The organism is Candidatus Culexmicrobium sp. (assembly GCF_058356305.1).
On record NZ_JBTVBB010000031.1, the window covers coordinates 1 to 57285 of the forward strand.

The window sequence follows — 57285 nt, forward strand, 5'->3', positions numbered from 1 at the left end:
TTCGCCGCCCGAGAACACAACAATATGCAAAACTAACAATTATCTCATAATCCAATTCATTTTATGATTCCTTTTTGCGTCATATTTAGTATCCTTTTTCAATCTAATATGCTCTAAGATTATATTCCAAATGATAGCATAAGTGTTTTATCTAATATAAAAAATTTCAATATCTACCATTAATTTTTTAAATTAGTTTTTACTAACTTTATTTTGAATGTTATGTCTGAAGTAGTTAAAAGACCTTTAGGTGTAACTGTTCTTCTTATTGTTTGCTTATTTAATCTTGGTTTTTCAATTATTTTTTCTCTATATAATCTACTTCTAGTACCCATAGTTATTTTGAATATTCTTTGGGTTTTGGGTTTATATGGGGGTTATAAGTTTATTTGGATGGCTTCTCTTGTTCAGTTACCCTTCTCTTTTATTGTTTTAGCTTTATTTTTTTCACCATTTTTATTTTGGCTTGTTAAAGGTATTCCCTTCCTAGAATACAATATTTCTATGATTTGTTATATGCTGTTAATTATTGGAATAATGCCTGCAGGTGTAGGTTTTGCCCTCTTTTTATTAATTAACAGTATTTCTCCACTAATCTACAATATACTCGTCAATATAGAGCCATTACTTCGATACTCAGCCATAATACTAACCTTCATATATACAGTAACCGCTATAAGATATCTACGAAAAGAAAAAGTTAAATTTTTTTTTCTTAAAATAAATTATATGAGGGATTTTTATGAAAAAATATTTAAACATAGGTATGTTGGTAATATTATACATTACTTTTTTAGGGTTCCCACTAGTTTATGCAGAGATTTATGATTGGACTAAAAACCCGGAATTTGACAATGGTGATTATTGGGTTGGCAGAGTTTGGTGGTGGAATTTTTTCACAGGTGGTCATGGAACTCTTGAACCAAATAGTGATTACGCAATACTAGTAAATGTTGGTGGAGATTGGAGATTTTTATTAAGGGCGGACACTGATAAGGGTACAGATACAGTTTGTGCTGGAGTTACACAAGGATGGGTTTGGGATGACCCTGAACCTCCAGGAATACATAAACCCCCATTATTACAAATAACATCATCCATTAAGCAATTATGGCTTGAAACTACGCTAACATATTATACGTCTTATCCATAATTCTTTGGAGTGGGGCGTGTTAACAAATGTTTGGTTTAAAGTTTACAATGTAGTTGAATACGATCCTAATACTGGCGAGTCAACATATTATCCTAAAACAGTGCTTGGTATAGATTTCTATTATGCACTCGGTGGTATTCTTAAGCCTTTTGATGGTCAATTCACAAAGCACTTGCCAAGTAGTATGGTTTATACAAGGTATTATACTCAAGGTGTAGGTTCATATACTATCAATCTATTGAATGAATTAATTAATGCTCGCAACGCTGCAAATAATGCAAATGTATATTTCGCTATTGCCGATTGTTGGCTTGCACAAGTTGAAGATGTAGCTGAAGAGTGTAGCGGTTATTGTGAAGCTGAGTTTAGTAGTCTCAGGGTGTGGTATGAGAATGATGATAGTGGTATGGATCATGAAAGCCTTATGCTTCTAATTTGGAATGGCAAAGATTGGAAATTTGAAGGGTCTTTGGAAATTATTGGCGGGAGAAATTCAACAGATGTACATGTAATTAGTTCCATTTTAGCCGTAAATAAAGGAGTCTATAAATTGAATTTTAAACAATTAAATAATCAGACCTCACTTGTTGACAGAATAATATTAATAGCAATAAACAAAGACACTAACAAGGGCTTCGCACTTCCACTAACACGCGCATATCATACAACAAAGGGGATTATAACTAAAAAATTAAGATCCAGCGATGATATAGGTGTAAACTTAAAACCAGGAGAAACAATAGAACTATGGTTTAAACCCAAAAACACAACCAAAGGAGAATGGAAATTCATAGTCATAATGGAAGTAGACAAATAAACCACTCTTTTTTATTTTTAAACGAAGAAAATTCAAAAATCCAATTAATTTTTAATCACAACTTTAATACCTTAGTAGTACCTATTTTACTTTATTATTCTCAATACTTTAAAAGTCATTATCTTTCATTAGGCTTTTCAATGTTAGAACTTAGTTCTAATCAAGGCTTCATAGACTTACTGATATGCAAAATTGAATTCAACAATAAAATTATATCCAGATGGCACCTTAAATATCATGGATTTTTATCTTCAAAATGAAGATAAAAGTGGGGCCGGTGGGATTTGAACCCACGACCTTCGCCGCCCGAGGGCGACGTCCTAAACCTAGCTAGACTACGGCCCCCTAACTAATATTATCCCTTCTTCTTAATACTCAAGAAACTAAGCTATGGTATAACTTTAAAGAGAAATATATAAAATTGAAGGAAATCTAGGAAATTCTAGAGTATGTGGGGCAATATTGCTTTATAATGTCGGGATCTAATCTCTTCCACTCTGATTCAGGAATGTATTCACATAAAAGATCCCATCCTATTCGTAGAGTTGTTTCTAAACTTCTGTTTTCATAAACTCCTTGGGCGATGAACTTTCTTTCAAATGCATCTGCAAACTCTAAATATTTTCTATCTCTATCTGTTAATGCTTCTTCACCAACAACTGCTACTAACCCTCTAAGTTCTACTCCTTCAGCATAGCAGTAATATAATTGATCGCTCAGTGGGTGATGATCCTTTCTCGTATATCTGGTAGCTTCTTTCATTAATCGAGACAGTGAAGGTAATACGTTTATTGGTGGATAAATTCCTTTTCTATAAAGCGCACGATCAAGATAGATCTGCCCTTCAGTAATATACCCTGTAAGATCCACAACTGGATGTGTTACATCTCCTCCTGGCATTGTAACTATTGGTATCAACGTTATACTCCCTTTTTTACCAATTATTCTTCCACATCTTTCATAATTCGTTGCTAGATCTGTATACAGATATCCTGGAAATCCTCTACGTCCAGGTACTTCCTCACGTGCTGCACTTATTTCTCTTAATGCTTCACCATAGTTTAGCATATCAGTTAATATGACAAGTATGTGCATATCTTTCTCAAATGCTAAATATTCTGCAGTAGTTAGAGCCAGTCGTGGTGTTATCACCCTCTCTATGGCTGGGTCTTCTGCTAAATTGATAAACATCACTACTCTCTCAAGTGCACCAGTTCTCTCAAATTCTTGTCTAAAATATATTGCCTCTTCGGTGGTTATTCCCATCGTAGCGAATACTATTGCGAATTCTTCTTCTTTTCCGGGAATGGTGGCTTGTCTGACAATCTGTGCAGCTAGTATATTGTGTGGTAGTCCTGACTCAGTAAATAATGGCAATTTCTGTCCTCGACTTAAAGTGTTCATCCCATCGATAGCTGAAATTCCTGTTTGGATAAATTCTTTTGGATATTCTCGTGCAGCAGGATTTATTGGAGCACCATGTATGTCTAATTCATCTTCTGGAATTATTGGTGGTCCACCATCTATTGGTTCTCCTCTTCCATTGAATATTCTTCCAAGCATGTCTTCCGAGACTGGTAATTTCATTGTTTCTCCAGTAAACCTAACAGTAGTTTTGCTTGTATCTAAATCTCTTGTGCCCTCAAATACTTGAATTATTGCATATCCTAATCCAGTTTCTAATACTGTTCCTGTTCTAATTTCACCACTTGGTGTCTCTATTTTCACAAGTTCTCCATAAGCTACTCCCTTCACATCTTGAACTATTAGTAGTGGTCCCGTAACTTCTGTTACAGTTTTGTATTTTAAAGCTTTAAGAGATGGAGACGACATGTTATTACCCTCTAACTTCCTCCAATTCTTCAATTAATTGAGTAATCTGCTTATTGGTTTCTGTAACAATATATTCATATGCTTCCTTAAATTTATCTGGTGGTACGATTTTTAATCTAGCTATCTCATCTTTTATTGGTAGTGCTAGTATCTTTGATAAAGGTATTCCCTTTTCTAATGCTTGCCTAGCTTGATTATGGAAATGTAATATTGCTTTTAATAACAAGTAAGTTTTTTCTATCGGACAATATGAGTCTATTGGGTGATATGCATGTTGCATCAAAAAGTCTTCTCTAATCATTCTAGCTGCTTCTAAAATTTCCCTATCTGATTCAGGTAATGCATCAGGTCCAACTAATCTAACTATTTCCTTCAATTCATCTTCTTTTTGTAAAATTGCCATAGCCTCTGTACGAATTTTAGGCCAGTCTGGTGCAAGTTGTTTAGCATACCAGTTCTGAAGTATATCATTGTACAGTGAATAGCTTATTAACCAATTTATAGCTGGAAAATGTCTTCGCTCAGCTAGAGCTTTATCAAGAGCCCAAAAGACCTTAACTACCCTCAATGTACACTGAACAACTGGCTCCGAGAAATCACCACCAGGAGGTGAAACTGCTCCAATTACACTTACTGATCCATATCTTTCTTTACTTCCAAGTGTTATTACTTTTCCTGCTCTTTCATAAAACTCAGATAGTCTTGCACCTAAATAGGGTGGGAAACCTTCTTCTCCCGGCATTTCTTCTAATCTACCGCTTATTTCTCTTAGAGCTTCAGCCCATCTTGATGTTGAGTCAGCCATTAGTGCTACATCGTATCCCATATCTCTGAAGTATTCAGCTATTGTGATTCCTGTATATATGCTTGCTTCTCTGGCTGCTACTGGCATATTACTTACATTGGCGATTAATATTGTCCTTTCCATTAATGGTCTTCCTGTTTTTGGATCTTTTAGCTCTGGAAATCTTTCGAGAACTTCGGTCATTTCATTTCCTCTCTCACCACAGCCCACATAGACTATGACATCTGCATGGCTCCATTTAGCGAGTTGATGTTGTGTGACAGTTTTTCCAGTTCCAAATCCTCCAGGAATAGCTGCTGTTCCTCCCTTTGCTATTGGGAATAATGCATCTATTATTCTCTGTCCAGTTATTAATGGCTCATCAGGAGGAAGTTTTTCCTTAAATGGTCTCGGTTTTCTTACAGGCCAAATTTGCATCATTTTTATTGGAACTGTACCTGATGAAGTTTGTATTTTTGCTATGACATCATCTACTACATATCTTCCTTCGTCAACAATTTCAGTTATTTTACCTGAAATTCCTGGCGGCACTAAAACTCTATGTTGCACTAATGGTGTTTCTGGTATGACTCCTAGTACATCTCCTTCTTGAACTTTTTCTCCAACTTTAACTTCGGGTGTGAAATGCCATTTCTTTTTTCTTGGAAGTGCAGGTGCAGTAACACCTCTCCTAACAAAGTCTCCAATAATTTTACGTATTTCTGGTAACGGTCTCTGGATTCCATCATAAATTTGACCTATAATTCCGGGACCAAGTTCTACGGATAATGGCCTTCCAGTAGCATATACAGGATCGCCTGGTTTTAATCCTGAAGTTTCCTCATAAACTTGTATGACTCCAACATCCTCTTGTAATCTGATTATTTCTCCTATTAGTCCTTCCTCTCCTACTCTGGCAACTTCATACATTCTAGCTCCCCTAAGTCCCTTAGCTGCCACAACAGGACCTGCAACTTTAATGATTTCACCAACTCTTTCCATACTTCTCACCTAACCTAAGATAATCTCAACTCCAACAGTTCTTCTAACTAGGTCTTTCACAAATTCAAGTGTGGGGATAGGGCCTCTTCTATCTGGAATTTCCACAATAATTGGTCTGGTTTTTCCATAAAATTCCCTTAAAACTCCTCTAATTTTACTCGCGATAGCTTCAGTTATAATTATAATAGCTATTTCAGGATTTCTTGAAAGTTTACGTATTACTTTTTCAGCTTCAACTTCATTTTCTACAGTATACGCTCTACTTAATCCTGCAAGTTTGAACCCGATAACTGTTTCATAATCTCCGACAAGTGCAACTTTCATACTTTCACCCAAAAAGTTTTTTGGCGATTATTACTCTTAGTCTTCTCTCTAAACGATTTATTCTTTCTTCAAATGTATTGTCAAAAGTAAATTTACTATCAGCACTCTTAACAATAACCCCGCCAATACAGTTTAATTTTGCATTGACCTCCTTTATTATAGTTTTGACCCCGGTGTCTTCTTCGATTTTTTTAGCTATTTTTTCCCAGTTTAATTTTAATTTTCCATCTTTTTCACTTAACTCAACTATTAATTCTCCTCCACCCAGCGTCTTCCCTGCTTCATAAATTAATTTTTCAAGAATTCTCGGATACTCCTCACTTTCAGTAATTTTCTTTAGCCTTTCAATTACAGCATTGAAAACCATCTTTATAGCTTCTTCTTTTGCATTTAAAATCATTTTCCTAGCTTCTAGTTTTGCTTCTGCAATTTTCCTTCGAATTTCTTCTCCACTAATGGTTTTAAAAGTCTTTTTAACTTTTTCTTCTACATTACGTTTTAATTGCTCCTCAACTTTCCTAACTATTTTCTCCGCTTCTATTTTAGCTTCAGAAATGATTCTACTTGCTTCATTTTCGGCTTCTTTCATAATAATCTCTATTATGCGTTTTACTTCCTCATTTTTCACTTTTTTCTCCCTCCAAGATCTCTCTTACAATTTCTGTTACAAGAGTTTCTATCACTTCTTCAGTCCTCCTCTTAATTTCATTAACTTTCTTTTTTGCATCATTAGTTATATTCTCTATTTGTTGTTGCATTTCTCTAAATTTTTGACTTTTTAACTTTTCAATTTCTTTTTCTACTAATATGTCCAGTTTTTCAAGCATGCTTTTTGCTTTTCTTTCTGCCTCTTTAACTATCTTGTCTGCTTCCTTTTTTGCTGTCATGATAATGTCTTCTGCCTCTTTTTCTGCCAATAATATTTCCTTCAACTTCTCTGCTATCTCCCCCATTATTGCCACTCCTCTAATCTAACGAGATTTAGATTTAGAACTTTAAATACTTTTCAATGATCTAGAACTGTTGTATGATATCTTCAAGTTCAAGTATGATGCCGCAATATTTACATTTAAGTTTAACTGGCTTCTTGCTTATGACTAGAAATTTTGTCATAACTTTCTCTCTTGGACTATTAGTAATGCATCTTGGATTGATACATCTCAGAATATTCTCTATAGTATCTGGTAAAGTTATCCTTTTTTTCCTAATCACCTTAAAGTCCTTTATTATGTTTATAGTTGCAGTTGGCGCTATAAGTGCTATCTTATTTAATTCTTCCTCTTTTAACTCTCTTTTTTCAATTTTTACAATGTCTTTTTTCTTCAATTTCCTACTTGGAACATTCATAGCGATACTAACGATGAAACCTTCTTTTCCACTTATATTTAAGATTCTTAAGACGCTGAATGCATATCCTGCAGGAATGTGATCAATAACTGTACCTTCTTCTATCTTTTTTATCCTTAACTCTTCAACTCTAATGTTTTCGCCCACCATTTTGTTTCTCACTATTTACGTAATATACTTTGAGGAGTATATTTTAGTTGTTTTTGAACTAAGAGAAAACATTTAATTATTTAAGGATTAAACTCATATAGGGCGGTGTTGAATTTTAAGGGTAGGGATTTTATCAGCATAAAGGATTATACACGTGATGAAATAGAGTATATTTTTAAGGTAGCTATGCAGTTAGAGTCTATGCTAGATAAACGTTTAGATTTGCTAAGGGGGAAAATTCTTGCATCACTCTTTTTCGAGCCAAGTACCAGAACTAGACTAAGCTTTGAGGCTGCAATGTTAAGGCTAGGTGGGGGTGTTATAGGTTTCTCAGAACCAGGAGCTGCATCTATTGCTAAAGGTGAAACTTTATCTGACACTATAAGAGTGGTCGAAAATTATGCTGATATCATAGTTTTACGACATCCTCTAGAAGGTGCCGCTAGATTAGCTGCAGAAATTGCAAAAGTTCCAATAATAAATGCTGGTTCGGGTGCATTATCACATCCTACCCAAGCACTTCTAGATCTTTATACGATTAAACGTGAAAAAGGAAAAATCGATGGATTAACAATAGCCTTAGTTGGCGACCTAAAATATGGAAGAACTGTACACTCATTAGCATATGCTCTCTCCTATTACGATATAAATCTACTATTAGTGGCCCCACCCTTATTAAGAATGAGAAAAGAGATAATAGATGATTTAAGAGAGCTCGGTGTGAAAGTTAAAGAGTATGATACTCTCGATAAAGTAGTTAAAGTTACCGATGTAATATATGTAACCAGAATACAAAAAGAACGTTTTCCAGACATTTCTGAGTATGAGAAGGTCAAAGGTTCATATAAACTTACACTTGAGCTTCTTGATGGTTGTAAGCCTGATCTAATAATATTACATCCATTACCCAGAGTAGATGAACTAGATACACGTATAGATGAGACTCCCTATGCAAAATATTTTAAACAAACTCGGTATGGTCTAGTGGTTAGAATGGCTCTTCTAGCGTTACTTTTAGGGGCACTTAAGTAACCTAGATTACAAAGTATATCTCGTCCTCTTAAAGTATCTTTCTTCTTCCTTAGTCAAAGCTGCATACACGTTAACCTTCTTAGCGAGATATACAATGTTTCCAAATGATCTTCTGCAGTAAGGGCATCTACTATGATATCCTGCATAAATTTTTTCGCATCGCTTACAAAATGTGATGTCTTTGGTAAATGTAAAGGCTCCTAACTTCGTATTATTGATAAACCAGCGTATAACTTTCGCAAAATATTCTCTACTTGGCGTAGGTTCCTTTAAGTGAATGTTTAATCCATGACCATTCATTACTATTTCATGAAATTGCTCTTCTATTTTAACTCTCCTTTTAAGTGAAATAGACATGCGAAACGGAATATGCGCATTAGCAGTATACATCAATTCATTTCCAAGTTTCTCCTTTATTGTAGTATACCCGAAACTAGCAATATCATTTCTTTCAAATCTGCTTTCTACGTCTTCTTCCAAAGAAATATGAGTTAAACCTAATGTTTTCTTCTCTATGCTAATTTTCTTCCTAATAACTTCAATTATTTTCTTTGCAAATCTTAATGCTGTGTTGTTTTCACGAATCCAATAGCCTGTATGTATTTTTACAGCTTCAGGTAAACCTACATATCCTATATTTCCAATAGCATCTTCAATTTTATAGTAATACGTTCCATTAACAGTACTTCCTAGTAATGGTAAATGTCCACTTTCAAGCCTCTTCTTTATGCTTTCTCTTTTTACATCAAATGCTTTAATACACAGATCTATGTTTTTTTCAAGATTCGAGAAAAACTTATCATCATTTCCTTTTGATTCCAATGCTATTCTCGGTAAGTTTATTATTATTGTGTCAAGACATCCACTTCGTATTCCTCCAGTCTTCCTTGTTGATGGAATTCTGGACAAATCCCATCCATAAGTTATGTTTTCATTTTGCCAATCTGCATCTAGATTAATGAAATATGGCAAAGTCCATTTTGATGTAAGTTTACACAGATCCATGTATAATTCGTTAAAGTCATCATCTCCCACAATTTGCTTGTCTAATTTAACAATTAGTAACGGTGTTAAGAATGGTTTCCCTAAATCATCTCCTTCACTCATAGTTTGAATAATTGATTGGAATAGTTTTAATGCTTCTTCGTAATACTGTTGACTATTTTTAGATGGATTTTTTATGCTAATGCTAATGGCTAATGGAATAACATCTCCTCTTGATGTTGACATTTGATTTAACTGTATGAACATTTCCCTTAGTGCATTTTTTATTTCGTCCTTTTTTAGTCCCTTAGCATAAGGTGCAAGAACGTAATTGAAGTTATCTATTAATTGTCCTACAGCTAAATTGCTTTGCATTAATTGTACAATTCTAACTATAAAGTTTAAAGCAGCTCTAAATGATTTAGGTGGCTTACTGTAAGAAAATATGGGGCTTATTCCTGCAGGTGGGAAACCGCTTCTTAGGAAGAATGAAATATCATGATGAACTGTTGCAGGACGAAGTGACCAATAATTTGCATTACATATGTGAATTTTACCTGCTAAATGAGCATCAGAGACTTCTCTTGGTAAATGTTTGATTAATGTATATTCTTCCATAACTGAATCACCAGCCATAGCATGTATTTTGTCAGGCAATGCTTCACCCCCATAAATTGCTTCTTTAACTAACTTTTCTACATCATATACAGGTAATCCCAATCTAGTTAGTGCATGGCGATAATCTTCTAACCCTTGTTCTAAAAGTATAGCGTTAACAAATTCACGTATTAATGGTGCAGTTAGATAATCTATCTCTAGCCTAATTAATCTCTCTTCAGCTTCTCTTGCTATATCTTCAGCTAATTTTCTAGGCACCTTTGCTTCCCTCATTAACGCTTCTACAATTTTCTTACGCTCGAAGGGTTCAATAGTTAACCTTGAAGTTCTAACCATAATTTCCCTTGATCTTCTTCTACTGATATCCTCAAGTTCCCATAGTATTTCAGTCATTATTTTGCCTATATCTGTAAGGATATATTTTCCAGTCCGAGGATTTGTACGTATCAATTGATTTTCAACAAGCATTCTTATATGATATCCAAATTTTCCTGCATCAGTCCTTGGAGATAGATTTAATTCCTGCATTAATTCTGTGAAACTTAATTCCCCCTCTCTACTTAATTTTTTCATAATTTCAATTCTTAGTGAATTAGATAATGCATTAAGAATCTTCTCAATAGATAATATACGTTTTTTCGTAAACTTTCCCCTATAAGAATTATCTCTCTTTTCATTTTTCTATTTTTATGTTTCATTTTTCAAGATTCAAACCAAAATTCTTCAATATATATAATAGTTTTTCAACATTATTCACATGAGATACTGCTAATGGAATTTGCTCTATCCTAGCAAGCTTAATAGCCAATGAATCAATTTTTTCAGTTCCATGAATAATAACTGCTGCTGGTTTTATTGGATGTACTCTAATCGCTACCATTGGTGATCGTCCACGACTAACTTTTGTAAATATTAGGGCTCTCATAGATGTTGTACCCATGAGTCTGAGAAAGTCTATACCGGAAAGTGTTTCTATACATTTAATACTATCAACAACAGTATACCCAAAGATTCTTCTGCTACTCAAGTGTTTACAAGCTATTATCTCAGCATTAATTATGTCACAAAAATTTTTAATTGATACTGGCTCTGAAAATTCTTTTATGTCAAGTATAGCGTCAGTTGATATCGTCATTATTTTTTCAAATTCCTTAAGAATAGGGTTTCCTCTTTCATTATCTATTTTCAATAAAGTTTCTACATATCTTTTTATAAATCTTGAGCCAGGAGATTTTCTTCTTCCTCCTTCATAATCACTAATGACTGAAGGGGAAACATCCATATTTAACGCCATTTCAATCTGCGTTATATTGAAAAGCTCTCTCCATTTTTTCATGACAATCCACGGCTTATCTGAAAGTACTATTTCTCCTGCTATCTTTTTTGCAATTTCTTCTCTAGTCACTACTAGCCCCATAAATAGTATCTCATAATACATGATAAAAATATTAAGCTGTAATCTTTAGCAAGATTTAAATTGATAATTTATATTGCATTTAAATGATAGAGGGGCCGTAGGCTAGCTTGGAAGGCTGCGGGGTTAGAGTACTCTCCCCCAATGGGTCCCCGTGACCGGAGTTCAAATCTCCGCGGCCCCACCATGTACCTTTATAGTATATTCAAATAGTCTCTGAAGATTTAATTCAAAAGCAGCTACAGGATTTAGAATTTTAAATTTCATTAACATTCTAGGGTGAATTTCACCAATAATTCCAATTTCCTTTTTATCTTGTCCTTTCCCAATAATTATACGGGCAGTTCTTCCTAAAATGAATGCGTTATGAGATGTTTCCTCAAATTTAAATGGTACTCTAATTTTCTTCAGCATCAAGTATACAGGAGTGGCTATTTTTTCATAACTTATTTTAAAGTCTGATATTGCTGCACCAATCCTCAAAATACTTCTACTTTTGTTATCACTTTCTTCTGAAGGCTTAGTAACATAGCCTATTTCAAATATTTTTTGAGGATAATCTCTTTCTCTATTGTTGCTTAAGAATTCAAGTATCCCTGGAAGTAACCAGCTTCTTAAAGTATCACGTCCAGGTTGAACTACATTTAATACCTTTATCATATGCTTTTCATCAATACCAAAAAATTCATTTAGTATATTTCCATCAATCAAAGTTTGACTTATTATTTCTTGAAATCCGAATCCAATCATATACTCTTTCACTCTATCTATGAACCATGACAATTTATCCCTTATTGCTATTCTACTACCTTTTAAATTGTTACTCTTAATTTTTTCAATCCCATATAATAATAGAAGATCTTCAAGTATATCATTCATACATTTGACATCAAACCGATAAAAGGGAACCAAAATCTTTATTTTATCTTTACTTTTATTTTGCAATTTATATCCTGCTTTTAATAATAATTCCTTTACAGTTTTCATGGTCAGATTTATGTTAAGTATTTTCCTAGCTTTATTTAGATTTATCTCTATTGTTCTGCTTCTAAGTATTGGGGTAATGTTTTCAACATGTGGATACTTAATCAATACTGATCTTATTTTTCCTTCTCTTTCCAGCATGTTAGCTACCATCACATTAGTAATATTATCTACAAGCCCTCTTTCAATACCAGTTGATATGATTAGTAATCGACTTGTTTCTTCATTAATTTTTGTTTCTTCACTACACACGGCCATCGGCATTGACAGAACTTTTCCTTTTGAATCAATAATGACAGGGTATCTCTCTAATGCAAAGAAGAGATGAGCATGAGACTTACCGATGGAAGTTTGGGTTAATATTTCTTTAGCTTTCATGGCTTTTTTTCCTCCTATTGGTTTGAATATAATCTCTTCGGGCTTTTTACATGTAAATGTTATTGGTAAAGATAGCTTGTCGAGATCATGTACAGATATAGATGCTTTTCTTTTCTTTCGACAATATGTTTTATGTATTTTTTCTTGAAATTGTCGAATTTGATTTATTGCTTCTATGCCTAGTGAAACTTCTTCTATAACTGCACATGAAATATATGGTCTTACTTTTATTGCTTCAAGAGTAACATAAATTGTCACATTGATTCCTTTTTGTTCAATTCTATCAATTGTTTCTTTTTTTAAATAATTTCGTAAAATTCTTGAAATTCCTTCAACGGAAAAAAGATCAATTCTATCTATCGGGACTAATATATCTGCCTCTTTTACGTCATATTTATCTACTTCACATTTAAATAACGGTAATATTTGTGAAATTTCATTTATACTTAGTCTCTTTCCAATTAAAGTAAATAAGTCCTCCCATTTTATCCGTATTTTCACAATATCTACACCTCGAAGGATCTTTTTTGAAGTTCATCCAGATCCCTTGAAAATATATCTTTGACATTCTTTAGATTAAAATATGCGATAGCAAGCTTGCCTACATCTATATTCCAAACCAATGTAGTACTGTTAATTTCCAGAATATTCCTAGAAATTTCTTCTCTCATAACACCCATCTTTATACATTCAATCCAATCAGTTTCATTATGATACACTAGGACTTTTAAGGTTGGTTCAGTATATGGCTGGAATGATGGTTTAATTAGATATCTTCTTACTCCTAAATCTTTAAATAAAATTTCCACTAATTTTGTTAAATTGCCTATATTTGCATCATTATGACTATAAATTATACTAATATCGACTGTTTCCATGTATCCTACAGTCTTCTCTATGTTCGCTTTGAATGATCTACCTACACAGAAGATTTTCATGTTATCATTTGCAAGTTTTTCATGTACAATATATCTAAGTAACACGGGCATTGTTGATGTTCTCAATATTAGTCTTCTTGCATATTCTACACTCCATAAGTGTTCAGTGAAATTTTCATATTTTCCTTTTTCTTCATATAATCTTCTTACAAGATCTTTTTTTCCCTTGGGTATGATATCTCCCACACTTGGTTGCTTTAATATCAATGGTTTTTCAAAATCTCTAATTGGATTATCTTGAGGATAGTAAAGCATATCGAAGTTCCAAAATTCTAATTCAACAAATGGTCCATGTATTTCCTTAAATCCTAACTGAACTAATACTTCTTTTATTCTATCAACAAATTTAGAGAGAAAATGCCTGTTTCCATGGTAAACTTTTACAGGTATAAGAGTTACATCATATTTTTTTATGTGTTTTTTCTCCCAGCTTCTATTGATGATATGTTCTCTAGTTAATACTGTAATTTCCTCTTCAACTTTACTTTTTAATAATTTTTCACCTTCCTCTGTTAAAAATATCATAATTTGAGGTTCATTCTTTATTTTGACCAGCTTTCTTTTTTTGAGGATTTCAAGTATGTCTAACAATTCTTTAGTTATGTTGTCAATATTCTTACCCTTCTCATCTATGGCTATTTCCTCCAATAACTTTTCGTCTATTCCTTTGGGAGGCTCAGTTTTGGAAGTAAGTAATATTTCTCCCTTTTTTATCTTTATCCATCCCTTTTTTCTTGCCCATCCGATTGCACCTTGAATATTTTCTTCTTTAATATTTCTGATTAATTCTTCCACTTTTGGTCTTCTATTTTGTTTAGCAATTATTCTGATAATTCTTCTTTCAGGAAGTCCTTTGGCTACAGCTTCCATCCCTTTAATAGTTAATTCTACTTTCCTTCTAGTTAGAATTCTCAATTTAACGGCTTTCTTTCTAGACAGTCTATTTAAAATGGAAAAAACCGTGTTTTTATCCATTTTACATTCCTTTATAAGCCGATCTATGTTGACTTTTCTTCCAAGTGAATAAATTTTTTTGAGGATTTTCTTCTCAGTACTACTTATTATGTTATTCATTTTCATCATCATGTGATTGTTAGTTTATATTATGATCCACTCTCCAATGCTTGGTATAATTACATTTGTTCCTGGTATGTTTTCCTCAACCATTTTCTTAAAAATACTTGGATCTTGTTTAATGACTGGAAATGTGTTATAATGCATTGGAATTACTATTTCTGGTTTAATCATTTTTACTGCCTCTAAAGCTTCACGTGGACCCATAGTGTAATAGCCTCCGATAGGAAGCAATGCAATCTTAGGCTTATACAGTTCTCCTATAATTCTCATATCTCCAAAGAGCCCTGTATCTCCAGCATGATAGAAGCTTTCATCTTTACACCTTACAATAAATCCTACTGGAGCTCCTCTACTACAAGAATGAAAAGCTTGTACTAGTGTAATCTCCAAACCGTCCAATAAGATTGTCCCTCCAATATTCATTCCCAAGACGTTATTAATGCCCTGGCTCGAAACATATTGTATTAATTCGTATATTCCAATTACCTTGGCATTAGTTCTTTTTGCTATTGTAATGGCGTCTCCTAAATGATCACCATGATCATGTGTTATAAGAATTAGTTCAATTTCTCCTAGATTTTCGATTTTTTCTTTAGCCAAGGGATTTCCAGAAAGCCATGGATCTATCAGTATATTTTTGCCACATATTTCAATTTGGAAGCCTGCATGACTAAGCCACTTTAACTTCATCTCATCCCTCCTCACAAATCTAAATAAAAATAATAAAATAAATCTTAATATACTTCTCACTTAATGATTATATGCTGATTTTAAATGAATAAAAATCTAGAAAATATAGTCATACGGAAGATAAAGAACGAAGACGACGTCCGGGCTGTTTATCTCATTGAGCAAATTTCATTCAGCAATCCTTATTCCTATAAATTACTGCATTTTTTATCATCTTTACATGGAGAGTCCTTTTTTGTAGCCGAAATTAACAGTAGGATTGTCGGTTATGTTATTTCAGTTACAAGAAGAGGTTACGTGGGTCATATACTATCAATTGCTGTTGACCCTTTACATAGAAAACTTGGAATAGCTTCAAAATTAATTAAAGAAATTGAAAATCACTTGAAAAGAAAAAATGTTATTGTTTTAAGATTGGAAGTTAGAATAGATAATTTTATAGCCAGAAAATTTTACTTGAAATTAGGATTTAAAGATGGATACATTATTCCCAACTATTATGGTAATGGTAAATCAGCCATAGTAATGTTCAAAATATTGAGACAAGAAAAATAAGTCTGACTATCCTCAAGAATTAATTGGGGGAAGAAAAATACTATGGAATTATTATTCTGGCCCCTAGATATTTCATATGATGTAGATGAAGGGGTCTCCCGAATATTTATTTGGAGCATAACTAAAGACAATCGTCGAGTTCTTTTGGTTGATGAGTCTTTCCGCCCATACTTCTATGTCTTACCGAAAAGTTCAGCTATAGATTTAGTTTTTAAGCAACTTGAATCACTAAAGAAAACTCTTTCTTTTATAATGTCTATTAGAAAAGAGTCAAAGTTTTATTTTGGCAAACCGGTTACAGCGATAAAAGTTACTGTTAAATCTCCTTCTGATATTGGTAAAGTGAAGGATAGAATAAAGCAATTATCTGGTATCTCTGAAATTTTAGAGGCAGATATTAGGTTCTATATGAGATACTTAATAGATAAAAATATCTATCCATGTAGTTGGCATAAAGTATCAGTTACTAAGCTTAATGTAAATAAAGAATTAAAAGTAGATGCAGTATATCAGATTAATGATGACCCTAGATCAATTGAAGATTCATCTATTCCCAGTTTTAGGATGCTATCCTTTGATGTTGAATTCTATAGCCCAAAAGGCACACCTAAACCACACGATAATCCAATTGTAATTATATCAATAATTACAAATTCAGGTGAGCATAAACAATTTACACTAGATGAATACGATGAACGGGAACTATTAACTCTATTTACCAACTATATTCTGAATTATGACCCTGACATTATAGTTGGATATAATTCAAATAAGTTTGTTTGGCCTTATATTCTTTCAAGAGCTAAAAAACTAGGAGTGACAATTTCAATAAGTAGAGAGTTCTCAACACCACAAACTAGCGTTTATGGCCACATCTCTATAGCTGGAAGAGCAAATTTAGACATGCTAGATTATGCTGAAGAACTATATGAAGTGAAAATAAAAACTTTACAAAACGTTGCAGAATATCTAGGAATAAACAGTATAAGAGAACGCTTATTAAAAGCACCTTGGCTTTATCAGTATTGGGGTGATCCTGCAAAGAAGAATGCATTGAAAATACACTCATCTACTTCTGCCAAGATAATACTTGAAATAGCTGAAAAGTCATTACCTTTTGCTATCCAATTATCTAATGTCACTGGTATTCCACTCGATCAAGTTCTTGCAGCTGCAGTAGGTTTCCGTGTTGAATGGTATCTAATGAGACAAGCTTTTCTTGAAAATGAATTGATACCAAATAGGATTGATCGACCCTACACTCCCTACCGTGGTGCACTAGTCCTTAAACCAATAAAAGGCTTACATGAAAATATAGCCGTAATAGATTTCTCTTCAATGTATCCTAGTATTATGATTAAGTATAATATTAGTCCGGATACCTACATAGCCCCTGATGAATTTTTACCTTCTGATGAGTATTATATTGCACCAGAAGTTGGTCATAGATTTAGAAAATCACCTCCAGGCTTCTATAAGCGTGTTCTTGAGAGATTAATAAGTTTAAGAGATAAAGTTCGTTCCCAATTGAAAAACATAGATGAAAAATCTCCTGAATACATACTGCTTAATAATCGTCAGAAAGCTTTGAAAATAATTGCTAACGCATGTTATGGCTATACTGGTTGGTTTGGTGCGAGATGGTATGTAAGGCAATGTGCTGAAGCAACAACTGCCTTTGGTAGAAGAACAATATCTGAAGCAATAAAATTAGCTAGGGACCTTGGATTGCATATAATTTATGGTGATACTGATTCTTTATTTGTAAAGTATGATCCAGATAAAGTCAAAAATTTTCTTTCTAAAATAAAAAGAAATGTAGGGTTAGACATTAAAATTGATAAGATTTATGTGACCTGCTTGTTCACTGAAGCAGCTAAGCGATATGCAGGTCTTCTCCCTGATGGACGCGTTGAAGTGGTTGGATTCGAAGCTGTACGTGGAGACTGGTGCGAATTAGCACAAGAAGTTCAATTTAGAGTTATAGAGTTAGTCTTAAGAGAAAGATCACCACAAGTAGCAATCAATTACTTAAGAGAAATAATTGCTACATTAAAATCACGTAAAATTCCCCTCGAAAAACTTGTTATTTGGAAGACTCTCTCTAAATCAATTGATGAATATGAAGTTGATGCTCCTCATGTGGCTGTTGCCAAAATTCTTCGAGATAAAGGTTTTTCTCTTGAGATTGGAGATAAAGTAGGTTACATAATTACTAAGGGTACCTCTAAACGGCTTGCGGATAGAGCTAAACCATATTTCATGGTCAATTACAGTGACGTCGACATAAATTACTATATTTCAAATCAAATAATACCTTCAGCCCTCAGAGTGCTCTCAGTGTTCAATTATACAGAGAAGTCTATACTAACGAAAATTTCTACAAGGACTTTAGACTTATGGTTTAGAAAATAAGTTATTTGTTAGGACTAAGAGGCTATCTCTTTAAAGTTTAGTATTAATAAGTTGACAGGTCTTTTTGTTATTTTACCTATTCTAGCTCCAATTATTATCTTCACATTTTTTTCACTTGCTATATCAACTATTCTCTGAGTTATAACACCATCAAATACGATTCCATATACTTGACTGTAAGTTATCTTTTTGAGTTCTTCTACTAGTTTTCTAACTGGCATCCTGTTAACTTCTTTCCATTTATCATTATAAAGCACTGCTTCAAGAGTGCCTTTAAGTTCCTTGATTTTTTCAACTACCTCATTAGGAATTGGCGGTGCATATACTACTTTTGTTTTCTGTCTAGTCTTTTCTATTTGACTTAGATAGTCCTCTGCAGGTATGATGTTCGATAGACATTTTGCAAGTTCTTTTGCAGTTAGCTCTTCAACTTCTCTTCCTGGAGGGGCTCGGGCAACATAATCAATTTCAGCTACTTGAAGTAGTTCTTTTAGAATAAGTTCTCCCGCTCTATCTCCATCAACGAATGCAATCGTCTTCTTGGATTTACTTAGTTCTATAATTGTTTTAGGGATTGAGGTTCCTTCAATGGCAATAGCATTTCTATATCCATGCTTCAATAAGTTTAGAACATCAGCTCTTCCTTCGACTATGATTATTGTATCCTCATGATCTATATCTGGTCCTGCGGGTAACTTTTCATCACCATATTTTATTATCTCTGCCGCTCTAATTTCTTTTAATATTTTGTCAATGATTTCTTTTGTTTCTGGAATTTTGTCTCTCTCCCATTTCAGTAGAATTTCCTTAGCTCTTCTTATTACCTTGCGTCTTTTTTCTTCTCTTGCATCTTCAATATCTTCTAATTCAAATCTTGCCGAGCATGGGCCTACTTTATCTATAGTCTCAATAGCAGCTGCTACTAATGCTGTTTCTATCCGACCTAGACTAGATGGTATAGTAACCTTCCCTATAGTTTTTCCTCCTTTGGAGCTTAACTGAACTTGGATTCTCCCAATCCTTCCTGTTTTTTGTAGTTCTCTTAAGTCAAGTTCATCTCCTAATAATCCTTCAGTTTGACCAAAAATTGCACCAATAACATCAGGTTTTTCTACTATTCCATCAACTTCAAATGATACATGAATATTGTATTTTGCAGTTAGAGTTAATCCTCCCATTATCAACTCCTCCGCTTAATTTATTTATTGCCCTTATCTTTATTTTTAATGTTACCTAATAACCTGATTTCTAGCTATTTATTGTTATTTCGCGTAAAATTTTATTGTTGTTTCTTTACCCTATTAATTGAAGCCCCGGTAGCTCAGCGGCAGAGCGGCGGCCTCGTAAGCCGTTGGTCGCGGGTTCAAATCCCGCCCGGGGCTTACTTAACTTAATTTTAACACAGTGTTTTTATATCCAATATATGCCATATCCACTTTCCTAGTAAAAATCCCTACTTCTATTACTCCTGGTATGTTTTTTAATTCGCTTTCAAGTTCTCTTGGCTCTTTTATGGCTTCATTTAAATATAAGTCAACTATGAAGTTGCCATTATCAGTTATAACTGGCCCAACCTTTCCTGCACTGCTGATTCTAATAACTGGCCTACCATACTTCTTAAGGTGTTTTATCGTTATTTTCCATCCAAATTTCAAAACTTCTATTGGAACTGGATGTTTTTCTCCTAATTTATCTACAAGCTTAGTATAGTCTGCAATTATTATATACTTCTTACTTCCATAAGCTATTATTTTTTCACGAGTTAAAGCTCCTCCTCCCCCCTTTACTAGAAACAATTTTTTATCAATTTCGTCAGCACCATCAATAGTGATATCTATGTTTTCAACTTTATCTGGGCATATTACTTGAAAATTATATTTACATGCTAAGAGTAATGCTTGATAAGAAGATGGGACAATCTTCACCTCTATTTTTTCCCTCTTTATTTTTTCTTTTAACTTCTCAGCAAATATTGCTATTGTAGAACCAGAGCCAAGCCCAAGTATCTGGTTGTTTGACACGTTTTCTAGGGCTGCTTCTGCAGCTAATTCTTTAATTTTTATCAATTTATTTTTTGACATGGTTTCTCATTTTTATAACTGTTTCATATTCTGTTAATATTTTTTGTTAGAAGTATGATGGGGCCGGTGGGATTTGAACCCACGACCAACGGGTTTCTCCTATACCGCTCCAGAGCTCAGTCATCCTCACATGAGTCAACTTTCACATATAATGCTCTGGAGCCCGCCGCTCTCCCTTGCTGAGCTACGGCCTACTGCTCTTTCTTAAGAGTCCCAGCCCTAACACCAGCCCCTTTATTTTATTTGCTAGAGGATGTGATAAGTTTTTCTCATGTTTGCCTAGAGTTTTTATCTTTTTCTTTCCTAAATATTATGGGATTTAACATATCAACTAGAAAAGTAATGATTAGCTACCAATTATCTCTCTTGCTGTATATAAAAAGAGAGATTGAAGAAGTGGGACTTTTAAAGAAGGTGAAGGACAATTTTATATGTACTCAGAAAAGATTAGATAACGAATTGAAATGAAAAACCAAAGTTGTTATGTCGCTGTAGGGGGAACATTTGATTCCCTACATGAAGGTCATAAACTTCTCTTGAAAACCTGCTTTAAGGTAGGCAAAAAAGTTCTGATAGGACTCACTAGTGACTCTCTTGCAAAGGATAAATGTCATTATGTCCCTCCTTTTTCTCAGAGAAGAAAAAGTATTGAGTCCTTTCTTAAAAGTTTGGGTGTAATTGATAGGGCTGAGATAATTATGTTAGATGATGCCTATGGACCAACTGTAAGTGATAAGGAGATTTGTACTATTGTTGTAAGTGAAGAAACATTTGTTAGAGCTTTAGAAATAAATCGAATCCGTAGAAGTCGTAGGCTTCCTCCTTTAAAAATAGTAGTTGTTGAATTGGTTAAAGATAACGATTTACGTCCAATTTCATCAGCTAAAATTAGAAGAGGAGAAATTATTTGGAAACCTTTCATTGAAGTCTAGCAACTATATACAGTTTGAAGAGTAGGTGGAGAAGCTGTTCCCCAAACGCGATCACCCATTCTCATCGTGAGGTTCAACCTCTCTCCATGGGCTCTCTCAACGTTGGGGATTTTTACTTCTCCACCTACTCTCTATTCGGGGCTCTGCCTGTACCACGCCTGGGTATTACTGTGGTCATCGACGGATTCTCCTTCTCCCACAGGTCCGTCGAGCGTGGCTTTTATGGCAGAGCCCCTATGCAATAATTCTCTTCCCAAGTAATAAAATATATCCTTAAATTTAAGATGCAACAGTTATATATGATGAAGATGTCTCAAGTGGAAGTAAATAGACAAGTGTACAATATAACAAAAGAGAGTGAAATACCATTAATTGGTTGTATTAGCTTTGGAGTTATTGACAGAGGTACAAATGTATTACAAATCCGTCCTACTTCTATATGCTTCTTATCATGCATATTTTGTTCAACTGATGCTGGTCCATGTTCCAGATGGAGACAAGTTGAATACATAGTCGAATTAGACTATCTCCTATCAACAATAAAAGATGTTTTGAAGATCAAAAGAAGCAATAGAATGGAGGCCCACATAGATACTGTTGGTGATCCTCTAACATATCCATATATTGTAGACCTAGTTCATAAATTATCTGAATTTAATGAATTCAATGTAATTTCTCTGCAGACGCATGGAGTTCTACTAACGCATAAACTTGTAGATGAGCTAGCTGAAGCTGGTTTGTCAAGAATAAATCTTTCAATTGACGCACTAAGCGAGGAGCTTGCTAAAAAACTCTCTGGAACAAATCATTATGACCTTTCCCAAATAATGGAAATTGCAGAGTATATTGTATCATCACCAATTGATCTTCTTATCGCACCAGTCTGGATTCCTGGCTTGAACGATCATGAAATACCCAAAATAATTAATTATGCAAAAATGATTGGTGCAGGAAAACATTGGCCCCCTTTAGGAATCCAAAAATATGAAGCTCATAAATTCGGAAGAAAACCACCTGGAATAAAACCAATTACATGGTACAAATTTTATAACTCATTAAAAGAGCTAGAAAATAAATTCAAAATAAAACTTATTCTAAAACCTAGTGACTTTGGAATATTTAAGTTACCTTCAATACCAATCCCGTTTAAACGATTTGAAAAAGTGAAAATGAAAGTTTTAGGACCGGGTTGGTTAAAAGGTGAAAAATTAGCAGTAGCTAGAAATAGAGCTATATCTATCGTCAATGCGGAGCATATACCTATAGGTGCAACAGTTTATGCACGAATCATAAGGACAAAACATAACATCTTCATTGCAAAGCTAGAGTAGGTGGTCCACTTGACACAACTCCTACTAACTACTTGTCCAGGACTTGAAGATGTAGCTCTCACTGAAATCAATAATCTCCTATCCATAAGAAGTTATAAGTTAAGACCATTGGGTATTCAAGGTCGAATCATTATTGAATGTGATGAAGAGCAAGATAAGGCCGTAGGAATACTAAATTCAAGATCACGTCTTCTACATAGAATCTCTATACTTTTAGCTTCCACTAATATTTCAAGAGACGAGAAAGCTTTCCATCAAATATCTAACTTCATATCTAAATGTAATCTTGAGAATTATTTAACACCTGAAAATACTTTTGCGGTACGTGTTAATAGGATGGGTTTACATAAATATACCTCCATTGATGTCGCCCGTATTGCTGGTGACGCAATTAGAAAATCGATCTTTAATTGTTATGGTAAATACCCAAAGGTTAACCTAGAATATCCGGAAGTAATATTTAGATTAGACATTATAGGTGAGAATTGTTTAATTAGTATATGCACTACTGGCGATGATTCCTTACATAAACATGGATATCGTGTTTATAGTCATCCTGCAGCTTTAAAGCCTACCATCGCGTTTGCAATGTGTATGTTGTCTAAAGTATCTGATGGTATGATAGTTTTAGATCCAATGTGTGGTGGAGGAACAATCCCGATAGAATGTTGTTTTTTAAATGTTGATTGTGAAATTTATGGTATGGACATATCTCCTAAACATATACAAGGCGCAAAGTTAAATGCACTAGCAGCTGGTGTTTCTGATAAAATAAAGTTTACAATAGGTGATGCAATGCAATTAGACAAGATAAATATTGATGTAGATCGCATAATATCTAATCTCCCATATGGAATGAGAGTTGGCAGAAAAACTTTTTTGAAAACATTATACTACAATTTTCTTAAATCTTCAAGAAAAATTTTAAAGACTGATAGTGTAATGACACTTCTAACCGCAGAACCACAATTGTTAAAAAGTCTTGCAGTCTCTTTAGGCTTTAAATTAATAAAAGAAAAAATCGTATGGCATGGCAATTTAAAAACAAATATAATTATCTTTAGACTTCTATAATTTTCAAGTGGGAAATCCTTAAATAATACAGTGATAAACCACTAGGCGAAGGGTGATAAAAATGCCATTAAGACCTGGAAGATGCTATAGACATATAGGTGGTCCACCATATACAAGACGAGAGTATATTGGTGGTGTTCCCCCACCAAAAATAGCCCGTTTTGATATGGGCAATCCACGCGGAGATTTCCCAGTACACATAAAGCTTGTATCGAGAGAAATAGGTCAAATTAGACATAATGCATTAGAAGCTGCACGAGTTTCAGCTAACAAAATTATGGAGGCCATTGGTAGAAGCAACTATCACTTGAAGATTAAAACTTACCCTCATCATGTCCTTAGAGAAAATAAGATGATGGCATTTGCTGGTGCAGATCGTCTACAAGATGGAATGCGACTTGCTTTTGGGAAACCTATTGGAACAGCAGCAAGGGTAACTACCGGTCAGACAATAATTTTAATACGTACAAAACCAGAATATATTGAACGGGCAAAAAGAGCACTAAAAGTTGCTTCCTCCAAAATATCGGTTCCAACAAAAATCATAGTTGAACACATATCTTCCCAATAAACAATAAATGGCCTTAAGAGCCGGGGTAGCCAAGTGGTTAGGCGGCGGACTGCAGATCCGCTTTACAGGGGTTCGAATCCCCTCCCCGGCTCCAATATGGCTTTTGGGGAGGAATATCTTTATAGTATTTAGGCATGATAATAGTGGATATTTTGGATTAGATCTTCAAAAATGTTTTTTCTTCGGATAAATTATTGATGACTTTAATCTTATATATCAAGATAGTGCCGGGGGCGGGATTTGAACCCGCGGAAACCGGAGTTCATCTCTGCCCCTCATCTATGAGAGATTATGAGTCCGGCGCCCTAGGCCAGGCTAGGCGACCCCGGCTTACTCTCTGAAAAAGCCTTATAGCAACTCTTATTAAAATTTATCTTGCTTTTTCCTACTTATGACAAATTTCGAGAGGAGAAAATTTATTTGTCCTTTGTAATTATTTAGTATGAGTACACCGCCGGCCATAGACAGTGGAGATATACCCGGTCTCATTCCGAACCCGGAAGTCAAGTCCACTGTCGCGTACTCGAGTACTGGTGTCCGAGAGGCACCGGGAAAGAGGCGTGCTGGCGGTGTACTCATTTTATTTGATTTTGAACAAAAATTATTTATGTCTTCTATAGTGTTTCTAGTCTAGTGGAGGTTTGAATATAACTTGATGTTTATAGACCTTATATTCTTATTCATTAATGGTAATTTTAGTTTCGATAAATATCTAGTAGACTTATTATTTTTTATTACATTTGCATTTATCATAACATTCTTTAATCAACGCATTCAAGTGTGGATTTGGATTAGAGAAGCTGAAAGCGCTCTAAGGCGTTTAAGTTTCCTTGTAAAAAAGGCTAAGGAAATTACAGTTAATACGGTTAGGGAAGTTGGTAAGCCTAGCTTTGATCCACGTCCTCTTATAGACGATTTCCTCGACTTTTTCTTTATAGAGCCTGTTTCAATTGATCCAAGTGGTGTTCTCCGGAGATTAGAACATATATTAAATGTAAGAGATAAACGAATTGAAAGATTTGTTTCAAAGATTGCACCTAATGCTGATTCTACTTTTCTATCAAATATTGAGGGATTATTAGAGGCAACATTAGTATTAAATTATCTATATAGGGAAACTCGCCACCTACTTCTTTTGGGCAAAAGAACGAAAAGTGTAATTTTCATAATGCAACTTCAAATGTTATTGCCCTTAATCATGCGTTACGCAAATGCTTTCTTTGGTGCTGTTGATGCTTTTTCTCATGGAAAGCCTATAGGTGACGGTGTTGGTGCACTTGTTGCGGCAAAATTAATACATGGTAAGCCATACAGGGAAATTGCAGATAAAATTGTTGTATCAGAGTTCGAATATGAGGGTAGAAATCTGATAGTGATAAAAGCTAAGGGACCAGGAGCGGAAATAGGTAAACCAGGTGAAGCCATTGCAAGTATAGTTGCACAATATGGTGGAGCAATTTCAAGGATAATAATGATTGATGCAGCATCAAAACTTGAAGGTGAAAAAACTGGAAGAATTGCTGAAGGTGTTGGAGCAGCAATAGGTGATCCTGGTCCTGAAAAATTCAAGATCGAGGAGATAGCAGTTAAGTATAATATTCCACTTGATGCAATTGCAATTAAGTTGTCATTGGAAGAGGCAATAACTGTTATGAAAAAAGAACTTATAGAGGCAGCTGAGAAAACAGTTAGCCGCATACTTCAAATAGTCAAAGAGCGGGTAAGTGAAGGTGGCCGTGTCATAATAGCTGGTATTGGTAATACACTTGGAATTGCCCAGTAGGGGGATTACATGTTAAAAGCAAAGCAATCTTTCATCTTTATTTTTCTTTCAATAGTTTTTTCTATATTAGCTATTGCTCTTCTAGGTTTTGGATTGCTAAAATTTCAAGAAAATACTGATACTTATATTCTCTCCGATTTTCTGGTCTCTGGAATTTTATGCTTAGCAGTTTCATTATTCTTCGCATTTCAACATAAGAAAAGAATACAACTTAAACTTTCACCTAGATATCTTAGTGTAACGGTAGTAAAATGCTTAAATTCAAATTGTAATTTTAGAGAAGAGCGGGAATTTAAGCGGGGAGACTATGTTTTCAAGGAGGTCGGTATTTGTCCTAAATGTAACAGCAAATTGTTAATAGAGTCAATATATGCTAGACCAATTAAGAAATAATATGATCAATATGTTCAATTATTTTTTGCGCTTTCTTAACGTAGCTCTCTGCTTCCTCCTCTAATTTTTCATTAATATTTATTATTTTATCCATCACTTTTCCACTAATTTCCTTTATTCCTGTAAGTATTTTTGCGTGTTCTCTTCTACTTAATGTACGCATTATTTTCTCAGTGTAATTTTCTATCGCTCTGCTGGAGGGCTTACTTAGTGCGTTCTCCCATAATGCGTATTTTATCATTAACCTTACAATTTTCCTTATGGTGTTAAAGTCAATTTTATAGATGTTTATGTAAATTTTTGTTCTAACACCCAAGTCTTTCTCTTCTTTCAGATTTACTCCTTGCGGAGTAATGCATCCTCTTACTCCCTCAATATTTACTTTAACTGGTGGATGATAGAATGCATTAATCTCTAAGATTGGTCTTTCTAATCCTAGTGAGCCTATTTCAATGTATATTGGTCTCAGAACGTAATTTATGTCTCCAATGCTTTTACCTATCGTTAAAAAGGCGATCTCAAGATTTCTCTTTCCAAAAGAAATATACTCTGTCTGACTTCCGATTTCAATATTATTTCTTTCTGCAATTTTAACCAACTTTCTATTTATTTGATCTGAGATTACTCCAATTTCAAGGATTTCTCTATATGTTTTTTCATTCACATTCATATCGGGAAATATTAGTCCTAAATTACTCCTATAAAAGTATAATGTACAGGTAAGGTCAATGCCACGCACGGTTCATCCTCCGCCCATTAATTGATTAGCTAAGATTTAACTTTTTCCTCATCATATACGCGTAAAGCTTATCTTTAAATTGACATTATGCTTATTGGGGTCTGTATGGCTAGAAATGTTAAACGTTTATTTTCACAAATATCTCGTGTTTATTTAAGATCTTTTATTTTATATCAACTATTACCTCTAGCCTTAATGTTTAGTTGTGTCGTCTTATTGAGTGGTTTTACTTATGTCGTAGTTGAACCCCCTATATGGTATATTCCAATAGGATCAAGAATAATCTTTATCGCGCCTTATCTAGATTTTCAAACTGTAGTTGAATCAGTGGTTGTATTAATTCTTATTTTAACGAGCATTTTAGGATTACTTTTTATACAGAGGAGTAGTAAAATTCTTTATGATGTCAAATATGCAAATACTCTTATAGCTATAGGTTCAATATTGTTCTTGGTTTCCTTCATAATTTTGCAGTATTTTTTAGCTAAGAAAATTGGTTGGATTTAATTTACTTACCAAGGTACATTTTTAATCTTCAATGAATATGCTATTACATTTGTTATGAAATGTATTGGAATCGTAACCAGTATCAAAATGACTAAGTCTATTGAATCAAAGATTCTAGCAAAAATTAAATTGGTTAACAATACTGCTCCTAAAAGAAACATTATCTGATCGATTATTGGAGCTGGTTTTCCTCTTGAAATATTTAACCTCCTTTTTATGAATGAGCCTGAAAGATCCCCTAGCATTGCGCCTATGGATAAAGTGAACGCCATGTATCCCTGTCCTTGAATTAACCCTATAACCGTTCCAGTAATAATTCCTACAATAAATCCCTCTATAGTCTTACCTTCTCCTAAAATTGGCTTTTTATCAATAAAGTTTTTATTTAAATCGATAGGATGTCCCTTTTTTATGAATACTAGTGGAGATGCATTTGCAACATATGCTGGAAATATTTTCCATAGAAGTTTCAGAATATATTGTAAGTCATTAATATTCATCGACAATTCCTCTTTCCATTATCTTGAAGAATATTTTTCTGCCTATTTCCTCTTTATTTTTACTTTTCTCAATTATTGCTACTCTTCTTTCTCCAATCTTCTCTAACTTAATTATTCGGTCTGGCCAGTATTTCATTACCTTTGTTGCAACAATTTCGTTTTTATCTTCCTCTAGTATACTTTTCATTTGTCCTGTTATTACTATTGTGACATTTCTCTCTCTCGATATGTATAATAATGTCGCTAACTGTCTATTCAACATCATATTTGCTTTTACTGCGTTAATTCCTTCTGCGATAATTTCTCTGTAATTATCTGTTATAGTATCAATCACGATAAGCTTTAGTTTCGGCGATATAAACATCTCTAATTTATCAATTATTTCTGATTGTTGTTTGAAATTATTCAACCTTACTACATATATTCTTTCACCAATATCTCTGATGGCATCACCAACAATGTCTGCTATTCTTTCTGCGGCGAAGGGGTATTCAGTTGTTAAATATAAAATTTTGTAGCCTTCAAGAGCAAAATTGACTGAAAGTTGAATTGCAATAGCAGTTTTCCCTGTTCCTGCTTCTCCATAAACAAGTATAAGTGCTCCTCTCTCAACTTCGCCTCCTAATATGCTACATAGTTTTGAGTATTTTTTGACTTTTGTCATTTCTATTTTCAATTTTAATGTAAAGTATATATAACCCTCAGCTTTTCACTAATTATATTGAGCCTAAAATATGTGGTGGAGTAAATGGCTAAGATAGCAGTAGCAACAATTAATCCAAGACTATATTACAGGATAGTGTGGACACTTAGAAGATTTAACATTCCGTTTGTTAGTATTTTGCCTTATGAAACTTTACCAAAAGAAGTAAAAGTAGTCTTAACCAGCAGCTTCGAATCATCACTTGTTAATCATAACAATAAGATTATTGTTTCAGAGAATAGTATTGATGAAGCAGTATTTAAAGCGATATGTATAGCAAAAAGTAAGGAATGTTTTAATCAATTGATTTTTGGAATTGATCCTGGTGCAACATATGGTCTTGTAGTACTCGCTGATGGAGAACTTATTGCATATAAGCTTTTTAAGGATGTCAAAAATCTTATTTCCTATATGAATCTTTTTTCTTCTTTTCCTAGTAAAATGCTAGTAATTAAGATTGGAACTGGCTCTAAAAAGTATTTAGAGCACTTTCTAATGGCAATTAAGTCAATTAGTCTGCCGAAATTCAAAATAGAATTAGTGGATGAGAAAAGTTCTAGTTCACCTTTCGTAAAAGACTTTAATCTTCAATCAGATATTAAATCAGCATATAGTATCGCGTTGAGTCGGGGGAAAATCCTTAAAGTATATGAGGGGTTTAGAGATGAAGATGTCGCTGTCTAAATCTCAGGTAATAAAAGTGGAAGGCCCAGCTTATATTCAAGTACTTGAAGGTTCTCTTCTTGTATTAGGAAAACGAATGATACCGCGTGAATATACTATTGTGCCAAAGTCAAAGACCATGGTGTTTGAAGCATTAGAAGATTCTCAAATAGAGTTAAGATTAGGTGAAAGTGGAAAAATTGAGAGACTAGAAGATGCGACAATTCCGGTTGAATGGAAAACTGCTGTGGACAAAATTTTAAATATTGAAAAGCCTGTTACGGTAATTGTTCTAGGAAATGTGGATAGTGGAAAAACTACGTTTTGCACTTTCCTCGTTAATCAAGCCTTCTTAAGGGGCTTTAAAACAGCTATTATCGATAATGATTTAGGGCAATCAGATGTTGGTCCACCAACTACTATCGGACTTGGCTTTCTAGAAAAAACTGTTGCATCTCTATCTAAAGTCCCTCTTTTCGACGCCTTCTTTGCAGGTTCTACTTCCCCCAACGGTTTAGTGGAGAGAGTTATTCTTGGCTCTCGTCATCTACTTGACCTGGCTTTAAAGAATAAGGCAGATGTAATAGTGATCAATACTAGTGGATGGGTTTCAGGAAGAGGGGCTCGCACTTTAAAATTATCTTTAATATTACTTTTAAATCCAAAAGTTGTAGTGGCTATACAGCGTAGTGGCGAATTAGAGCATTTATTGAAACCATTTCAAGGATTAAATTCAATAAACATTATTAGAATTCCAATACCCCGAGTATTGAGAGTAAGAGATAGAGAGGAAAGACGCTTCCTTAGAGAAGCTTCATATAGCCGATACTTAGCCAAGTCAAAAATGAGAATTCTGTCTATGGATAAAATTGGAATGCTATTCTCTTTTTTGGGTTCTGGTTTTCCAATTTCACAAAATGAAATTAAACACTATGAATTCTTACTGGGGGTACCTATAGTTTATGGAGAGAGATCTTTCGATTCAATCCTCCTTATTGTTAAAGGTGGAATATCCTCTGAACATAAATTGCAATTAGAGGAAATTATAAAGAAGGAGACTGGAAAAGAAGAAATAAAAATTCTGCCTCAAGGTTTTGAGAGAAATTTGCTTGCTGGATTATTTAGTCCTCAAGGAGTTTTTCTAGGTTTGGGATTAATTAAAGAGATAAACTTTTACAAACGTACAATTGAAATATTAACTCCAGTAGAGGATGATATTGGACTAATAGTCATAGGACACGTAAAAATTAGTGAGGATGGAAAAGAAATTAAAAAACTTGATCCTTGGTCCTTTTAATTCTATTGCCAAATTATATGCTTTGAATTTATCATAAAATATCATTAGTTTAAGAAGAAATGAATATATAGCGCTTTTGAAGTTTTTTGTTGGGGCGATGAGAAATGGTTTCAAGGGAGGCTAAAGTAGCTACCTTAGGTCAAATTGGAGGGGTCCCCGTATTAATCTTAAAGGAGGGTACTAGTAGGACTGTTGGGCGTGAAGCTCAGAGAGTAAACATCATGGCTGCTAGAGCAGTAGCTGAAATAGTGCGTAGTTCTCTAGGTCCTAGAGGAATGGATAAGATGCTAGTAGACAGCTTAGGTGACATTACAATAACTAATGATGGTGCCACTATACTTGAAGAGATGGATGTCCAACATCCAGCTGCAAAAATGATGGTAGAAGTAGCAAAGTCACAGGATAAAGAAGTTGGAGATGGGACAACTTCTGCAGTAATACTAGCAGGAGAATTACTAAAGGAGGCTGAATCACTTCTAGAGAAAAATATTCATCCAACGATAATAATTAATGGTTTCAAAAAGGCAGCTGAAAAGTCAAAAGAAATACTGGAAAATATATCAATTCCAGTTGATTTAGATGATGAAGAAACATTAAAGAAAATTGCAATAACTTCAATGAGTGGAAAAGTGGTTTCAGTAGCTAAAGAGCATTTAGCAGAAATTGCAGTTAAAGCTGTAAAGCAAATTACAGAGGAAAGAGATGGGAAACTTTTTGCGGACGTCGATAGAGTTCAATTAATTAAGAAGAAGGGCGGCGGTTTACTAGATACGAAACTAATTTACGGAATAATAATTGATAAGGAGGTTGTTCATCCAGGGATGCCTAAGCGAGTTGAAAAGGCAAAAATAGCATTACTAAACTGTCCATTAGAGGTCGAAAAGACAGAAATTGACGCAGAAATAAGGATAACTGATCCAGAGCAAATGAGAGCCTTCCTAGAGGAAGAAGAGAGAATTCTAAAATCTATGGTAGGGAAAATTAAGGAGAAGGGCGCCAATGTCGTATTTTGTCAGAAGGGTATTGATGATGTTGCACAGCACTTCCTAGCCAAAAACGGCATACTAGCAGTAAGAAGAGTAAAGAAGTCTGACATGGAGAAGTTGGCTAGGGCTACTGGTGGTAGAATTGTTACTAGTGTTGATGACTTAACTCCAAATGATTTAGGTGAAGCAGAACTAGTAGAAGAAAGAAAAGTTGCAGATGAAAAAATGGTGTTTGTAGAAGGTTGCAAGAATCCAAAGGCAGTCAGCATACTAATTAGGGGCGGACTGGAAAGATTCGTTGATGAAGCAGAGAGAGCTCTTAAAGATGCACTATATGTTGTTGCGGATGTAGTTAGGGAGCCTAAGATTGTTGCTGGTGGAGGAGCTCCTGAACTGGAGGTTTCAAAGCTTCTCAAAGAATATGCGGTAAGTGTTGGTGGACGAGAACAGCTAGCAATAGAAGCATTCGCAAAGGCTATTGAAGTTATTCCAAGGACCTTAGCCGAAAACGCAGGATTGGATCCAATAGACATTCTAACAGAATTAATAGCGGTACATGAAAAACCTGAAGGAAAATGGTATGGAGTAGATGTATTTGGCGGTGAACCAGCAGACATGTTAAAACTTGATGTAGTTGAACCACTTATAGTGAAGCTCAACGCCATCCGATCAGCAGTGGAAGCAGCATCAATGATTCTTAGAATAGATGACATAATTGCAGCTTCAAAGTTTGAAGAAGAAAAAGAAAAAGAAAAGGAGAAAGAAGAAGAGGAAGAAACAGAAACAAAGTTCTAAAAAATAATAACAAAAAATAAGTAAATTATATTATTTTTTGTTTCTTTTTTAATACTCTTCTCCAAATTCTTTACTCTTACCCTCTTTTTCTCTACTTGGTGGTGCTGCTGCAATTATGTCATCTATTCTAAGAATCATTATTGCTGCTTCTGTTCCTGATTTTATAGCCTGTTTTTTCACACATGCTGGTTCTAGTACTCCTTGCTTCCACATATCGTCTACTTTTCCTTCTACAACGTTTATTCCTGCCCATTTTTCGCCTTTTTCATGTCTGGATCGGAGCTCAACCATTATGTCAACTGGATCTAGTCCTGCGTTTTCAGCTAGCGTTAATGGTATCACTTCTATTGCCTCTGCAAATCTAAGTGCTGCCAGCTGTTCTTTACCCTTTAATGTTCTAGCCCATTCTCTGATTCTATGAGCTACTTCTGCTTCAGGAGCTCCTCCACCAGCAACAATCTTAGGCTCCCTAACCAAATTTCTTGTAACACACAATGCATCATGTAGTGAGCGTTCTGCTTCATCAACTAGATGTTTTGTTCCCCCTCTTACCAGTATTGTTACTGCCTTTGGATTCTTGCACCTTTCTATGAATACCATTTTGTCTTCTCCAACTTTTCTTTCTTCTACTAGTTCTGCTTCACCTAAATCATTTGGAGTTAAGTCATCAACACTAGTAACAATTCTACCACCAGTAGCCCTAGCCAACTTTGCCATGTCTGATTCCTTTACTCTTCTGATTGCCATAATTTTCTTTTTGGCTAGGAAGTGCTGTGCAACATCATCAATACCCTTCTGACAGATTAATACGTTTGCTCCAACTTCAGCTAGTTTATCAACCATCTTTTTGAGCATTTCAGTTTCTTGTTCTAGAAATGCTCTCATCTGCTCTGGACTTGTAATGTGTATTTTTGCGCTTATTTCTGTCTTCTCGATTTCTATTGGACAGTTTAGTAATGCTATTTTTGCCTTTTCAACTCGCTTAGGCATCCCTGGATGAACAACCTCCTTATCAAGTACTATTCCATATACTAGTTTTGTATCATTAAGTGATCCCCCTTCTTTCTTTTCAACTTTTACGTTGTCTATGTCAACATACCATTTGTCATCTTTTTTCTCTGCTACTTGTAATATTGCGTCAACTGCCATTTCAGTTAATTTTTCAATGGCTCCAATAATCATTGCTTTGCTTGATAGTGATGTTATACCTGCCTTTAATAGAGTTTCTTTATCTGTTGGGTCTATTGAAACTGCAATTTCGTCTATAATTTCTAGTGCCTTGTCCATTGCCTTCTTATATCCTTCAATTATTATTGTTGGATGCACGTCTTGTAATAGTAAATCTTCAGCTTGCTTCAGTAATTCTCCTGCTAGTATTACAGATGAAGTTGTTCCATCTCCAACTTCATCATCCTGTGCCTTTGCTACTTCTACCATCATTTTTGCAGCTGGATGTTGGACATCCATCTCTTTTAATATTGTGGCACCATCATTAGTTATTACTATATCACCAAAACTGTCTACTAGCATCTTATCCATTCCTCTAGGACCTAGAGAACTACGCACTGTTTCCGCTAGTATTCTAGCTGCTAAAATATTCGATCTTAGAGCTTCACGCCCAACAGTCCTACTAGTACCCTCCTTTAAGAGAATAACGGGTTGACCCGCGGTGGCCGTCATAAGTTAATCACCTCTCTACCGTTACTGCAAATATTTGTCAATTATTTATTTTTTACTTCAATTTTTTATGGTGATTTAAGATAATCTAAATCGTTAAATTTTTTTACTCATATTCTATTGTGGGGGGCAGTATGATTTCGAGTTTAAGAGAGGTCATCGATTTTTATAGGGAGTTAAATAAATTATTAATTATAGATGTTCCTCTTTCTCCAAAATTTGAAATTGCAGCTACATTAAAAGTTTTTGATGGTTCTCCGATTTTATTTGAAAAAGCTATCGGATTTGATGCTAAAGTCGTTGGTGGAATATGCAGTTCTAAGGAATTGGTTAGCAATGTTTTAAATGTCCCTCCTAAAAGGTTACATGAAATGTTGCTCAGCGCCATTAATAACCCATCTCCTCCATCTATAGTTGATGATGCGCCCGTAAAAGAAAGAGTTAAGGAACCAAATCTATACCAATTACCAATATTAACTCACTATGAGCGTGATGCTGGTCCTTACATTACTTGTGGTGTTGTTTTTGCTAAAGATATAGATGGAGCTTTTCAGAATGCTTCTTTCCATAGAATGCTAGTTTTGGATGAAAGAAGATTAGCTATTCGAATTGTTCCCCGTCATTTACATTATTTGTTAAAAAAAGCTGAAAAAGCTGGAAAGCCTCTTCCAATTGCAATTGCAATAGGTTTACATCCCGCTATTTTATTGGCGGCAGCTTCTTCTCCTCCTCTCGGTGTAGATGAGCTTCATGTTGCAAATACTCTAATGAGAAACAATTTAAAAGTAACTTACTGTAATCACTCTGAAATTTTAGTCCCTGCTGAATCAGAAATAGTTTTAGAAGGTTTTATTTATCCAGATAAAATGGCTGATGAAGGCCCCTTTGTAGATATTACTGGAACTTATGATTTTAGACGTAGCCAACCAATAGTGGAGGTTGTTAAAATTATGATGAGAAAAAATCCAATATATCAGGCTCTACTTCCAGCTAGTATCGAACACCGTTTCTTAATGGGCTTTCATAGAGAAGCTTTAATACGAAGGTATGTTAGCCAAGTGGTTCCTAGAGTTAATGATGTAAGGCTATCCTTTGGTGGTTGCGGATGGCTCCATGCAATAATATCTATTGAAAAAACATCTGAGGGAGATGGTAAAAATGCGATACTTGCTGCCTTCGCTGCACATCCAAGCTTAAAACATGTCATTGTTGTCGACTCTGATATTGATATTCATAATTTAGACTCTATTGAATGGGCTATTGCAACTCGCTTCCAAGCACATAGGGATCTCATAGTAATTAAAAATGTTAGAGGGTCAAGTATTGATCCCTCAATTGATGAAAAACGATTACTAACTTCTAAAATGGGAATTGATGCAACAAAACCTTTAGACAAGCCTAGCTCTCTATTTATGAAAGCTTTAATACCTCGCTTATCTGAAGTTAAGAAGAAGTTGGAGGCTTCAAACATTGTTTCTAAACAAAGAGCAAGAACGAATGCTTAAAGGAGATTTTGGCCCAGCAATTCAAAGGGCAATGGAGCTGTTAGTATCTATTGGTGATGCTTTAAATGCAGATAAGCTAATCCCCATATCTAGTGCGCATATATCAGGTGTCAGTTATACTAGTATTGGAGACGCCGGACTAGTTTTTTTAAAAGACTTCTCCCAATTAGGAGCAAAGGTTAAAGTCTTTACTTCCCTAAATCCAGCTGGAATTGATCTAGTTAGATGGCGTTACATGAATGTGAGTCGGGAATTTTATGAGAAGCAAAGACAAATATTAGATACTTTCCGCAAAATGGATGTTGAGTTAACCTGTACGTGTACTCCTTATTTTTCTGGAAATTTGCCTAGAGCCAATAGTGATATTGCTTGGGCTGAATCTTCAGCTGTTGTATATGCAAATTCTGTCTTAGGGGCTAAAACAAATAGAGAGTCAGGTCCTTCTGCACTTGCTTCAGCAATAACAGGATATACTCCTTTTTGTGGATACCACTTAGAAGAGAATAGACAAGGTTCCCATAACGTGATCTTGGAATTTAAACCTAAATCTCTTCTTGATGCAAGTATTATAGGCTTTATTGTTGGTGAGAAGATTGTTACTGGAGTTCCAGTTTTCTCTAAACTTAGCAGTTTTACTACAGATCACTTAAAAGCATTGTCTGCTGGTCTAGCTACTTCAGGGGGAATTTCCATGTTCCGTGTGGAGAGACCATTTGAAAAATCAAATGTTAGAGAAAAAATCTCTATAGAGACGCTGGATGTCAATGATATTTTAGATAAATATTCAACTGCCACCAAAATAGATACAATTTTCTTTGGATGTCCTCATTGTAGTTTAAATGAACTAAGCTATCTAGCCTCACTATTAGAAAAAAGACGTATAGGAAAAGATGTTAGACTGTGGATTTTCACTTCTAGGGCTGTATATAGCCAAGCTAAAAAGAAGGGATTAATCAAGTTAATAGAGCGTGCAGGCGGAAAAGTTTTTTGTGATACATGCCCCATTGTTATGCCCTCAAATTTGTTACATGACTACACTATCGCAACAAATTCGTGTAAAGCAGCATATTACCTAACATCCCTTCATGGAATTGATGTTTCTCTTTTAGATGCATATTCATGTATTAAAATGTACACTGAGGTGATTTAGATTATGTCTAAAATTATTCTTAGAGGAAGAGGTCTGTCTAAATATGTTGCTGAAGGTGAAGCTATAGTTTCAGTGGAGCCTATATCTTTTTTTGGCGGTGTTAATCCTGAAACTGGAATTATAGTAGAAAGGAGTCATCCCTTAGAAGGTGTATCAATTATGGGGAAAGTCCTCATTTTTCCTCATGGGAAAGGAAGTACTGTTGGTGCCTATGTGTTATATCAAATGGTGAAGCTTGGAACTGCTCCTGTAGCTATTGTTAATGTAAAAGCAGATCATGTAACTTTGATTGGCTGTATTATTGCGCAAATTCCCTTGGTTGACAATTTGGATATGAATCCTCTATTAGTAATTAATAGCGGGGATCATGTTTATGTTGATGGAGTTAAAGGTCTAGTTATAGTTTTCTCAGCTTCAGAAAGAAATCCTTGTTGAAGGGGGATGTCCACCCAGAACTTCCATTGCAGCTTTCTCTACACTTTTTCTGTATTTGGGAAATGTATAGGCTCTAATTACGTCAATATATCCCTTTAGGACATTTACAATGTCAGAAATCTCACTTAGTCTATGAGGAATTTTTTCGCCATCCTGGTTTTCAAATACTATTATTTCCATCGGATCTAATTGTCTTGGATTGTAAGGTATTGAAGGTAATGTTGGTACATCTATGAAGACTTCATTTTCATTTATTTTTGCTCTTTTAGCTATTTCTTTTTCAATTTCTCTTCTCAATCTTTCTATAGTTAGTATACTTGCTAAGAATTTATTTTTTGTATGCACAGTTATTTCATAAGCACACTTTAATAACCATCTTCTATTATACATCTCAATTAGTTTGTATGCTTGTTTTAGTTCTTCGTCTTCTGTACCTTCCAGTTCTCTTATTTTTGTTATTATATATCCATCATCAAATAATAAATACTCTTCAGGTGTTTTAAAGTCTATTATTCCAAGATACTCTTTGGCAAGGTTCATTGCTTCTGATAACATAAGATTAGCACTTCTAACACTTCTGTGATAATACACTGCTTTGAACATTTCATATCTAGCAATAAGAAATGATTCGAGTGCATATAGTGCTCCCGGAATTTCAATTGCAAGTTTTCCATTTATAACGTCTAATGAGTGTATGATTCTGAATATATCTACTAGGCCATATTGGACTCCTGTGAAGTGTGAGTCCCTTACTAAGAAGTCCATTTTGTCAACATCATATTGACTTGATATCACTTGATCTAAAATTTTCATTTTTTCGCTACTTCTCTTACTTACTGCTAGACTTGCAACTTCCTTCACATCTAGACCATAGTCGTTTAAAATGTCCTTTACTTCACTTTCTGTTATTAGCCAGTAGGTTAGATCTTCATGATCTTTGCCTAAATACCTTATTGAAATATCTTCATATACATGGGAGAATGGTCCATGTCCTATGTCATGTAATAAGGCAGAAACTCTTAGATATTCTATTTCATCCTTCTTTATCAATTCTAGATTTAATAAATGCTCTCCGACAATTCCTGCTAAATGCATGGCTCCAAGAGAATGACCGAATCTTGTATGTTCTGCTCCAGGATATGTTAAGTATGCTCCTCCCAGTTGCTTTATTCTTCTGAGCCTTTGAAATATATGGGTATCTATTATTGCTTTTTCAAGTTCGCTTATGAAGATGTATCCATGTATCGGGTCCCTAATTTCCAGGTGTTTCTTCCACATTACAATCCTCATTAAATGTTTTCCCTATAGTTAAATATAAATTGTGAGAAGATGATTTAACCGCGTGTGAGAAAATTGCCTGGAAAGTTAATAGCTTTAGAAGGTATAGATAAGTGTGGTAAACATACACAAGCTAATTTAATTAGAGAATGGCTTGAATCTTTGGGTAGAAAGGTTAAGATTATTGCTTTTCCAGACTATGAAACTCCTATTGGTGGTCTAATAAGAGAGTTTTTACAAGGTAAATATTACATTTCACCTGAGGTACGTCAACTACTTTATGTTGCTAATCGATGGGAAAAGAAGACTAGTATTATGAGTTGGCTTTCGAATGGATATATCGTTATTGCAGATAGATATACTCCCTCTGGACTGGCTTATGGTATGGCTAACAACTTATCCCTGGAATGGATGACTTGTTTAGAACGAGGCTTACCTGAAGCTGACATAGTAATAGTTATCGATATTCCAGTGGATATTTCCTTAAGCAGATTGAGAGATAGTGGAGATACCTATGAGAGAAACAGATTTTTCTTAACTCGTGTGCGGAACTGTTATATTAAACTGGCAAGGAAATTTAATTGGGTTATAATTAATGGAAATAGAAGCGTAGTAGAGGTATTTAGAGATATTCAAAAAATTTTAGTTAATAACGTTTTAAGCAACATATAGTTTTAGCTTAGAATCAAGTAAGTTCACGTATTCTCTTTATAATTGGTTTAATACCCTTCCTTCTCAAACTCTTAATCATCTCTAAGTATATTCGTCTCCCCATTTCCTTGGGCGTTATTCTTCTAAGCCCACCAATACTTGAAATATAAACTCTAAATGTTACATTGCCAAGTTGAAAGCTAATTAAATATTTATCAGACCATGCACGACTTTTTCTTCCCATTTCATAATGATATGTGTAGCTTATTGTAACAATAAAATTAATAGAGTCAATTTCCTTTTTCTCAAAATTTCTTTTTATAAGTTCGATAACTCTCTTATTAATTTTCCTAAATCTTCTCCCTCTAATCAACTTTACTTTAAACTTAACTTTACTAATTATCTCTCCTTTTCTTCCTGCAATAGAAATTTTTATTTCTTCTTCTTTGTCGTTGATTGAATTCATAGCCATTAATATGGAATCTAGGATATCACTTTGATTGTGCATAGTAATATAATATGCAGAATAATGGCTATACATTGGATATTCCATGTATTTCTTCAACATATTTTTCACATCAGATTAACCTCACTAGATCTCCTTTAATAATTCATTAATCCTCCTAGCTAACTCTATAAGCTTCATCAGTTTATTCTCATCTTCAACTTCCTCAATCCTATTAGCAATTTCAGCCAACTTTCTAGACAAAACCTCTCTCAACCTAATACTGGCACCTACAATGAACTCACTATTAGCTTCCTCTTTTTTCAAAATAACAGCACGACGTTTACATGAAGGACATATAATCTCACCAGACTTGAGCTTAAATAAAGGAACATTACAACTAGGACAAGATTGAGCGAGCATAGTGGCGCCCTCACGTAATAAATCAGCCATCTCCTTCAAACGCTTCTTATCATCTTCCAAATCAACCACCTCAAGTATAACAAATAATACTTATAAACAAGCAAAATTAAATCTGTCTCGAGGATAAACTATATAAAAGGGGGATAAATCATGACAGAAAATAAAATCCAACAGGCTATAACCTTACTTCAAAGAATAGTAGAAGACACAACAGTACCACGAAACATTAGAAGAGCAGCAAGCGAAGCAATAAAAGCCCTTCAATCAGCCCGATATACTCCAGGGGTAAGAGCATCAAACGCCATAGGAATACTAGAAGAAATATCACAAGACCCAAACATGCCCACACACACTAGAGTCCAACTCTGGAACATAACATCAATACTAGAAACAATAAAAGACTAACACAATTTCTACCCCAAACACCCAATAAACTTAAATTTTCTATCAACAACCAAGATAATAGACGACCGGAAGAGAGCCGGGGTAGCTCAGTTTGGTAGAGCGCCTGGCTGTTAACCAGGTGGTCGCCGGTTCGAGTCCGGCCCCCGGCGTTATAGAAAAATTCTTTTAGTTTTGTTTTCAATATTTTTGTGGTGGGCCCGTAGCTTAGCCTGGTAGAGCACCCGGCTCATAACCGGGGGGTCGTGGGTTCGAATCCCACCGGGCCCACCTTTTATTTAGTTTCTGGTTTATTTCTTTTTTAGCATACAGATTACTTGACTTATTCTCCATTGTTTGTCTCTGCTATTTTGCAGTAAAACTAAGGAGTGATTCGACTTTTATTTTTAGGAGATTTTTATATGTTGTTGGAGGAGGTTTTTCATGGTTAAAATTGGGGATTTTGAATTTAGTTTGAGGGAGTTTGCTGGCTCCCTTGGTGATTTTGGTCCTCTTAATCCTTTTATTTTGGGCTTTATTGTTGTCTTGGGTTTGGATCCCACTGGAATTTTTTTGGCTATGGGTTTAGCAAATATACTTCTTGGTATTATCTATAGATTACCGTTGCCTATTGAGGCTAAAAAGGCTATTGGAACTGCTGCTTTGAATGAGAAGTGGAGTGCCTCACAGGTGTATTTGAGTGGAATATTGACCGGTGTTTTTTGGATTTTTCTTGGTTTTTCGGGACTAGTTAAGCGATTGGTGAAACTGATACCTATTACTGTTATTCGGGGTATCCAATTTGGCTTAATGATAATTCTTCTTAAGGAATCAATACTATTTATTAAACTTAATTTTTATCTAGCTTTTATTTCAATAATTTTAATTATTTTTTTGATGAAGAATAGATTTATTCCATCTGCTGTAGCTGTTTTTAGCTTAGGTTTAGCTCTAGTTTTTATTTCTAACCCTGACATAGACTTGAAAGTTAGTTTCCATTTACCCTCAATTTATATTCCAAGTATTCAAGATCTAAGTTTAAGTTTACTTTCAGTTGTCTTAGCTCAAATAGTATTAACGTTCTCTAATGCCATACTGGCTACTTCTCTGGCGGTCAGTGAGCGTTTTCCCAATAGGAAAATTAGTGAAAAAAATCTTGCAATAAACATGGGTTTCATGAATACGTTTCTTCCATTTATAGGTGGTATTCCAATGTGCCATGGTGCTGGAGGTTTTGCTTCCCAATACTTCTTCGGAGGGCGAACTGGAGGAGCCATGATTATGGAGGGGATACTAGAAATATTATTAGCCCTTTTCCTGGCAGAATCAATAGCAGTAATTTTCAATGCATTTCCATTGCCAATAATAGGTGCAATGCTTCTTTTTGCAAGTTTAGAACTTGGAAGATTTATAGTTAAACTTGGAGGGTTAGACTTAGTTGAAGTGTTAATAATTGGGGTAATTTCATTTCTTACTAACTTAGCAGTAGGTTTCTTCGCAGGTGTAATATTACATTACTTAATAAATAGAGTGACATCTTGTAGAATCTAAGAGACAAGGTTAGGGTTAATGTTCAGATGGAAATATTGTATAGGAGATATCATTAACTAATCCAAAGGAGTGGAGAATAGAAGACTACTTCTAACAAATTGAGGACATAAATGTTTTGTCCGATTATATCTCAAATTTTTATAATTTTAATGCGGGGGGTGGGATTTGAACCCACGAAGGCCTTCGCCACGAGGTTTTTCCGGATTTTCCTCCTGAACCTCGCGCCTTTGACCTGGCTCGGCAACCCCCGCTAATTGTTCTCACTTCCCTATTTGACATAAGTTTTTATTTTTCTTTCTTAATTTATTTTAGTGGTATATAATGGGGTAGTTTGTATTGGAATTTAAGGTTGATACTGCTTTAATTCAATATTTGATATTGAATGAAAATGATAACGATGGCATATTAACTAGACTTTCGAATTTAAATTTTATTGGTGATAAATCCGAGTTTGATGCTTATCTTGAACGAATATTTAAAATTAGGAGGGATGTTTGCTTTAATATTGCTTGTGACCTGTTTCATCAAGGCTTCTCTAGAAATTACATTATAATGGAACTTTCACCCATTTCTAGATTTCTTCCTAAACCGATAATTGACTCAATACTTGATGATGCCCTTAAATTTGCTTCAAGAAAGAAGTTTAGAAGTTCAATTAAAAAGTTGGAGTCAATAGTTAAGTCTCTTTCTAAGAGTGGTTTCTTTATTTTTTTAGACTACTCTAAGTATTTTATTTCAGTTAAGATTTATGGTGATAGAACACTTCCAGCATATTATGATCTAACTATGACGATTGAAAAGCATAATGATAAACAGAGATTTCTAATTATAAGTTTTCTAGAAGGTTTAATTGGAAAATCAGTTAGATTTTTCACTAATGAATTAATTGAAGTTTTGGAGAGATTTGGAGACCTATATGCAAAGCTAGATGTTTTAAGCATTGTGATGAGCTATATAGAGGAAGATGCAATTAAACTTTCAAGTAAAGGACTACCCAAGACTAATATTATTAGCCACTTAAGACATAAATATTCAGATATACTTGACCATATAATCAGAACTCAGTCAACAATATCTCCAATAGACCGAGAATTACAACGTCTATATAATTCCAAGAAATTTTCAGACAGCCTGGTATATGGCAATGTTATTCAAATTTCTAGGAATCGATTTAAAATTGTCACTCCTAAAATCCTTCTACCTAATTTTACTCTTGAGATCACATTAATTTCATGGAGTAAGCGCTCAAGAAATTTAATACTGAAACTTCTCAATGCGATAAATAATAAGGACTTATCTAGCCTACAGTTATTCCTAGAAAAGTGGATTAAGAATAAATGAATTTTCCAAGTAATCGAAATCTATGTATAATACATAGTCATAATAGCTTTACTTAGGTGATATATGTGAGAATGCTAGTTCTTGGAGCAGGTCCTATGGGTTTCGCTATTGTGAAAGATTTAGTTAAAGATAAATATGTAAGTAAAGTGACAGTTATAGACATTAACGTTCAAAGATTAAAAATTTTGGAAGAATCAGTGAAGGATGAAAGGTTATCAACCGTTAAAATGGATGTAATGGATAAAAATTCCCTTCTTAAGATAATGAAAAATCATGAGTGTATTCTAGGTGCATTACCGCATAAATTTGTTGTTCATACAAATAAAACTGCTATTGAAGCTGGCGTAAATCTTGTAGACTTAGCATTTGAAAAAGAACAATTAGATTTGGACGAAGAAGCCAGAAAGGCTGGCGTGACTATAGTTCCAGGTTGTGGTGTAGCTCCAGGCTTAAGTAACATGCTTGTAGCTTATGGTGCAAGTAAAATGGAAAAAGTTAATGAAGCCTACATAAGAGTTGGAGGTATTCCTTTAAATCCAACACCACCCCTAGACTATAAAATAGTTTTTTCTGTTGAAAGTTTAATTGGAGAATATATTAGACCTGCAAGAATAGTTAAAAATGGAGAAATCATTTATGTTCCAGCTCTTTCAGGAATTGAAGTTTTTACAGATCCAGAATTGGGCGAGTTAGAATGCTTCTATACTGATGGATTATCCACATTAATCTACACAATGAAGCATATTTCAAACATGGCTGAGAAAACCATTAGATGGCCAGGACATGCTGAAAAAATCAAGGTTCTGAGAGAACTAGGCTTCTTTGATGTTGACCCCATAAAGATCAATAACGTAATGATATCACCATTCCATTTATCAGCTAAACTATTAAATGAGAAGCTAAAAATGGAGGAGGATGATAAGGACTTAACAATATTAATTGTAGATGTTATTGGATTAAAAGATAACGCTCAGATTCACTGTAATTACAAGATGATTGACTATTATGATCCAGAGGAGAAAATTACTTCTATGGGGAGAACTAGTGGTTTTCCATGCGCCATTATGGCTAGAATGATTGTTAGGGATGAAGTAAAAGGTCCAGGAATAATTCCACCAGAAATAGCTCTAACACCAAGTATGTTTGAAAAATTTGCTAGAGAGCTAGCTAAGAGAAACATCATAATTCATGAAACAATTACAACCTCCAAAAACCTCAACTGACAATGAACGATGTTTACATGAAATTTTAATATTAATAAGAAGTGGAATTATATGGATGAAACTGACCTACCGATATTTATAAGTGAGATTGGAATAGGAATGAGAAGAATATTTCAATATATAAAAGTGAAATCAAATAATACGCTGAACCATTATTAATGCAACTAACTTCAAATTTTTAATCTTGCTTCATTTATGTACATGTGCATACAATACTCTTTTAGTATGCCTAACAGTATGTACTATGTCAAGATGTAACAATAATCGTTTGGAAAATTACATCTAGTATCAGCAAGTAATTATTAAAATTAAGATTCTCATATTGGGACTAAACATGTAATTGCGAAATGGAGAGATAATGTTCAAAGACAGTAAGCTTATATTGAGTAAGCTGGGTAAATTTTAAGGAAAGGATAATTCTGATTTTAGAGTAGAATGACCTAACGCCTCTTTTTCCAGGGTAGACCGCCCATGACTACTCGTCTAAAATAGTTTCTTCTACTTCTCTTTCTTGGAAACGGATTAGTTCTTGGTTTAGGCGGAATTTTAGGTGTAGCTGCTCTTACTTTTCCAGCCTTCGTAAGTGAACCGTGACTTGGCATTTTCTATCACCACATATGTGATGTGAAATGCTATACTTAAACTTTTTTAGATTACCTCCTTTATACCAGATGCATTTCTCCTATACTTTCCTAGTTCGCTTATTTTTCTCAAAACTTCACTGGAGAATACTGGACCGTCCTTACATACTCTTAATCCTAATGGGTCTAGAGTACATGACCCACAGATTCCAATTGCACATTTCATATACCTCTCCAGTGAAGCTTGTAAGTGTACATTTAATTTCCCAGTTATCTCTAATATTTTAACCATCATTTTTTCTGGCCCGCAGACATATACTTCATCGATCCCTTTTTTCTCAATAACTTGTTTAACAACATCTGATGCCATAGCCTTCATCCCAAGGCTACCATCATCAGTTGTTATTATTAAGTCAATCTTTTTTTCTCTATGCCATTTCTGTAACTTTTTAAGGAATAGTAGTTCTTCCCTTGTTTTTGCTCCGTTTATGACTGTTATGTCCATTTCTTTCTCAGTCATTTTTTCTATTAATGGTATTAATGGTGCCATTCCTGTTCCTCCACCAACTACAAGTACTTTTTTCCCAGTTATTTTGAAGCCATTTCCATAGGGTCCCCTTATACCTATTATGTCTCCAACTCTCTTTTCATGTAGAGCTGTAGTTGCATCTCCAACTTTATGGACTGTAAATGATATTTCCTCTTTACCTATATTTGAAATACCCATGGGTATTTCATCAATACCTATTACCCAGACCATTATAAATTGACCAGGCATTGCTTTTTCAGCTATCTCTGGGACTTTAACTGTAATTGTTTTCCTATCTATGGCTTCATTTACAATTTTAGTTATTTTGCATAGTATTGGTCTATGAATCATACTATTCCCCCTCTATGAGCCAATCCAATTATTTCCTTCAAATTGGTGTAACCCTTCCTTACCATGTATTCCTTTAAACTTACTATTATTTCATTGAAGATCTCTAAATCTTTTATAGCGATTGCTGAGCCGATTTGTACTGCTGAAGCACCTGCCATCATAAATTCAATTACGTCTCTATAGTCTAATATGCCACCTACACCTATTATTGGTATATTCAACTCCTTGTATAGCTCATAGACACATCTGATGGCGATTGGTTTTATTGCTCTTCCAGATAAACCTCCAAATAAGTTTGATAGAATTGGTCTTGCAACTTCAATGTCTATAACCATAGCCTTTAAAGTATTTATTGCAGTTATACCATCGGCGCCAGCTTTTTCAGCTGCTTTACCAATTTCAACAATGTTTGCTACTTCTGCTGTTAACTTTGCAAATACTGGGATTTTTACAGTGCTCTTTACTCTTTCTACTACTTCGAATGTTTTTTCAGGATCTTGAGAAAACTGTATTAAACCACTTGCATGTGGGCATGAGAGATTTAATTCTATTGCATCGGCTCCAGTTTCCTCCATTCTATATGCGACTTCAGCATATTCCCTTTCATTTGATCCAAAAACTGATACTATTACTGGAACATTGCCTTTCTTCGCAATTTTTAACTCTTCTACAAATTCTTCTACTCCTGGATTTGGTAATCCCATTGCATTTATGAAACCGCAGTCTACTTCAACTATAGTTGGATTGGAATATCCCTCCTTAGGTTTTAGTCCAATGGACTTGGTAACTACTGCGCCTACACCTAATCTAGCTACCCTTCTGAGTATTGCTCCAGTATTTCCAAGAATTCCTGAAGCTAACATTAATGGATTTTTCATTTTCAGTGAAGATAAGGTAACTGCTAGGTTAATGCCCATTAGACTTAACCCTTATTACATATTATGTAAAAAATTTAAAGGGATTGCGAAAACTTCATTAATAGTGTGGTGATGAATTTGAGTGATAATGGTAGAATATATGTTCTTGACACTATGTTTGCTATCTTTGTCTGTGATAGCAACGGAAATATTTTGTTATTTGAGGAACTCCCTAGAAAGGCTGAAATTGTAGTTGAGAAAATTTTGGCTTTAGAGCATGGTGAAGTAATTGATGAAATTAAAAAATTACATAATCGCTTAACAGGATTTAAAGTTAACACTATAATTGTTGAAGATGAAAAATTAGCTTCGACTATTAGGTCTATTACTGATATTCCTATACGTGTAGAGCCTGGAAATGATGTTGCAAGAAAATTTAGAAGCAATTTAAAGGACATTCTCTTAAAGTTAGGTCTTGCTTCTTCTTATGAACAAATAGATAACTTTATTTTCTCAGTTTCTATGCTTTTGACGAGGAAGAGGTTAAGGGAAGCAGCTGAGAAAAGAGATTTACTGGTTGCACAAGCAATAAATGCAATTGACGACTTAAATAAATCTATAAATCTCCTAGTAACAAGACTCCGAGAATGGTATGGTATACATTTTCCAGAGTTAAATGATCTAATCAGAGATCATCGAGTATTCGTGCGTTTAGTTTCATTGTTGGGATTACGTTCAAAATTTACTAAAGATAATTTAGTAAAATTAGGAATACCTGAAGGACGCGCTAAGAAGATTGAGAAATATTCAAATACTTCTATTGGAGCGGATATCGCAGATTTTGATGTAAAACCTATGATGCAGTTTTCCTCGATCATTAAGGACATGTATTCCATGAGAGAGAGCTTAGAGGAGTATATTAATCAGACAATGGACGAAGTAGCTCCTAATATTAAGGCTCTCATAGGTCCATTAATTGGAGCAAGACTAATATCTCTAGCAGGCGGTCTTGAAGAGTTGGCTAAAATGCCTGCTAGTACAATTCAAGTCTTGGGTGCTGAAAAAGCATTATTTAGGGCGCTTAGAACAGGAGCAAAGCCACCAAAACATGGTGTGATATTTCAGTGTCCAGAAATTCATAGAGCACCAAAATGGCAGAGGGGAAAGATTGCCCGAGCCCTAGCAGGGAAACTAACTATAGCAGCGAGAGTTGATGCATTTACAGGCACATATATTGCAGATGAACTTAAAAGTGACTTGGAAAAAAGGATTGAAGAAATCAAGAAAATATATGCAAAACCACCTAAGAGAATTAGAGTTAAAAGAGAGCGGAAGGAGAAGAAGAGGAAGAGAAGAAAGAGGAGGTGAAATGACTTGGCTACGATTTATCCACATGAAAAATTTGAAGGTATTTTCTGGGCTGAATTTGAAGATGGATCTAAACGGCTGGCAACTATAAATTTCTCTCCAGGATTTAAAGTTTATGGTGAAATGTTAATTGAATATGAGGGTGTTGAATATAGAGTTTGGAATGCCTATAGAAGTAAACTTGCAGCTGCAATATTAAAGGGTGTAGAGTACATTCCAATAAAGCCTGGAGCACGGGTTCTATACTTGGGTGCTGCAACTGGTACCACTGCAAGTCATGTCTCTGATATTGTTGGTCCAGATGGTATAGTTTACTGTGTGGAATTTGCTCCAAGAGTTGTAAGAGAGTTAATAACTGTATGTGAAAAAAGAAAGAATATGATCCCAATATTAGCAGACGCCCGTATTCCTCAAACATATAGAACAATTATACTGGAGGAAGTTGACGCTATTTATTGTGATGTAGCTCAACCTGAACAGGCAAAATTATTGGCTGATAATGCTGACATGTTTTTAAGAGATGAAGGAGACATAATGCTTGCTATTAAGGCTAGAAGTGTTGATGTAACTTTAGAACCCTCAGAAGTCTATAAGCGTGAAATTGCAACTCTTGAAAAACGTGGATTTAATATAGTTAGTACAGTACATTTAGAACCCTTTGATAAAGCTCATGCCATGGTTACTGCACGTTTTTCTAAGAGGTAGAAGTAAAATGTATCATCGTGATATTGAATCTATTTCACGTATACTGAATAGGATTTGGCGTTCAGATGTTGAACGTATAAATGATCATTTGCCCAAGGAATTTAAAACTCTAAGTCAACTTCTCAACTCAATCGAGCCGATGGTAAAGACTCGGGGTGGGGCTTCATTAATTTTCGATAAGGATGAACTACAAAGACTAGCAGAATTACTTCCATCAGAAATACATGATAAAGTTAAGTTACCCTTCATTTTATTGAGAAGACTGGATTTGGGGAGAGGTGTTTTTCAAGTGTTGGGTGGAAGGAATGAGATATACGCTATAGCAAAGATCTTAGGTATTTCAGAGAATAATGCTTCCACTACTCCTACTTATGATGAACCATTTTATTTATACAAGCCTCATGTTTTTAAGTTGAAGCGTCTTTTCAGAACAATTACTGTTGTTGGCTTTGCTTTTTCAGAATCATGAAAAGTTATTTAATTTTTTAGTTGATTTTTCACCTTTAATTTATTAATAGTCTTCCAACTTTTTCTCACGATTCCTGGAAGTTTCTTATGTTTTTTAATCCATTTCTCTAAGAATGATCTTGTTTTGGGATCTGATGGATATCCAGATCCAAAATCACCATATTTTCTTTTTAATTCCTCAATTATTTCATCTCTAATCACTTTGGCTAGTATGGATGCTGCTGAAACTATTAGAAATTTTCTATCAGCTTTATGTTTTGATACTATTGCTATCTTTATTGGAAGATTTTCCTCAATAAATCTGCGGAATCTCTCTTCATTAATATCTGATGCATCTACATAGGCTACATGTGGTTTTAATTCTTGAATAATTTTGGCCATTGCATTTGCTTCAAGTTGATTTAGTAATCCCCTCCCGGTACGCTTCTTATGTTGAACTGCTTCATCTATTTTTAAGGGTGGAATTACTATACATTTCCATTTAATAGCTATTTGCTTTATTTTTTCGGCTAATATCCTCCTTCTCTGAGGAGAGAGTGTCTTTGAATCTCTAACTCCAATTTGGGAGAGTCTATATACATCTTTCTTTCGCATTAATATACCTGCAATTACAAGTGGACCTATAACTGGCCCTCTACCTGCATCATCTAATCCTGCTATTAACTCTTCTTTATTTTCCATTGCAATTAGATGTTAGAACTTTTAAGTTTAATAAGTTAGTGTATTTTGGGTAGAATTATGCTAGTTTTCATAACTGGAAGACCCGGAATTGGTAAGTCAACTGTATGTACCAGGGTTATGGAATTACTTAGACAATCAAACTTTAAAATTGGAGGTATAATTTGCCCTGAGGTTAGGGTTAAGGGTAGGCGAGTGGGATTCAAAATAATTGATCTATTAACTTTAAGGGAGGGATGGCTTGCACATGTAAACTTTAGAACCGGAGTTAGAATTGGGAAGTACCATGTAAATTTAGATGATCTTAATGATGTGGGAGTTAATGCTATATTGAATGCGATTAATGAGGCGGATGTAATTGTAATTGATGAAATAGGTCCAATGGAGTTGAAGAGTTATCAATTTAGGGAGGCGACCTATAAATCCTTTAGGAGTGGAAAGCCAGTAATTGCTGTGCTTCATTGGCGTTTAGGTAAATCTTTCTTAAAAAATCTTAAGGTTTCAAATTATGTGATCTATGAAGTTTCATTTCATAATCGTAATTATCTTCATGAAATAATATTTAGAACCGTTAAGGAATATCTTACTGGTAAATCGCCATGAATTTCCCTAAGAGGTTAATTAGAGAGGGTAAAGTAAAGCTATTAATTCCTGATCCAGATTATTTTAGAGATTCTAGCGGACATTTTGACCCAGCATACTTACCAGTTTTCTATAATAGGAGGATGGCCTTTTGTAGAGATATTAGTGTGTTGGCAATTCAAGCTTATCAGAAGTTAAAAAATCGTAAATTAACTGTCTGTGACCCCTTTACTGCAACTGGGATTAGGGGGTTACGATATGCAGTTGAAATTGATGGTATTGATGAAGTTGTAATTAATGATAAGAATCCGTTGGCTATTCAATTGGCAATTGAAAATTTAAAGATAAATAATCTTCCATCGAAAATACATGTAGAATGTACAGACGCTCGTCTTTTATTTTACCTTTATGCTTTTTCTAAGAAGAGATTTGATGTTATTGACTTAGACCCTTTTGGCTCACCTGCACCTTTTGTTGAAGCCGCCATTTATGGTTTAAAGGATGGTGGAATGCTTTGCTTAACAGCTACTGATATGGCTGTGCTTTGTGGGCTTTATCCCAAAGTATGTTTTAGGAGATATGGTTGTATTCCTCTGAGAGTCGATTTCTGCTATGAATTGGCAATTAGACTGGTCACAGGCTTTTTGGTTAGGAGAGCTGCAAGTTTAGATTTTTCAGTTAAAGTTTTGTTTTCGCATGGAACTGATCATTATATACGGATATATTGTTTGCTTGAGAGAAGTAGGTCTAAGGCAAATGCTTCTCTTGAAAATTTAGGCTATATCTATTATTGTGATAATTGTGGTTTTCGAACGTTTTCCTCTAATCTTTTCCACCAAGTTGATGGAGAATGTTTGTATTGTAGTTCAAGGCTTCTTAGGGGTGGGCCTCTTTGGTGTGGAGGAATTGTTGATAAAAGTTTTACAGAAACCATGTTAGATTTATTGTTTGAAAAGGAGTTTGATGATGTATTGTTGATTTCTCGTTTCTTGGAGACTTTAATTAATGAAGCTGATGGGCCTCCATCATTTTATGTTATTGATAAGTTTACGAGTAGATTGAAGATTTCTCCCCCACCTATTGACCGACTGATTAATAGATTGAGGTCTATGGGCTTTTTTGCTTCAAGAACTCACTTTCATCCTAAGGGTGTTAGGACTAATGCTCCAATTGATAAGATTTATGAGATTCTTTCTTCATAGAGAAGCCTATGACATATATTTCAGCGCTACCTTTCCTTGAGGCTGGAGGTTTATATAATCTTATCTTCTTAAAGTTTTCCTTCATTTTCTTTAGAAATGCTTCAAGCATTTCTCCTTGAAATACTTTTATGACTACATTTCCTCCTCCTCTTAAAATTTTTTGAGCAATTTCTAATGCTTTTTCGGATAAGAATATCTGTCTTGCATGGTCTAGTTCCCATATTCCAGTTACCTTTGGCGATAAATCTGATAAAAGTACATCTGCTTTTCTTGGAAGTATTCTTTCAATTTCTTCAATTATTTTGGAGGCAGTTATGTCCATTTTTAGTGTTTTAACGTTTCTCCATGGAAGTCTTCTTATTTCAGCGAGGTCTATTCCCAAGATGAATCCATTTTCTCCTACTATTTCTCTAGCTACTTGTAGCCATCCTCCTGGGGCTGCACCTAGATCTACTACTATGTCTCCTTCCTTTATTATCTTGAATTTCTCAATAATCTGTTTTAATTTGAAGGCTGCTCTGGAGCGATAGCCTTCAATTTTTGCTTTCCTATAATAGGAATCATGTCTTTCTTTCCATCTCATCATATTTTCCTCTAGCTTAATTGTGTTTGCTCTATTATCCATTTAGTCAATTTGTTGCATGTTAATGGATTTATTGGTTGTCCTACTCCACATCTTGTTAAATCTATACATGTAAAGCATGGGCATCCTTTGACTGTTACTATAGATATCTTTTTGGGTGGCCTCTTTATTAATCTTAGAATGTATGTTTTCTTTCCTTCATGTATTGTTGGTTCTCTATTTATTATTCCTTTCTTTTCTAGTCTAATTGCGATTCTTGAGCCTTCTCTACTGTCTGTTCCAAGTATTTTCCATAGGTCACTTTGGAGAACTCCGTTGTCTCCAGCCTTTTTTATTATTTCAATAGCTCTTTTCTCCATTAAAGTCAATCTTATTCTTGGCATATTATTCTCACTCTACCATAAATATGATAATGTAATTTATGGTATTTCTAATTTTCTCGATATAAAATAAAGTGGGGGAGTTAAATGGAGATGTCAATTAATAGTTTTTCTACTAGTTCTTTATATCTATTTCTTATGGTTACTTCTGTTACTCCTGCTGCGTTTGCAATGTCTCTTTGTGTTCTCTTTTTATTTAATACTACACTGGCAATATATACTGCAGCTGCTGCGACACCTATTGGGCCTCTGCCTGATGTTAATCCAATTATGCTTGCTTGTTGAACTATTTCACTGGCCTTCATTTGTACTTCTCCAGCTAAGTTTAATTGACTTATCAGTCTAGGTATGTATTCAACTGGGTTTGTCGGAGGTATCTTCTTTAGTAATTCTCTAGCTATAAATCTATAGCTTCTTCCAATCTCCTTCTTTCCAACTCGTGCAACCCTGGTTATTTCATCCAAAGTTCTTGGGATTCCAAATCTTCTACATGCTGCATAAAGTGAAGCTGCAGCCATGCTTTCAATTGATCTTCCTCTAACAAGTCTTTCTTCGACGGCTTTCCTATAGATTAGAGCTGATTCTTCATGTATGCTTTTGGGTAGTCCTAGTTGTGAGGCTATTCTTTCAATTTCTTGTAATGCGAATGCTAGGTTTCTTTCTGATGCATCTGAAACTCGAACCCTTCTTTGCCATTTTCTAAGTCTGTATATTTGGGCTCTTCTTCTCGGAGTTAAATCCTTTCCATAACTATCTTTATCTCTCCAATCTATTATCGTTGATAATCCTTTATCATGAATTGTCAAGGTCATTGGAGCTCCTACTCTTGCACGTTTTTCTTTTTGTTCTTGGTCGAATGCTCTCCATTCTGGTCCTGGGTCAGCAATTCTTTCGCTAATTACTAACCCGCAATTTAGACATGTTATTTCTGCTCTTTCATAATCTCTTATGAGATTTCTACTTCCGCATTCAGGACATTTTCCTACCTGCGTTTCATCCTTCTCCAACTAGAAAACCTCCTCTTCTTAGAGGATGAAAGAAAAAATACTCTTCCTCCAACTATATGCTTAACTTTTTCAGGATCCTCTTTAGTTTTAACTAGAACATAGGGTGACTTTAGAGGTCCAAAAACATCATAAACATAACCTACTTCTCTTCCCTTTCTGTCAAAGACTTTAGAGTTGATTGGTGGTGCAGTTGTTGCTTTTACTAGAATCATTCTTCCCTTTGTTATGTGGAGAACTTTTCCATGTTGCTTCAATGAATCATCCCCGAAGTGCGGGATATGAATAGTAAAATAATCTTATAAGTTTAGCGTGATTAATTATCTTTAATTTTTTAAAAAATTCTCTTTTAATTATTTCTTTTTAATTTTTTCTTACTTCTCATTTTATACCTAAGCCTTAATTCTTTTAATTGAATTGCAATTTCCTTTAATGTCTTTGTTTTACTCTTTTTTTTGTCAACTAAGACTCTTCCCCTTTCCCTCCACCACATTTTTGGATAGGCTTTATCTTCTTCTATTATTGGGTTTAAGCCCATTTTTTCTGCAGCCTGGTAGATTTCCTCAGCTTTCGGATCTTCTATTGCCAGGTCTAGTGGTACTTTTCTACCTCTACTTCTACTAATTTTAGAGTTGAAATAAATAGGCCAAATTACTATTTTATTTCTTCTACGCAAATTTACCGCCTTACTTTTCAGTTAATATTGCATTCACAATACCGTTTTGTCCTGGTCTTGATGTCACTCTAGCTTCTCCTATTGGTGTCTCAATTATGGCTCCCCTAGTTATTACGCCTCTCCTAGAATAGTCTGGATTAGCTGGATTATGTTTTACTCTTAATATTCTTACTCTCTGTGTCTTTCCTGTTTTAGGATCGGTTACATTTGCGAAAAATGATACTTTTAATCTGACCTTTATGTTTCCTCCTCTGACTCTTTCTATCTTTCTTATTTCTTCTTTTCCTAGTATGGGTTCGGTTGGAGGTCTTCCTAGTTCATATTTCCTCTTTTTTCTATGTGGCCTAATTCTTCCTCCAGTTGGTTTTCGTAGATCTTTTCCTTGGTAGAAGCTCATCACATCCCCTCACTGATCTATTCGTTAATCGCTACTTTTAAGCTGACTATTAAGTATTATGGTTTAGGGGGAGATGAAGTTGACGATGAGTGATAGAATCGAACTTGTTCATGGTGGTGGTGGAGAAGCTATGGCAGATTTAATTAATAGGGTAATTATTTCTAGGGTTAAGCGGGGTAGAGTTTTTAATGGTCTTGGATTATGGGATCTAGATGATGGGGCCTCAATACCTATTGGAGACTTCGAATTAGTATTTACTTCTGATGGTTATACCATTGAGCCTCTATTCTTTCCTGGCGGTGATATTGGCAAGTTAGCTATAACTGGCACTATAAATGATTTATCTGTTATGGGTGCAAGGCCATTAGCAGTACTGGATGACATAATTGTCGAGGAAGGTTTTTCCATATCTGATCTTGAAAGAATAGTTTCTTCCATGATTTCTATCGCCGATAGTTTAGATATTGCAATTATTGGCGGAGACTTCAAGGTTATGCCTAAGGGTAAATTGGATAAAATAGTTATTGCTTCTACTGGTATAGGTTTAGTTGAGAAGGGGAAGGTAATAAAGGACTCTGGGCTAAGGCCCGGTGATAAAATAATTGTTACTGGAACAATCGGGGAACACGAAATAGCTTTATTATCTGTGAGAGAGGGACTGAATTTTGAATGTGATATTACTTCTGATCTAGCTCCACTTTGGCCATTAATGGAGGAGGCCTTGAAGATTGGTGGTATCTCAGCGGCAAAAGATCCTACACGTGGTGGACTAGCTTCTTCGTTGAATGAAATGGCCAAGAAATCGAAGACTTGTATCTTAATATATGAAAATGAAATTCCTATTAAAAACGAGGTGAAAGCTGCATGTGAAATGCTTGGATTAGATCCATTATATTTAGCATGTGAGGGTAGAGCTGTTTTAGGTGTTGACGCAAGTAAAGCTGAGGCTGTTTTGGAAGCTATTAAGTCAACTGATATTGGTAGAGATGCAAGGATCATTGGTGAGGTAAAGAGTGAACCCATTGGCTATGTTGTGTTACAGACTACTATTGGAGGTAAACGTATTATTGAGCCGCCAGTTGGAATGCCTCTTCCTAGAATATGTTAAAGCTTTAAGATATCTTTAATATATTTGAGAGCTTGATTAGGTTCTAGTATTCCAGCTCTTGTCTCTCTGAGCACTCTTTGAATTGCAGCTATTTTCAAGTGTTTATGCTTCTTGAATGTTAATCTAACTAATGGGCATCCATACTTAAAGCTTGTACCTAAATGTCCATGTTGTTTTGCTATTATTATTGTATCCATCTTACATAATGATAGGAGAGCTGGTAGATTTATTCTTAATATCTCATTTTCTTCATTAAATTGTAGTGAGTGTCGACCTGTTGGGAGCATATCTCCAAAAACTACTATTTTTATCTTTGCCTCCTTAACTTTTTCATAGATAGTTTTCTCAGTTATTTCATGGCATCTTCTACATGGTACTTGATGTCCCTTCATTGCTTTTTCAATTATTTTGTTGAATTTTTCTTTTGGCCTTGTTATTTTTAATTCTATTTTATTGTTTGCTGCAAATTCTCTAATTCTTTTTTCTCTATGTGGTGGAATTATGTAGGGCCCTGCCTTTACTGTAATAGCTAATGGTTTTAGACCTAGCTTTTTCATGTAGATTAATGAAGTGGCACTGTCAACTCCACCTGAAAATGCTACTGCTACTTTAATGTTTGTTTTATTCATTTCTGGGAGTATTCTCTTTAATGGATTTTTAATCTCACTGTATGCTAATGGTACAATTCTATCTCTTAAGACCCTTCTTACTTCTTCAGGTACGTCTTTATTTAATATTTCATTTGCTTTGTCTATAGCCTGTTTTATTCTTTCAATTTTAACAATTATGTCGGTTAATGATCTTACAACTATAACTTTGAAGTTTAATTTTCTTGTTAATTGATATAAGACTCTTCCGCCTGGTCCCATTAGAATTGATTTATCTGATCTATCACCACACAGTATG

The 57285-nt window shown here is 34.6% G+C and carries 60 protein-coding genes, 9 tRNA genes and 1 rRNA gene (1 of these 70 only partly in view); 35 read left to right on the forward strand and 35 right to left on the reverse strand.

Going from position 1 to position 57285, the window contains the following annotated elements; translation table 11 throughout:
* Window positions 1-742 precede the first annotated feature (742 nt).
* Together ACW8TM_RS09175 and ACW8TM_RS09180 are read left to right on the forward strand one after the other, a co-directional pair.
* Window positions 743-1153, forward strand: a complete 411-nt coding sequence (locus ACW8TM_RS09175; RefSeq protein ID WP_491532995.1) for a hypothetical protein — start codon at window positions 743-745, stop codon at window positions 1151-1153.
* 16 nt (window positions 1154-1169) lie between these two features.
* A complete protein-coding gene (locus ACW8TM_RS09180) occupies window positions 1170-1970 on the forward strand; it encodes a hypothetical protein (protein WP_491532996.1) in 801 nt (266 codons plus the stop codon).
* Window positions 1971-2239: 269 nt separating this feature from the next.
* Here the strand turns inward: ACW8TM_RS09180 and ACW8TM_RS09185 are convergent.
* The 7 genes from ACW8TM_RS09185 to pyrI form a co-directional block, all read right to left on the reverse strand.
* Window positions 2240-2315: transfer RNA gene (locus tag ACW8TM_RS09185), tRNA-Pro, on the reverse strand.
* An 87-nt stretch (window positions 2316-2402) separates the two neighbouring features.
* A complete protein-coding gene (locus tag ACW8TM_RS09190) occupies window positions 2403-3803 on the reverse strand; it encodes a V-type ATP synthase subunit B (protein ID WP_491532997.1) in 1401 nt (466 codons plus the stop codon).
* A 4-nt stretch (window positions 3804-3807) separates the two neighbouring features.
* Window positions 3808-5589, reverse strand: coding sequence for an ATP synthase subunit A (locus ACW8TM_RS09195; RefSeq protein WP_491532998.1), 1782 nt, complete (start codon window positions 5587-5589; stop codon window positions 3808-3810).
* Window positions 5590-5598: 9 nt separating this feature from the next.
* Window positions 5599-5913, reverse strand: a complete 315-nt coding sequence (locus ACW8TM_RS09200; RefSeq protein ID WP_491532999.1) for a V-type ATP synthase subunit F — start codon at window positions 5911-5913, stop codon at window positions 5599-5601.
* Window positions 5914-5917: 4 nt separating this feature from the next.
* Complete coding sequence (locus ACW8TM_RS09205) at window positions 5918-6541, reverse strand: V-type ATP synthase subunit E (RefSeq protein WP_491533000.1); 624 nt, start codon at window positions 6539-6541, stop codon at window positions 5918-5920.
* Window positions 6531-6866 (reverse strand): hypothetical protein, encoded by a 336-nt coding sequence (locus ACW8TM_RS09210; protein ID WP_491533001.1) that lies wholly within the window; start codon window positions 6864-6866, stop codon window positions 6531-6533. The genes ACW8TM_RS09205 and ACW8TM_RS09210 overlap by 11 nt, the downstream gene beginning before the upstream one ends.
* Before the next feature lie 61 nt (window positions 6867-6927).
* Window positions 6928-7410: an aspartate carbamoyltransferase regulatory subunit gene (pyrI, locus tag ACW8TM_RS09215; RefSeq protein ID WP_491533002.1), complete on the reverse strand. Its 483-nt coding sequence runs from the start codon at window positions 7408-7410 to the stop codon at window positions 6928-6930.
* Window positions 7411-7518: 108 nt separating this feature from the next.
* Here pyrI and pyrB point away from each other — a divergent pair, with 108 nt between their 5' ends.
* Window positions 7519-8442: an aspartate carbamoyltransferase gene (gene pyrB, locus ACW8TM_RS09220; RefSeq protein WP_491533003.1), complete on the forward strand. Its 924-nt coding sequence runs from the start codon at window positions 7519-7521 to the stop codon at window positions 8440-8442.
* A 6-nt stretch (window positions 8443-8448) separates the two neighbouring features.
* Here the strand turns inward: pyrB and nrdD are convergent, their stop codons facing one another.
* Window positions 8449-10674, reverse strand: a complete 2226-nt coding sequence (gene nrdD / locus ACW8TM_RS09225) for an anaerobic ribonucleoside-triphosphate reductase (RefSeq protein WP_491533085.1) — start codon at window positions 10672-10674, stop codon at window positions 8449-8451.
* 64 nt (window positions 10675-10738) lie between these two features.
* On the reverse strand, window positions 10739-11449 hold the full coding sequence (locus tag ACW8TM_RS09230; RefSeq protein ID WP_491533004.1) for a helix-turn-helix domain-containing protein: 711 nt from the start codon (window positions 11447-11449) through the stop codon (window positions 10739-10741).
* Window positions 11450-11552: 103 nt separating this feature from the next.
* On the opposite strand from ACW8TM_RS09230, the gene ACW8TM_RS09235 reads away from it, so the two are divergent.
* Window positions 11553-11645: transfer RNA gene (locus tag ACW8TM_RS09235), tRNA-Pro, on the forward strand.
* Here the strand turns inward: ACW8TM_RS09235 and pheT are convergent.
* The 3 genes from pheT to ACW8TM_RS09250 are packed head-to-tail and all read right to left on the reverse strand — an operon-like array spanning window position 11624 to window position 15525.
* Window positions 11624-13321: a phenylalanine--tRNA ligase subunit beta gene (gene pheT / locus ACW8TM_RS09240; protein WP_491533086.1), complete on the reverse strand. Its 1698-nt coding sequence runs from the start codon at window positions 13319-13321 to the stop codon at window positions 11624-11626. The two genes, ACW8TM_RS09235 and pheT, sit on opposite strands and share 22 nt — an antisense overlap.
* A gap of 5 nt (window positions 13322-13326) precedes the next feature.
* Window positions 13327-14832, reverse strand: a complete 1506-nt coding sequence (locus tag ACW8TM_RS09245) for a tRNA ligase subunit PheS family protein (RefSeq protein ID WP_491533005.1) — start codon at window positions 14830-14832, stop codon at window positions 13327-13329.
* A gap of 24 nt (window positions 14833-14856) precedes the next feature.
* Window positions 14857-15525 (reverse strand): metal-dependent hydrolase, encoded by a 669-nt coding sequence (locus ACW8TM_RS09250; RefSeq protein WP_491533006.1) that lies wholly within the window; start codon window positions 15523-15525, stop codon window positions 14857-14859.
* 84 nt (window positions 15526-15609) lie between these two features.
* On the opposite strand from ACW8TM_RS09250, the gene rimI reads away from it, so the two are divergent.
* Both rimI and ACW8TM_RS09260 read left to right on the forward strand, forming a co-directional pair.
* Window positions 15610-16080, forward strand: coding sequence for a ribosomal protein S18-alanine N-acetyltransferase (rimI, locus tag ACW8TM_RS09255; protein WP_491533007.1), 471 nt, complete (start codon window positions 15610-15612; stop codon window positions 16078-16080).
* Window positions 16081-16122: 42 nt separating this feature from the next.
* Window positions 16123-18495, forward strand: coding sequence for a DNA-directed DNA polymerase (locus ACW8TM_RS09260; RefSeq protein WP_491533008.1), 2373 nt, complete (start codon window positions 16123-16125; stop codon window positions 18493-18495).
* Between the two features lie 14 nt (window positions 18496-18509).
* Here the strand turns inward: ACW8TM_RS09260 and dnaG are convergent, their stop codons facing one another.
* Window positions 18510-19673, reverse strand: a complete 1164-nt coding sequence (dnaG, locus tag ACW8TM_RS09265; protein WP_491533009.1) for a DNA primase DnaG — start codon at window positions 19671-19673, stop codon at window positions 18510-18512.
* 132 nt (window positions 19674-19805) lie between these two features.
* On the opposite strand from dnaG, the gene ACW8TM_RS09270 reads away from it, so the two are divergent.
* A tRNA-Thr gene (locus ACW8TM_RS09270) sits at window positions 19806-19877 on the forward strand.
* Window positions 19878-19880: 3 nt separating this feature from the next.
* Here the strand turns inward: ACW8TM_RS09270 and rpiA are convergent.
* Window positions 19881-20576 carry a ribose 5-phosphate isomerase A gene (gene rpiA / locus ACW8TM_RS09275; RefSeq protein WP_491533010.1) on the reverse strand — a complete coding sequence of 232 codons (696 nt, stop codon included), beginning with the start codon at window positions 20574-20576 and terminating at the stop codon, window positions 19881-19883.
* A gap of 58 nt (window positions 20577-20634) precedes the next feature.
* Window positions 20635-20791, reverse strand: a tRNA-Trp gene (locus tag ACW8TM_RS09280).
* 249 nt (window positions 20792-21040) lie between these two features.
* Between ACW8TM_RS09280 and ACW8TM_RS09285 the strand changes: the two genes are divergently transcribed.
* From ACW8TM_RS09285 to ACW8TM_RS09305, 5 genes are all read left to right on the forward strand, one after another.
* Window positions 21041-21508: a phosphopantetheine adenylyltransferase gene (locus ACW8TM_RS09285; RefSeq protein ID WP_491533011.1), complete on the forward strand. Its 468-nt coding sequence runs from the start codon at window positions 21041-21043 to the stop codon at window positions 21506-21508.
* Between the two features lie 317 nt (window positions 21509-21825).
* Window positions 21826-22839 (forward strand): radical SAM protein, encoded by a 1014-nt coding sequence (locus ACW8TM_RS09290; protein WP_491533012.1) that lies wholly within the window; start codon window positions 21826-21828, stop codon window positions 22837-22839.
* A gap of 9 nt (window positions 22840-22848) precedes the next feature.
* Entirely contained in the window at window positions 22849-23913 is a 1065-nt protein-coding gene (locus ACW8TM_RS09295) for a THUMP domain-containing protein (protein WP_491533013.1), read from the forward strand.
* Between the two features lie 61 nt (window positions 23914-23974).
* Entirely contained in the window at window positions 23975-24484 is a 510-nt protein-coding gene (locus ACW8TM_RS09300; protein WP_491533014.1) for a 50S ribosomal protein L16, read from the forward strand.
* A gap of 19 nt (window positions 24485-24503) precedes the next feature.
* Window positions 24504-24578 (forward strand) — tRNA-Cys (locus ACW8TM_RS09305).
* Between the two features lie 131 nt (window positions 24579-24709).
* On the opposite strand, the gene ACW8TM_RS09310 is transcribed toward ACW8TM_RS09305, so the two are convergent.
* A tRNA-Met gene (locus tag ACW8TM_RS09310) sits at window positions 24710-24814 on the reverse strand.
* 120 nt (window positions 24815-24934) lie between these two features.
* Here ACW8TM_RS09310 and rrf point away from each other — a divergent pair.
* The 3 genes from rrf to ACW8TM_RS09325 all read left to right on the forward strand — a co-directional run bounded on the left by rrf (window position 24935) and on the right by ACW8TM_RS09325 (window position 26660).
* A 5S ribosomal RNA gene (rrf, locus tag ACW8TM_RS09315) occupies window positions 24935-25056 on the forward strand.
* 83 nt (window positions 25057-25139) lie between these two features.
* Window positions 25140-26267: a DUF1512 domain-containing protein gene (locus tag ACW8TM_RS09320; protein ID WP_491533087.1), complete on the forward strand. Its 1128-nt coding sequence runs from the start codon at window positions 25140-25142 to the stop codon at window positions 26265-26267.
* Window positions 26268-26276: 9 nt separating this feature from the next.
* A complete protein-coding gene (locus tag ACW8TM_RS09325) occupies window positions 26277-26660 on the forward strand; it encodes a hypothetical protein (RefSeq protein ID WP_491533015.1) in 384 nt (127 codons plus the stop codon).
* On the opposite strand, the gene ACW8TM_RS09330 is transcribed toward ACW8TM_RS09325, so the two are convergent.
* Window positions 26650-27399 (reverse strand): hypothetical protein, encoded by a 750-nt coding sequence (locus tag ACW8TM_RS09330; protein WP_491533016.1) that lies wholly within the window; start codon window positions 27397-27399, stop codon window positions 26650-26652. The two genes, ACW8TM_RS09325 and ACW8TM_RS09330, sit on opposite strands and share 11 nt — an antisense overlap.
* Window positions 27400-27504: 105 nt before the next feature.
* On the opposite strand from ACW8TM_RS09330, the gene ACW8TM_RS09335 reads away from it, so the two are divergent.
* On the forward strand, window positions 27505-27906 hold the full coding sequence (locus ACW8TM_RS09335) for a hypothetical protein (RefSeq protein WP_491533017.1): 402 nt from the start codon (window positions 27505-27507) through the stop codon (window positions 27904-27906).
* Window positions 27907-27911: 5 nt separating this feature from the next.
* Here the strand turns inward: ACW8TM_RS09335 and ACW8TM_RS09340 are convergent, their stop codons facing one another.
* Window positions 27912-28406, reverse strand: a complete 495-nt coding sequence (locus tag ACW8TM_RS09340; protein WP_491533018.1) for a CDP-2,3-bis-(O-geranylgeranyl)-sn-glycerol synthase — start codon at window positions 28404-28406, stop codon at window positions 27912-27914.
* Entirely contained in the window at window positions 28396-29070 is a 675-nt protein-coding gene (locus ACW8TM_RS09345; protein WP_491533019.1) for an ATPase domain-containing protein, read from the reverse strand. The genes ACW8TM_RS09340 and ACW8TM_RS09345 overlap by 11 nt, the downstream gene beginning before the upstream one ends.
* Before the next feature lie 84 nt (window positions 29071-29154).
* On the opposite strand from ACW8TM_RS09345, the gene ACW8TM_RS09350 reads away from it, so the two are divergent.
* From ACW8TM_RS09350 to thsB (ACW8TM_RS09360), 3 genes are all read left to right on the forward strand, one after another.
* Entirely contained in the window at window positions 29155-29793 is a 639-nt protein-coding gene (locus tag ACW8TM_RS09350; RefSeq protein WP_491533020.1) for a hypothetical protein, read from the forward strand.
* Window positions 29774-31069 carry a Clp1/GlmU family protein gene (locus tag ACW8TM_RS09355; RefSeq protein WP_491533021.1) on the forward strand — a complete coding sequence of 432 codons (1296 nt, stop codon included), beginning with the start codon at window positions 29774-29776 and terminating at the stop codon, window positions 31067-31069. The genes ACW8TM_RS09350 and ACW8TM_RS09355 overlap by 20 nt, the downstream gene beginning before the upstream one ends.
* 104 nt (window positions 31070-31173) lie before the next feature.
* Entirely contained in the window at window positions 31174-32850 is a 1677-nt protein-coding gene (thsB, locus tag ACW8TM_RS09360; RefSeq protein WP_491533022.1) for a thermosome subunit beta, read from the forward strand.
* A gap of 48 nt (window positions 32851-32898) precedes the next feature.
* On the opposite strand, the gene thsB (ACW8TM_RS09365) is transcribed toward thsB (ACW8TM_RS09360), so the two are convergent.
* Window positions 32899-34530: a thermosome subunit beta gene (gene thsB / locus ACW8TM_RS09365; RefSeq protein WP_491533023.1), complete on the reverse strand. Its 1632-nt coding sequence runs from the start codon at window positions 34528-34530 to the stop codon at window positions 32899-32901.
* 131 nt (window positions 34531-34661) lie between these two features.
* Between thsB (ACW8TM_RS09365) and ACW8TM_RS09370 the strand changes: the two genes are divergently transcribed.
* From ACW8TM_RS09370 to ACW8TM_RS09380, 3 genes are read left to right on the forward strand one after another with little or no spacing between them, the layout of a single operon-like run.
* The gene (locus ACW8TM_RS09370; RefSeq protein ID WP_491533024.1) at window positions 34662-36032 is read left to right on the forward strand and encodes a UbiD family decarboxylase; all 1371 of its coding nucleotides are present in this window, start codon (window positions 34662-34664) and stop codon (window positions 36030-36032) included.
* The gene (locus ACW8TM_RS09375; protein WP_491533025.1) at window positions 35998-37182 is read left to right on the forward strand and encodes an aconitase X catalytic domain-containing protein; all 1185 of its coding nucleotides are present in this window, start codon (window positions 35998-36000) and stop codon (window positions 37180-37182) included. The genes ACW8TM_RS09370 and ACW8TM_RS09375 overlap by 35 nt, the downstream gene beginning before the upstream one ends.
* Before the next feature lie 3 nt (window positions 37183-37185).
* Window positions 37186-37617, forward strand: a complete 432-nt coding sequence (locus tag ACW8TM_RS09380; protein WP_491533026.1) for an aconitase X swivel domain-containing protein — start codon at window positions 37186-37188, stop codon at window positions 37615-37617.
* Here ACW8TM_RS09380 and ACW8TM_RS09385 read toward each other — a convergent pair.
* Window positions 37597-38895, reverse strand: a complete 1299-nt coding sequence (locus ACW8TM_RS09385; protein WP_491533027.1) for an HD domain-containing protein — start codon at window positions 38893-38895, stop codon at window positions 37597-37599. The two genes, ACW8TM_RS09380 and ACW8TM_RS09385, sit on opposite strands and share 21 nt — an antisense overlap.
* Window positions 38896-38970: 75 nt before the next feature.
* On the opposite strand from ACW8TM_RS09385, the gene tmk reads away from it, so the two are divergent.
* Window positions 38971-39567, forward strand: a complete 597-nt coding sequence (tmk, locus tag ACW8TM_RS09390) for a dTMP kinase (protein ID WP_491533028.1) — start codon at window positions 38971-38973, stop codon at window positions 39565-39567.
* A 13-nt stretch (window positions 39568-39580) separates the two neighbouring features.
* Here tmk and ACW8TM_RS09395 read toward each other — a convergent pair whose 3' ends face one another.
* On the reverse strand, window positions 39581-40114 hold the full coding sequence (locus tag ACW8TM_RS09395) for a hypothetical protein (protein WP_491533029.1): 534 nt from the start codon (window positions 40112-40114) through the stop codon (window positions 39581-39583).
* 24 nt (window positions 40115-40138) lie between these two features.
* Window positions 40139-40474, reverse strand: a complete 336-nt coding sequence (locus ACW8TM_RS09400; protein ID WP_491533030.1) for an Sjogren's syndrome/scleroderma autoantigen 1 family protein — start codon at window positions 40472-40474, stop codon at window positions 40139-40141.
* A 90-nt stretch (window positions 40475-40564) separates the two neighbouring features.
* On the opposite strand from ACW8TM_RS09400, the gene ACW8TM_RS09405 reads away from it, so the two are divergent.
* The 4 genes from ACW8TM_RS09405 to ACW8TM_RS09420 all read left to right on the forward strand — a co-directional run bounded on the left by ACW8TM_RS09405 (window position 40565) and on the right by ACW8TM_RS09420 (window position 42346).
* Complete coding sequence (locus ACW8TM_RS09405; protein ID WP_491533031.1) at window positions 40565-40819, forward strand: stationary phase-response protein; 255 nt, start codon at window positions 40565-40567, stop codon at window positions 40817-40819.
* A gap of 75 nt (window positions 40820-40894) precedes the next feature.
* Window positions 40895-40968: transfer RNA gene (locus ACW8TM_RS09410), tRNA-Asn, on the forward strand.
* A 44-nt stretch (window positions 40969-41012) separates the two neighbouring features.
* A tRNA-Ile gene (locus tag ACW8TM_RS09415) sits at window positions 41013-41086 on the forward strand.
* A gap of 153 nt (window positions 41087-41239) precedes the next feature.
* A complete protein-coding gene (locus tag ACW8TM_RS09420; protein WP_491533032.1) occupies window positions 41240-42346 on the forward strand; it encodes a putative sulfate/molybdate transporter in 1107 nt (368 codons plus the stop codon).
* Between the two features lie 150 nt (window positions 42347-42496).
* Here ACW8TM_RS09420 and ACW8TM_RS09425 read toward each other — a convergent pair.
* A tRNA-Leu gene (locus tag ACW8TM_RS09425) sits at window positions 42497-42597 on the reverse strand.
* Window positions 42598-42682: 85 nt separating this feature from the next.
* Here ACW8TM_RS09425 and ACW8TM_RS09430 point away from each other — a divergent pair.
* Both ACW8TM_RS09430 and ACW8TM_RS09435 read left to right on the forward strand, forming a co-directional pair.
* Entirely contained in the window at window positions 42683-43687 is a 1005-nt protein-coding gene (locus ACW8TM_RS09430; RefSeq protein ID WP_491533033.1) for a hypothetical protein, read from the forward strand.
* 71 nt (window positions 43688-43758) lie between these two features.
* Entirely contained in the window at window positions 43759-44910 is a 1152-nt protein-coding gene (locus tag ACW8TM_RS09435; RefSeq protein WP_491533088.1) for a saccharopine dehydrogenase family protein, read from the forward strand.
* Window positions 44911-45350: 440 nt separating this feature from the next.
* Here ACW8TM_RS09435 and ACW8TM_RS09440 read toward each other — a convergent pair whose 3' ends face one another.
* Genes ACW8TM_RS09440 through ACW8TM_RS09450 form a run of 3 tightly spaced genes read right to left on the reverse strand, consistent with a single transcriptional unit; the run spans window position 45351 to window position 47282 of the window.
* Window positions 45351-45512 carry a 30S ribosomal protein S30e gene (locus ACW8TM_RS09440; RefSeq protein WP_491533034.1) on the reverse strand — a complete coding sequence of 54 codons (162 nt, stop codon included), beginning with the start codon at window positions 45510-45512 and terminating at the stop codon, window positions 45351-45353.
* A gap of 46 nt (window positions 45513-45558) precedes the next feature.
* Window positions 45559-46371, reverse strand: coding sequence for a dihydroorotate dehydrogenase electron transfer subunit (locus ACW8TM_RS09445; RefSeq protein WP_491533035.1), 813 nt, complete (start codon window positions 46369-46371; stop codon window positions 45559-45561).
* A complete protein-coding gene (locus ACW8TM_RS09450) occupies window positions 46368-47282 on the reverse strand; it encodes a dihydroorotate dehydrogenase (RefSeq protein WP_491533089.1) in 915 nt (304 codons plus the stop codon). Before ACW8TM_RS09450 ends, ACW8TM_RS09445 begins: the two co-directional genes overlap by 4 nt.
* Window positions 47283-47366: 84 nt before the next feature.
* Between ACW8TM_RS09450 and ACW8TM_RS09455 the strand changes: the two genes are divergently transcribed.
* Genes ACW8TM_RS09455 through ACW8TM_RS09465 form a run of 3 tightly spaced genes read left to right on the forward strand, consistent with a single transcriptional unit; the run spans window position 47367 to window position 49770 of the window.
* Window positions 47367-48596 (forward strand): C/D box methylation guide ribonucleoprotein complex aNOP56 subunit, encoded by a 1230-nt coding sequence (locus ACW8TM_RS09455; RefSeq protein ID WP_491533036.1) that lies wholly within the window; start codon window positions 47367-47369, stop codon window positions 48594-48596.
* A gap of 6 nt (window positions 48597-48602) precedes the next feature.
* On the forward strand, window positions 48603-49301 hold the full coding sequence (locus tag ACW8TM_RS09460; RefSeq protein WP_491533037.1) for a fibrillarin-like rRNA/tRNA 2'-O-methyltransferase: 699 nt from the start codon (window positions 48603-48605) through the stop codon (window positions 49299-49301).
* 7 nt (window positions 49302-49308) lie between these two features.
* Window positions 49309-49770 (forward strand): DUF61 family protein, encoded by a 462-nt coding sequence (locus tag ACW8TM_RS09465; protein WP_491533038.1) that lies wholly within the window; start codon window positions 49309-49311, stop codon window positions 49768-49770.
* 8 nt (window positions 49771-49778) lie between these two features.
* Here ACW8TM_RS09465 and rnhB read toward each other — a convergent pair whose 3' ends face one another.
* On the reverse strand, window positions 49779-50450 hold the full coding sequence (gene rnhB / locus ACW8TM_RS09470; protein ID WP_491533039.1) for a ribonuclease HII: 672 nt from the start codon (window positions 50448-50450) through the stop codon (window positions 49779-49781).
* A 57-nt stretch (window positions 50451-50507) separates the two neighbouring features.
* Between rnhB and ACW8TM_RS09475 the strand changes: the two genes are divergently transcribed.
* Together ACW8TM_RS09475 and ACW8TM_RS09480 are read left to right on the forward strand one after the other, a co-directional pair.
* The gene (locus ACW8TM_RS09475) at window positions 50508-51050 is read left to right on the forward strand and encodes an NTPase (RefSeq protein WP_491533040.1); all 543 of its coding nucleotides are present in this window, start codon (window positions 50508-50510) and stop codon (window positions 51048-51050) included.
* On the forward strand, window positions 51047-52231 hold the full coding sequence (locus ACW8TM_RS09480) for a tRNA (guanine(10)-N(2))-dimethyltransferase (RefSeq protein WP_491533041.1): 1185 nt from the start codon (window positions 51047-51049) through the stop codon (window positions 52229-52231). Before ACW8TM_RS09475 ends, ACW8TM_RS09480 begins: the two co-directional genes overlap by 4 nt.
* Here ACW8TM_RS09480 and ACW8TM_RS09485 read toward each other — a convergent pair.
* The 6 genes from ACW8TM_RS09485 to ACW8TM_RS09510 all read right to left on the reverse strand — a co-directional run bounded on the left by ACW8TM_RS09485 (window position 52188) and on the right by ACW8TM_RS09510 (window position 55271).
* Window positions 52188-52817, reverse strand: a complete 630-nt coding sequence (locus tag ACW8TM_RS09485; protein ID WP_491533042.1) for an RlmE family RNA methyltransferase — start codon at window positions 52815-52817, stop codon at window positions 52188-52190. The genes ACW8TM_RS09480 and ACW8TM_RS09485 overlap by 44 nt on opposite strands.
* Window positions 52818-52825: 8 nt before the next feature.
* Window positions 52826-53197 carry a helix-turn-helix transcriptional regulator gene (locus tag ACW8TM_RS09490; protein WP_491533043.1) on the reverse strand — a complete coding sequence of 124 codons (372 nt, stop codon included), beginning with the start codon at window positions 53195-53197 and terminating at the stop codon, window positions 52826-52828.
* A gap of 80 nt (window positions 53198-53277) precedes the next feature.
* The gene (locus ACW8TM_RS09495) at window positions 53278-54201 is read right to left on the reverse strand and encodes a transcription initiation factor IIB (RefSeq protein WP_491533044.1); all 924 of its coding nucleotides are present in this window, start codon (window positions 54199-54201) and stop codon (window positions 53278-53280) included.
* The gene (locus ACW8TM_RS09500; protein ID WP_491533045.1) at window positions 54177-54455 is read right to left on the reverse strand and encodes an H/ACA ribonucleoprotein complex subunit GAR1; all 279 of its coding nucleotides are present in this window, start codon (window positions 54453-54455) and stop codon (window positions 54177-54179) included. The genes ACW8TM_RS09495 and ACW8TM_RS09500 overlap by 25 nt, the downstream gene beginning before the upstream one ends.
* Window positions 54456-54547: 92 nt before the next feature.
* Complete coding sequence (locus tag ACW8TM_RS09505; protein WP_491533046.1) at window positions 54548-54874, reverse strand: signal recognition particle protein Srp19; 327 nt, start codon at window positions 54872-54874, stop codon at window positions 54548-54550.
* A gap of 10 nt (window positions 54875-54884) precedes the next feature.
* Window positions 54885-55271 carry a 30S ribosomal protein S8e gene (locus ACW8TM_RS09510; RefSeq protein ID WP_491533047.1) on the reverse strand — a complete coding sequence of 129 codons (387 nt, stop codon included), beginning with the start codon at window positions 55269-55271 and terminating at the stop codon, window positions 54885-54887.
* Window positions 55272-55344: 73 nt separating this feature from the next.
* Between ACW8TM_RS09510 and hypE the strand changes: the two genes are divergently transcribed.
* On the forward strand, window positions 55345-56379 hold the full coding sequence (gene hypE / locus ACW8TM_RS09515) for a hydrogenase expression/formation protein HypE (RefSeq protein ID WP_491533048.1): 1035 nt from the start codon (window positions 55345-55347) through the stop codon (window positions 56377-56379).
* On the opposite strand, the gene ACW8TM_RS09520 is transcribed toward hypE, so the two are convergent.
* Window positions 56376-57285 carry the 3' portion of a hypothetical protein gene (locus ACW8TM_RS09520; RefSeq protein WP_491533049.1) on the reverse strand. Its footprint extends 122 nt past the window's final position, so the window shows 910 of its 1032 coding nt (coding positions 123-1032); the start codon falls outside the window, past its right edge — the gene reads right to left on this strand; it ends in the stop codon at window positions 56376-56378. The genes hypE and ACW8TM_RS09520 overlap by 4 nt on opposite strands.

Coding starts and splice junctions, on each gene's coding strand:
- ACW8TM_RS09350 (WP_491533020.1), top strand. CDS start 29,155: ATGGCTAAGATAGCAGTAGCAACAATTAATCCAAGACTATATTACAGG.
- ACW8TM_RS09370 (WP_491533024.1), top strand. CDS start 34,662: ATGATTTCGAGTTTAAGAGAGGTCATCGATTTTTATAGGGAGTTAAAT.
- ACW8TM_RS09435 (WP_491533088.1), top strand. CDS start 43,759: ATGCTAGTTCTTGGAGCAGGTCCTATGGGTTTCGCTATTGTGAAAGAT.
- ACW8TM_RS09510 (WP_491533047.1), bottom strand. CDS start 55,271: ATGAGCTTCTACCAAGGAAAAGATCTACGAAAACCAACTGGAGGAAGA.
- pyrI (WP_491533002.1), bottom strand. CDS start 7,410: ATGGTGGGCGAAAACATTAGAGTTGAAGAGTTAAGGATAAAAAAGATA.
- ACW8TM_RS09480 (WP_491533041.1), top strand. CDS start 51,047: ATGAATTTCCCTAAGAGGTTAATTAGAGAGGGTAAAGTAAAGCTATTA.
- ACW8TM_RS09175 (WP_491532995.1), top strand. CDS start 743: ATGAAAAAATATTTAAACATAGGTATGTTGGTAATATTATACATTACT.
- rnhB (WP_491533039.1), bottom strand. CDS start 50,450: ATGGAAAATAAAGAAGAGTTAATAGCAGGATTAGATGATGCAGGTAGA.
- ACW8TM_RS09355 (WP_491533021.1), top strand. CDS start 29,774: ATGAAGATGTCGCTGTCTAAATCTCAGGTAATAAAAGTGGAAGGCCCA.
- ACW8TM_RS09200 (WP_491532999.1), bottom strand. CDS start 5,913: ATGAAAGTTGCACTTGTCGGAGATTATGAAACAGTTATCGGGTTCAAA.
- ACW8TM_RS09380 (WP_491533026.1), top strand. CDS start 37,186: ATGTCTAAAATTATTCTTAGAGGAAGAGGTCTGTCTAAATATGTTGCT.
- ACW8TM_RS09485 (WP_491533042.1), bottom strand. CDS start 52,817: ATGATGAGATGGAAAGAAAGACATGATTCCTATTATAGGAAAGCAAAA.
- ACW8TM_RS09465 (WP_491533038.1), top strand. CDS start 49,309: ATGTATCATCGTGATATTGAATCTATTTCACGTATACTGAATAGGATT.
- hypE (WP_491533048.1), top strand. CDS start 55,345: ATGAAGTTGACGATGAGTGATAGAATCGAACTTGTTCATGGTGGTGGT.
- ACW8TM_RS09260 (WP_491533008.1), top strand. CDS start 16,123: ATGGAATTATTATTCTGGCCCCTAGATATTTCATATGATGTAGATGAA.
- dnaG (WP_491533009.1), bottom strand. CDS start 19,673: ATGGGAGGATTAACTCTAACTGCAAAATACAATATTCATGTATCATTT.
- ACW8TM_RS09190 (WP_491532997.1), bottom strand. CDS start 3,803: ATGTCGTCTCCATCTCTTAAAGCTTTAAAATACAAAACTGTAACAGAA.
- ACW8TM_RS09440 (WP_491533034.1), bottom strand. CDS start 45,512: ATGCCAAGTCACGGTTCACTTACGAAGGCTGGAAAAGTAAGAGCAGCT.
- ACW8TM_RS09385 (WP_491533027.1), bottom strand. CDS start 38,895: ATGTGGAAGAAACACCTGGAAATTAGGGACCCGATACATGGATACATC.
- ACW8TM_RS09420 (WP_491533032.1), top strand. CDS start 41,240: ATGGTTAAAATTGGGGATTTTGAATTTAGTTTGAGGGAGTTTGCTGGC.
- rimI (WP_491533007.1), top strand. CDS start 15,610: ATGAATAAAAATCTAGAAAATATAGTCATACGGAAGATAAAGAACGAA.
- ACW8TM_RS09285 (WP_491533011.1), top strand. CDS start 21,041: ATGAAAAACCAAAGTTGTTATGTCGCTGTAGGGGGAACATTTGATTCC.
- ACW8TM_RS09445 (WP_491533035.1), bottom strand. CDS start 46,371: ATGATTCATAGACCAATACTATGCAAAATAACTAAAATTGTAAATGAA.
- ACW8TM_RS09320 (WP_491533087.1), top strand. CDS start 25,140: ATGTTTATAGACCTTATATTCTTATTCATTAATGGTAATTTTAGTTTC.
- ACW8TM_RS09345 (WP_491533019.1), bottom strand. CDS start 29,070: ATGACAAAAGTCAAAAAATACTCAAAACTATGTAGCATATTAGGAGGC.
- ACW8TM_RS09210 (WP_491533001.1), bottom strand. CDS start 6,866: ATGGGGGAGATAGCAGAGAAGTTGAAGGAAATATTATTGGCAGAAAAA.
- ACW8TM_RS09405 (WP_491533031.1), top strand. CDS start 40,565: ATGACAGAAAATAAAATCCAACAGGCTATAACCTTACTTCAAAGAATA.
- ACW8TM_RS09490 (WP_491533043.1), bottom strand. CDS start 53,197: ATGCCAAGAATAAGATTGACTTTAATGGAGAAAAGAGCTATTGAAATA.
- ACW8TM_RS09335 (WP_491533017.1), top strand. CDS start 27,505: ATGGCTAGAAATGTTAAACGTTTATTTTCACAAATATCTCGTGTTTAT.
- ACW8TM_RS09245 (WP_491533005.1), bottom strand. CDS start 14,832: ATGAATAACATAATAAGTAGTACTGAGAAGAAAATCCTCAAAAAAATT.
- thsB (WP_491533022.1), top strand. CDS start 31,174: ATGGTTTCAAGGGAGGCTAAAGTAGCTACCTTAGGTCAAATTGGAGGG.
- rpiA (WP_491533010.1), bottom strand. CDS start 20,576: ATGTCAAAAAATAAATTGATAAAAATTAAAGAATTAGCTGCAGAAGCA.
- ACW8TM_RS09395 (WP_491533029.1), bottom strand. CDS start 40,114: ATGTTGAAGAAATACATGGAATATCCAATGTATAGCCATTATTCTGCA.
- ACW8TM_RS09325 (WP_491533015.1), top strand. CDS start 26,277: ATGTTAAAAGCAAAGCAATCTTTCATCTTTATTTTTCTTTCAATAGTT.
- ACW8TM_RS09340 (WP_491533018.1), bottom strand. CDS start 28,406: ATGAATATTAATGACTTACAATATATTCTGAAACTTCTATGGAAAATA.
- ACW8TM_RS09475 (WP_491533040.1), top strand. CDS start 50,508: ATGCTAGTTTTCATAACTGGAAGACCCGGAATTGGTAAGTCAACTGTA.
- ACW8TM_RS09195 (WP_491532998.1), bottom strand. CDS start 5,589: ATGGAAAGAGTTGGTGAAATCATTAAAGTTGCAGGTCCTGTTGTGGCA.
- ACW8TM_RS09300 (WP_491533014.1), top strand. CDS start 23,975: ATGCCATTAAGACCTGGAAGATGCTATAGACATATAGGTGGTCCACCA.
- ACW8TM_RS09250 (WP_491533006.1), bottom strand. CDS start 15,525: ATGAAGTTAAAGTGGCTTAGTCATGCAGGCTTCCAAATTGAAATATGT.
- thsB (WP_491533023.1), bottom strand. CDS start 34,530: ATGACGGCCACCGCGGGTCAACCCGTTATTCTCTTAAAGGAGGGTACT.